The 56,447-nt window shown below is 56.1% G+C and carries 53 protein-coding genes, 1 tRNA gene and 1 riboswitch (2 of these 55 only partly in view); of the genes, 31 read left to right on the top strand and 23 right to left on the bottom strand.

Annotated features, from left to right (window positions below):
- From DFP90_RS07335 to DFP90_RS07350, 4 genes are all read left to right on the top strand, one after another.
- Positions 1-644, top strand: the 3' portion of a protein-coding gene (locus tag DFP90_RS07335) for a tetratricopeptide repeat protein (RefSeq protein WP_115935812.1). Its footprint begins 43 nt before the window's first position; only the last 644 of its 687 coding nucleotides appear in the window; its start codon lies beyond the left edge, outside the window; the stop codon is at positions 642-644.
- Positions 645-896: 252 nt separating this feature from the next.
- Positions 897-1,586: a corrinoid protein gene (locus tag DFP90_RS07340; RefSeq protein ID WP_115936095.1), complete on the top strand. Its 690-nt coding sequence runs from the start codon at positions 897-899 to the stop codon at positions 1,584-1,586.
- 28 nt (positions 1,587-1,614) lie between these two features.
- Positions 1,615-2,268, top strand: a complete 654-nt coding sequence (locus DFP90_RS07345) for a DUF1638 domain-containing protein (protein ID WP_115935813.1) — start codon at positions 1,615-1,617, stop codon at positions 2,266-2,268.
- A gap of 30 nt (positions 2,269-2,298) precedes the next feature.
- Positions 2,299-2,601 carry a virulence factor gene (locus DFP90_RS07350; protein WP_115935814.1) on the top strand — a complete coding sequence of 101 codons (303 nt, stop codon included), beginning with the start codon at positions 2,299-2,301 and terminating at the stop codon, positions 2,599-2,601.
- A 63-nt stretch (positions 2,602-2,664) separates the two neighbouring features.
- Here the strand turns inward: DFP90_RS07350 and DFP90_RS07355 are convergent, their stop codons facing one another.
- Positions 2,665-3,681 carry a ChaN family lipoprotein gene (locus DFP90_RS07355; protein ID WP_115935815.1) on the bottom strand — a complete coding sequence of 339 codons (1,017 nt, stop codon included), beginning with the start codon at positions 3,679-3,681 and terminating at the stop codon, positions 2,665-2,667.
- Positions 3,682-3,924: 243 nt separating this feature from the next.
- Here DFP90_RS07355 and DFP90_RS07360 point away from each other — a divergent pair, with 243 nt between their 5' ends.
- The 11 genes from DFP90_RS07360 to DFP90_RS07415 all read left to right on the top strand — a co-directional run bounded on the left by DFP90_RS07360 (position 3,925) and on the right by DFP90_RS07415 (position 14,384).
- Positions 3,925-4,665 (top strand): corrinoid protein, encoded by a 741-nt coding sequence (locus DFP90_RS07360; protein ID WP_218044606.1) that lies wholly within the window; start codon positions 3,925-3,927, stop codon positions 4,663-4,665.
- A 101-nt stretch (positions 4,666-4,766) separates the two neighbouring features.
- Positions 4,767-5,795: an ArsR/SmtB family transcription factor gene (locus tag DFP90_RS07365; RefSeq protein WP_245956994.1), complete on the top strand. Its 1,029-nt coding sequence runs from the start codon at positions 4,767-4,769 to the stop codon at positions 5,793-5,795.
- A complete protein-coding gene (locus DFP90_RS07370; protein ID WP_115935816.1) occupies positions 5,795-6,634 on the top strand; it encodes a methylenetetrahydrofolate reductase in 840 nt (279 codons plus the stop codon). The genes DFP90_RS07365 and DFP90_RS07370 overlap by 1 nt, the downstream gene beginning before the upstream one ends.
- Before the next feature lies 1 nt (position 6,635).
- A complete protein-coding gene (locus DFP90_RS07375) occupies positions 6,636-7,532 on the top strand; it encodes a homocysteine S-methyltransferase family protein (RefSeq protein WP_115935817.1) in 897 nt (298 codons plus the stop codon).
- 222 nt (positions 7,533-7,754) lie between these two features.
- Positions 7,755-8,663 (top strand): methyltetrahydrofolate cobalamin methyltransferase, encoded by a 909-nt coding sequence (locus DFP90_RS07380; RefSeq protein ID WP_115935818.1) that lies wholly within the window; start codon positions 7,755-7,757, stop codon positions 8,661-8,663.
- A 165-nt stretch (positions 8,664-8,828) separates the two neighbouring features.
- Complete coding sequence (locus DFP90_RS07390; protein WP_115935820.1) at positions 8,829-10,874, top strand: ASKHA domain-containing protein; 2,046 nt, start codon at positions 8,829-8,831, stop codon at positions 10,872-10,874.
- A gap of 98 nt (positions 10,875-10,972) precedes the next feature.
- Positions 10,973-11,881, top strand: a complete 909-nt coding sequence (locus DFP90_RS07395; protein WP_181905237.1) for a methylenetetrahydrofolate reductase — start codon at positions 10,973-10,975, stop codon at positions 11,879-11,881.
- Between the two features lie 153 nt (positions 11,882-12,034).
- Positions 12,035-12,589, top strand: a complete 555-nt coding sequence (locus DFP90_RS07400) for a hypothetical protein (RefSeq protein ID WP_147300968.1) — start codon at positions 12,035-12,037, stop codon at positions 12,587-12,589.
- A gap of 26 nt (positions 12,590-12,615) precedes the next feature.
- Positions 12,616-13,131, top strand: coding sequence for a hypothetical protein (locus DFP90_RS07405; protein ID WP_115935823.1), 516 nt, complete (start codon positions 12,616-12,618; stop codon positions 13,129-13,131).
- A gap of 87 nt (positions 13,132-13,218) precedes the next feature.
- Entirely contained in the window at positions 13,219-13,677 is a 459-nt protein-coding gene (locus tag DFP90_RS07410; protein ID WP_218044607.1) for a MarR family winged helix-turn-helix transcriptional regulator, read from the top strand.
- Between the two features lie 23 nt (positions 13,678-13,700).
- Complete coding sequence (locus DFP90_RS07415; RefSeq protein ID WP_115935824.1) at positions 13,701-14,384, top strand: cysteine hydrolase family protein; 684 nt, start codon at positions 13,701-13,703, stop codon at positions 14,382-14,384.
- 1 nt (position 14,385) lies between these two features.
- On the opposite strand, the gene DFP90_RS07420 is transcribed toward DFP90_RS07415, so the two are convergent.
- The gene (locus tag DFP90_RS07420; RefSeq protein WP_115935825.1) at positions 14,386-17,499 is read right to left on the bottom strand and encodes an ABC transporter transmembrane domain-containing protein; all 3,114 of its coding nucleotides are present in this window, start codon (positions 17,497-17,499) and stop codon (positions 14,386-14,388) included.
- Between the two features lie 468 nt (positions 17,500-17,967).
- On the opposite strand from DFP90_RS07420, the gene DFP90_RS07430 reads away from it, so the two are divergent.
- On the top strand, positions 17,968-18,753 hold the full coding sequence (locus tag DFP90_RS07430; protein WP_115935827.1) for a competence/damage-inducible protein A: 786 nt from the start codon (positions 17,968-17,970) through the stop codon (positions 18,751-18,753).
- A 9-nt stretch (positions 18,754-18,762) separates the two neighbouring features.
- Here DFP90_RS07430 and DFP90_RS07435 read toward each other — a convergent pair whose 3' ends face one another.
- The gene (locus DFP90_RS07435) at positions 18,763-18,945 is read right to left on the bottom strand and encodes a hypothetical protein (RefSeq protein WP_115935828.1); all 183 of its coding nucleotides are present in this window, start codon (positions 18,943-18,945) and stop codon (positions 18,763-18,765) included.
- 168 nt (positions 18,946-19,113) lie between these two features.
- On the opposite strand from DFP90_RS07435, the gene DFP90_RS07440 reads away from it, so the two are divergent.
- The 3 genes from DFP90_RS07440 (at position 19,114) to DFP90_RS07455 (ending at position 20,466) form a co-directional block, all read left to right on the top strand.
- Positions 19,114-19,539 carry a hypothetical protein gene (locus tag DFP90_RS07440; RefSeq protein ID WP_115935829.1) on the top strand — a complete coding sequence of 142 codons (426 nt, stop codon included), beginning with the start codon at positions 19,114-19,116 and terminating at the stop codon, positions 19,537-19,539.
- A gap of 90 nt (positions 19,540-19,629) precedes the next feature.
- A tRNA-Leu gene (locus DFP90_RS07445) sits at positions 19,630-19,716 on the top strand.
- A gap of 375 nt (positions 19,717-20,091) precedes the next feature.
- A complete protein-coding gene (locus tag DFP90_RS07455) occupies positions 20,092-20,466 on the top strand; it encodes a hypothetical protein (protein ID WP_115935831.1) in 375 nt (124 codons plus the stop codon).
- A gap of 12 nt (positions 20,467-20,478) precedes the next feature.
- On the opposite strand, the gene DFP90_RS07460 is transcribed toward DFP90_RS07455, so the two are convergent.
- A complete protein-coding gene (locus DFP90_RS07460) occupies positions 20,479-20,976 on the bottom strand; it encodes a DUF2867 domain-containing protein (protein ID WP_115935832.1) in 498 nt (165 codons plus the stop codon).
- Between the two features lie 5 nt (positions 20,977-20,981).
- A complete protein-coding gene (gene map / locus DFP90_RS07465) occupies positions 20,982-21,737 on the bottom strand; it encodes a type I methionyl aminopeptidase (RefSeq protein WP_115935833.1) in 756 nt (251 codons plus the stop codon).
- Positions 21,738-21,905: 168 nt separating this feature from the next.
- On the opposite strand from map, the gene DFP90_RS07470 reads away from it, so the two are divergent.
- Positions 21,906-23,231 carry an O-antigen ligase family protein gene (locus DFP90_RS07470; protein ID WP_218044608.1) on the top strand — a complete coding sequence of 442 codons (1,326 nt, stop codon included), beginning with the start codon at positions 21,906-21,908 and terminating at the stop codon, positions 23,229-23,231.
- Here the strand turns inward: DFP90_RS07470 and DFP90_RS07475 are convergent.
- The 8 genes from DFP90_RS07475 to DFP90_RS07510 all read right to left on the bottom strand — a co-directional run bounded on the left by DFP90_RS07475 (position 23,199) and on the right by DFP90_RS07510 (position 29,533).
- Positions 23,199-23,405, bottom strand: coding sequence for a hypothetical protein (locus tag DFP90_RS07475; protein ID WP_115935835.1), 207 nt, complete (start codon positions 23,403-23,405; stop codon positions 23,199-23,201). The genes DFP90_RS07470 and DFP90_RS07475 overlap by 33 nt on opposite strands.
- A gap of 93 nt (positions 23,406-23,498) precedes the next feature.
- On the bottom strand, positions 23,499-23,765 hold the full coding sequence (locus tag DFP90_RS07480; protein WP_115935836.1) for a hypothetical protein: 267 nt from the start codon (positions 23,763-23,765) through the stop codon (positions 23,499-23,501).
- Between the two features lie 158 nt (positions 23,766-23,923).
- On the bottom strand, positions 23,924-24,886 hold the full coding sequence (locus DFP90_RS07485; protein WP_115935837.1) for an amino acid ABC transporter permease: 963 nt from the start codon (positions 24,884-24,886) through the stop codon (positions 23,924-23,926).
- A 22-nt stretch (positions 24,887-24,908) separates the two neighbouring features.
- Positions 24,909-25,739, bottom strand: coding sequence for a transporter substrate-binding domain-containing protein (locus DFP90_RS07490; protein ID WP_115935838.1), 831 nt, complete (start codon positions 25,737-25,739; stop codon positions 24,909-24,911).
- 183 nt (positions 25,740-25,922) lie between these two features.
- Positions 25,923-26,576 (bottom strand): TetR family transcriptional regulator C-terminal domain-containing protein, encoded by a 654-nt coding sequence (locus DFP90_RS07495; RefSeq protein ID WP_115935839.1) that lies wholly within the window; start codon positions 26,574-26,576, stop codon positions 25,923-25,925.
- A 140-nt stretch (positions 26,577-26,716) separates the two neighbouring features.
- Entirely contained in the window at positions 26,717-27,487 is a 771-nt protein-coding gene (locus DFP90_RS07500; RefSeq protein WP_115935840.1) for an ABC transporter ATP-binding protein, read from the bottom strand.
- Positions 27,484-28,527, bottom strand: a complete 1,044-nt coding sequence (locus DFP90_RS07505) for a FecCD family ABC transporter permease (RefSeq protein WP_115935841.1) — start codon at positions 28,525-28,527, stop codon at positions 27,484-27,486. Before DFP90_RS07505 ends, DFP90_RS07500 begins: the two co-directional genes overlap by 4 nt.
- A gap of 7 nt (positions 28,528-28,534) precedes the next feature.
- Positions 28,535-29,533 carry an ABC transporter substrate-binding protein gene (locus tag DFP90_RS07510; protein WP_245956995.1) on the bottom strand — a complete coding sequence of 333 codons (999 nt, stop codon included), beginning with the start codon at positions 29,531-29,533 and terminating at the stop codon, positions 28,535-28,537.
- 122 nt (positions 29,534-29,655) lie between these two features.
- A riboswitch (cobalamin riboswitch) is annotated at positions 29,656-29,875 on the bottom strand.
- Positions 29,876-30,036: 161 nt separating this feature from the next.
- Between DFP90_RS07510 and DFP90_RS07515 the strand changes: the two genes are divergently transcribed.
- From DFP90_RS07515 to DFP90_RS07525, 3 genes are all read left to right on the top strand, one after another.
- Positions 30,037-30,930, top strand: coding sequence for a flagellin N-terminal helical domain-containing protein (locus DFP90_RS07515; RefSeq protein WP_115935842.1), 894 nt, complete (start codon positions 30,037-30,039; stop codon positions 30,928-30,930).
- A gap of 147 nt (positions 30,931-31,077) precedes the next feature.
- Positions 31,078-33,732 carry a PAS domain S-box protein gene (locus DFP90_RS07520; RefSeq protein ID WP_115935843.1) on the top strand — a complete coding sequence of 885 codons (2,655 nt, stop codon included), beginning with the start codon at positions 31,078-31,080 and terminating at the stop codon, positions 33,730-33,732.
- A gap of 369 nt (positions 33,733-34,101) precedes the next feature.
- Complete coding sequence (locus DFP90_RS07525; RefSeq protein WP_115935844.1) at positions 34,102-36,354, top strand: two-component system response regulator; 2,253 nt, start codon at positions 34,102-34,104, stop codon at positions 36,352-36,354.
- Between the two features lie 35 nt (positions 36,355-36,389).
- Here DFP90_RS07525 and DFP90_RS07530 read toward each other — a convergent pair whose 3' ends face one another.
- Positions 36,390-37,169: a class I SAM-dependent methyltransferase gene (locus DFP90_RS07530; protein WP_115935845.1), complete on the bottom strand. Its 780-nt coding sequence runs from the start codon at positions 37,167-37,169 to the stop codon at positions 36,390-36,392.
- Positions 37,170-37,413: 244 nt separating this feature from the next.
- Between DFP90_RS07530 and DFP90_RS07535 the strand changes: the two genes are divergently transcribed.
- Positions 37,414-38,988 carry a trimethylamine methyltransferase family protein gene (locus DFP90_RS07535; RefSeq protein WP_115935846.1) on the top strand — a complete coding sequence of 525 codons (1,575 nt, stop codon included), beginning with the start codon at positions 37,414-37,416 and terminating at the stop codon, positions 38,986-38,988.
- Positions 38,989-39,039: 51 nt separating this feature from the next.
- On the opposite strand, the gene DFP90_RS07540 is transcribed toward DFP90_RS07535, so the two are convergent.
- Entirely contained in the window at positions 39,040-39,336 is a 297-nt protein-coding gene (locus DFP90_RS07540) for a histidine kinase (RefSeq protein ID WP_115935847.1), read from the bottom strand.
- Positions 39,337-39,454: 118 nt separating this feature from the next.
- On the opposite strand from DFP90_RS07540, the gene DFP90_RS07545 reads away from it, so the two are divergent.
- Positions 39,455-39,715, top strand: a complete 261-nt coding sequence (locus DFP90_RS07545; RefSeq protein ID WP_115935848.1) for a hypothetical protein — start codon at positions 39,455-39,457, stop codon at positions 39,713-39,715.
- 111 nt (positions 39,716-39,826) lie between these two features.
- A complete protein-coding gene (locus DFP90_RS07550; RefSeq protein WP_115935849.1) occupies positions 39,827-40,744 on the top strand; it encodes an SMP-30/gluconolactonase/LRE family protein in 918 nt (305 codons plus the stop codon).
- Between the two features lie 40 nt (positions 40,745-40,784).
- Here DFP90_RS07550 and DFP90_RS07555 read toward each other — a convergent pair whose 3' ends face one another.
- Together DFP90_RS07555 and DFP90_RS07560 are read right to left on the bottom strand one after the other, a co-directional pair.
- Positions 40,785-42,215 (bottom strand): mannose-1-phosphate guanylyltransferase/mannose-6-phosphate isomerase, encoded by a 1,431-nt coding sequence (locus DFP90_RS07555; RefSeq protein WP_115935850.1) that lies wholly within the window; start codon positions 42,213-42,215, stop codon positions 40,785-40,787.
- Positions 42,216-42,294: 79 nt separating this feature from the next.
- The gene (locus DFP90_RS07560; protein WP_115935851.1) at positions 42,295-43,074 is read right to left on the bottom strand and encodes an NAD kinase; all 780 of its coding nucleotides are present in this window, start codon (positions 43,072-43,074) and stop codon (positions 42,295-42,297) included.
- Between the two features lie 135 nt (positions 43,075-43,209).
- On the opposite strand from DFP90_RS07560, the gene DFP90_RS07565 reads away from it, so the two are divergent.
- Both DFP90_RS07565 and DFP90_RS07570 read left to right on the top strand, forming a co-directional pair.
- Entirely contained in the window at positions 43,210-43,698 is a 489-nt protein-coding gene (locus DFP90_RS07565; protein WP_218044609.1) for a hypothetical protein, read from the top strand.
- 58 nt (positions 43,699-43,756) lie between these two features.
- Positions 43,757-44,164: a nuclear transport factor 2 family protein gene (locus DFP90_RS07570; protein WP_218044610.1), complete on the top strand. Its 408-nt coding sequence runs from the start codon at positions 43,757-43,759 to the stop codon at positions 44,162-44,164.
- A gap of 30 nt (positions 44,165-44,194) precedes the next feature.
- Here DFP90_RS07570 and DFP90_RS07575 read toward each other — a convergent pair whose 3' ends face one another.
- Positions 44,195-46,135 carry a methyl-accepting chemotaxis protein gene (locus DFP90_RS07575; protein WP_115935853.1) on the bottom strand — a complete coding sequence of 647 codons (1,941 nt, stop codon included), beginning with the start codon at positions 46,133-46,135 and terminating at the stop codon, positions 44,195-44,197.
- Positions 46,136-46,241: 106 nt separating this feature from the next.
- Positions 46,242-47,234, bottom strand: coding sequence for a GTP 3',8-cyclase MoaA (moaA, locus tag DFP90_RS07580; protein ID WP_115936101.1), 993 nt, complete (start codon positions 47,232-47,234; stop codon positions 46,242-46,244).
- 256 nt (positions 47,235-47,490) lie between these two features.
- Here moaA and DFP90_RS07585 point away from each other — a divergent pair, with 256 nt between their 5' ends.
- Positions 47,491-47,919, top strand: a complete 429-nt coding sequence (locus DFP90_RS07585) for an SET domain-containing protein-lysine N-methyltransferase (RefSeq protein WP_181905239.1) — start codon at positions 47,491-47,493, stop codon at positions 47,917-47,919.
- A gap of 9 nt (positions 47,920-47,928) precedes the next feature.
- Here DFP90_RS07585 and DFP90_RS07590 read toward each other — a convergent pair whose 3' ends face one another.
- Entirely contained in the window at positions 47,929-48,342 is a 414-nt protein-coding gene (locus DFP90_RS07590) for a BLUF domain-containing protein (RefSeq protein ID WP_115935855.1), read from the bottom strand.
- Positions 48,343-48,387: 45 nt separating this feature from the next.
- The gene (locus tag DFP90_RS07595; RefSeq protein WP_115935856.1) at positions 48,388-49,284 is read right to left on the bottom strand and encodes a MerR family transcriptional regulator; all 897 of its coding nucleotides are present in this window, start codon (positions 49,282-49,284) and stop codon (positions 48,388-48,390) included.
- Positions 49,285-49,676: 392 nt separating this feature from the next.
- On the opposite strand from DFP90_RS07595, the gene DFP90_RS07600 reads away from it, so the two are divergent.
- Positions 49,677-51,815, top strand: a complete 2,139-nt coding sequence (locus DFP90_RS07600; protein WP_115935857.1) for a methyl-accepting chemotaxis protein — start codon at positions 49,677-49,679, stop codon at positions 51,813-51,815.
- 72 nt (positions 51,816-51,887) lie between these two features.
- Here DFP90_RS07600 and DFP90_RS07605 read toward each other — a convergent pair whose 3' ends face one another.
- Entirely contained in the window at positions 51,888-54,026 is a 2,139-nt protein-coding gene (locus DFP90_RS07605) for a TRAP transporter permease (protein WP_115935858.1), read from the bottom strand.
- Positions 54,027-54,115: 89 nt separating this feature from the next.
- Positions 54,116-55,150 carry a TAXI family TRAP transporter solute-binding subunit gene (locus tag DFP90_RS07610; RefSeq protein WP_245956996.1) on the bottom strand — a complete coding sequence of 345 codons (1,035 nt, stop codon included), beginning with the start codon at positions 55,148-55,150 and terminating at the stop codon, positions 54,116-54,118.
- 474 nt (positions 55,151-55,624) lie between these two features.
- Here DFP90_RS07610 and DFP90_RS07615 point away from each other — a divergent pair, with 474 nt between their 5' ends.
- Positions 55,625-56,447: the 5' portion of an MFS transporter gene (locus DFP90_RS07615; protein WP_115935859.1), read on the top strand. Its footprint extends 656 nt past the window's final position; 823 of the gene's 1,479 nt are visible here — the first part of the coding sequence; its start codon is at positions 55,625-55,627; the stop codon falls past the right edge of the window.

Raw genomic sequence — 56,447 nt, forward strand, 5'->3', positions numbered from 1 at the left:
TGGGAATAGCGGCAGTGGCTGTATTTTTACTGCTGCCCTCTCCTCTTTTGGCGCAACAGGCCGATCAGCCTGTGGATGATTTCATTGCCGAACGCTATCGCAAAGAGGCGCATGCCGGCAATGTTAAAGCCCAGTTTACCCTGGGCTATCTGCATGAACGGGGCATGATTCGCCGGTCGGACGGCGTAGACAGTCGGGCGCTGGCCATTGATTGGTACCGGAAAGCGGCGACGGGCGGCTATGCCGCGGCCCAGTTCCGCCTGGGTACCCTCCTGATGGGCGGTGATGAAGCCGACCGGGCCGAAGCATTATCTTCTTTTCGGAAGGCGGCGGACCAGGGGCTGATGGAAGCGCAATATAACCTGTCGCTGTTGCTGGATCGAACCGGTGAATTGGAAGAGGCTGCGCGCTATATGGAAATGGCGGCACGACAGGGCATGGCGCGGGCCATGCGTCGCATGGGCATGCTGCATATGGAAGGGCGCGGTGTCGCACAGGATAACGTCATGGCCTGGGTCTGGCTGGTCCAGGCGGTGGGGCATGGTGACAATGAGGCGGTGAAGCTGGTGGGGGACCTGGATGCCAAACTGAGCGACACGGAACGCGAAAACGCAAAACTGCGGCTTGATGCTGAACAGCGCTAACCGACCGGTTAGAATTATAAGCCCTTGTTCCTAAACATTATTCTTGTCTTAGCGGAATCCTTACCTTTGAATGGTAATGTCGTGACCGGGAAAAACACTGTCGCAGTTGGTGGAGAGAGAACCGCCGTAGCACAGTATTTAACCCGGATACAGGCAAGACCCTTGGTCTGAATAGGAGCAGGGTCAGGTATCAAGACATTTCGTGCGCTTGCCCAAGAACAAGCCACCTCAACTGGGAATTGGATGAAGCCAATGGCTGACGAAGAAGATTTCGACCTCCGCGACTTGGACGATCAAGAGCTTGTCGAGCAGATGTGGGATGACCTTTATGACGGTCTGGCTGATGAGATCGTTGAAGGCACCAAAATCCTGCTGGAACGCGGCTGGGCACCTTATAAGGTCCTGACCGAAGCGCTGGTTGAAGGCATGCGCATCGTTGGTGTCGATTTCCGTGACGGCATCCTGTTCGTGCCGGAAGTGTTGATGTCCGCCAACTCCATGAAATCCGGCATGGCCATCCTGCGCCCGCTGCTCGCCGAATCCGGCGCGCCGCAGCAGGGTAAAATGGTGATCGGCACTGTGAAGGGCGACATTCACGACATCGGCAAAAACCTGGTTTCCATGATGATGGAAGGCGCTGGTTTCGAAGTGATCGACATCGGCATCAACCAGTCCGTGGAAGAATATCTGGCCGCTCTGGAAGAGCATAAGCCGGACATCCTGGGCATGTCCGCCCTGCTGACCACCACCATGCCTTACATGAAGGTTGTCATCGACACCATGAAAGAGCAGGGTATCCGCGATGACTATGTGGTCCTCGTTGGTGGTGCGCCGCTGAACGAAGAATTCGCCAACGAAGTTGGTGCTGACGCTTATTGCCGTGACGCGGCTGTTGCCGTTGAAATGGCAAAAGAATACATGGCGCGTCGCCATAACGCGTAAGCGCTGACCAAATTCTGAAGGATCGGCCATGACTGCCGGTTTACAGGAATTCGAAGATCCGGGGACCTCTGAGTCCCCGGAATTTTTGCCGGAGACGGCAAAAACACTGGTGATCGCCTGTGGGGCGCTTGCCCGTGAGATCCTTGATGTGATCAAGCTGAATGGCTGGCAAAACCTGGCCATCACCTGCCTGCCCGCAAAACTCCACAACGCCCCCGACCAGATCACACCGCGCCTGCGGGAAAAGATCCGCGCCAACAAAGATCGCTATACGCGCATCTTGGTGGCCTATGCTGATTGCGGCACCGGCGGCCTGATCGACAAGATGATTGAAGAAGAGGGGGTTGAGCGGATCGGCGGGCCGCATTGTTATTCCTTCTATGCCGGGCAGCAGGATTTTGACGCGCTCGCCGAACAGGAGTTAGGCACCTTTTACCTCACCGACTATATGGTTCGGCATTTTGATTCGCTGATCATGGAGGGGATGGGGCTCAATAAATATCCGCAGATGCGCGAATTGATGTTCGGCAATTACAAGCGTCTGGTCTATCTGGCGCAGATGGAAGATCCGAAACTTGATGACCTTGCAGAGCAGGCGGCGGAAAAGCTGCAGCTTTCCTACCGGAAGGTCTTTACAGGCTATGGTGAGCTGGCCACATTCATGGCCGCTGCCGCGAAATGAACAATCAGAACAGAACAAGGGTTAGATGAAATGGCACAGTTGATTGTGGTCTATTGGCGGGATATCCCGGCACAGGTGATCGTGAAAAAAGGCCGTCGCGACCAGGTGAAGGTTGTACTGGACGAGCGGTTTGAAAAAGCCATCGACCGCGCGGCCATGCGCGGCGACGCCCGAGGCACGGAAGATTATCTGGCCGAATGGAAAAAGGCCGATCCGGTCGAGGTCTCTGATGACCTGCAGGCGGAAGCGGACAAAAAGGCGGCTGAATTGGAAGCGGCCTATGATGATGAGCGCCTGAAGGTGCTGGTGGCCAATGGCGGTAATGAAGCCTGATTGCTCCGAACCATATCAAAGTGAATTGAAGCCCCGCCGATCCGGTGGGGCTTTTTCATTGCTTCATTGCGACGGGTCGGTTTTGCCCATCTTCTTCATCTGGCTTTTGAACTTCTCACACATATCCTCGCGCGCGACCCTGGGGGTGAACCAGAGATAATCGAATGGCGCGGTCTCAGATTTGAAGCGCCCAGCATAAGCGGCGGGGCTGTGCTCGCCCTCCTGAATCTCGATCATGGCGATGGTGAGTATGGTGCGGCCGGGTGCCTGGCGGCGAAGATGTTCGGGCACGCCATAATCAGCGCGCACATGACCGCTGCCGGCGATCAGGATGGCCCCATCCCCGCCATTGTCCCGGTCGGCCAGATTCATCACATGGGCCATATAGGCATCCTTGACGGTCTGGATCTCCACCATGGGGGAGACCATGCTCTCCGGCAGGTGGCCGCAATGGCTCTCAATAATCTCTTCTTTCTTTGCCGCCTGGACAGGGGCGGGAAGATTTCGAGCCATATCCAGATTGTTGTAGAGATCATCGCCAAGCGCGCTGGATGTGCCCTCGGTGTAGATCGCCTTGATTTGAGGGCGCGCCAGGCTGGCGGGCAGGATCCTGACATTTTGCGCCAGAGCGGCTTCGGCAATGGGCTGGTAAAGCGCCCAATCCGGCCAGCCGCTGCTTTGCCAGCTGATTGCCGGGCCAAGGCCGACGGCATCACCGGGACGGTCTTGCAGATGCTGAATAAGGTGGCCTTCCTGCGCCTCGTCGATCATTTCAAAGGCTACCGCCGCCTTGCGCCCGTCTTTCAGGGCCGCTGCCGTCAGGCGTGCCTGCAGCCGATGATGGTCGGGATTGTCATGGATTTCCCCTAGCAGGATGAAAACGGCGTCTCTCAGTTCCGATTCCAATGCGGTTTCACCGACGAAACTCTGATCCTCCACCCGCCAGATTTTCCCGGTCAAAGGGTGATCCAGGCCCAGCGTCGATTGCCATCCAGAAACGGTTTCTGCCGTTCCTACGGATGAATATCCTATGCCTGCCGCGAAAACGGCCATGGCAACCAAATTGGATGTTTGTGTCATTTCAACCCCTTCCTTTTCTTTCTGGCTTATTTAGCGGTTGCGCCGGGATTTGCCCATGGAAATACGGCCGAAGCCAGAAATAGGTTTGTCTCTTAAGAAAAACCAGGTCCGACGGTGACTGGCCGGAGTGGTGGAGACGCTTGGGTTAGGTGGGGAAAGCGACGTTCATTTAATCGAATGCGACTTTCTATATTCAAAATGCGTCAAAATGGATTTGACATAAATACATAAAGATATTTTTATATGATTGATTTTGCGTCGATGGGCGCGGTTTTGGTAAAGGGAATGCAGGCCATGGCCGAAGATGATGATTTTGATCTCAATGACCTGAATGATCAGGAGCTGACCGAACAGATTTGGGATGATCTTTATGACGGTCTTGCGGATGAAGTTGCGGAAGCCACCGAGATTTTCCTGAAACGCGGTTGGGAGCCCTATGACATTCTGACCAAGGGATTGGTTGAGGGCATGCGCATCGTCGGCATTGATTTCCGCGATGGTGTGCTCTTTGTGCCGGAAGTTCTGATGGCGGCCAATGCCATGAAGGCGGGTATGGCGATTCTGCGGCCGTTATTGATCGATTCTGGCGCGCCGCAATTGGGTAAGATCGTGATCGGCACAGTCAAAGGCGACATTCATGATATCGGCAAAAACTTGGTCGGCATGATGATGGAAGGGGCCGGGTTTGAGGTGATCGATCTTGGCATCAACACCGATGTTGAGGAATTCCTGGAAGCCATAGAAAAGCATAAACCGGATTTCATCGGCATGTCGGCGCTGCTGACCACGACCATGCCCTATATGAAGGTGGTGATCGACACCCTGGAAGAACAGGGGATCCGCCAGGATTATATCGTGCTGGTCGGCGGGGCGCCCCTGAATGAGGAATTTGCCATGGAAATCGGGGCGGATGCCTATTGCCGGGATGCGGCGGTGGCTGTGGAGACCGCCAAGGAATTGGTGGCGCGCAAGAACCGGGGCTGAGGCGTATTGTCCGGTCTGCGCCGCAATTTATCAAAAGCGACCGTTTGGCACTTTTTAGCGACAATTTCACTTGACATGCACATATAAAGATATTTTTATATATGCAGAAAACAGAGATCAACAAACGAGTGACGAAGATGGAAGAATTGTTGCAGGGCATGCGGGCGATTGCGGAGCCAACACGGATCAGGATCCTGGTCTTGTGCGCGCATTCCGAATTGACCGTCTCCGAGCTGGTCCAGATTCTGGGCCAGAGCCAGCCGCGTGTCTCCCGTCACCTGCGTTTGATGGTGGAAGCCGGCGTGTTGCAGCGCCATCAGGAAGGCACCTGGGCCTGGTACCGGCTGGCCAATAAGCTGGCACCGATTGCGGGCGGGGGACGTGCCGCCAACCGGGTCGCCCAGATGGCCGCCGACCTGATCGACCTGATCCCGGAGGAAGACCCGGTGGTGTCCCGCGACCTGGAACGGCTGGAAGGCATTCGTCAGGAACGCGCCCGCATTGCAGAGGAATATTTCACCCGAAATGCTGAAGATTGGGGCCGCATCCGCGCGCTGCATGTGGATGAAGGTCAGGTGAATGACGCCGTACAGGCGGCTTTTGCCAAGGCCCCGGTTCAGCGGCTGCTGGATATCGGTACCGGCACGGGCAGTGTGCTGCGCCTGTTGGGCGACCATATCCAGTCCGGCACCGGGGTTGATCAGTCTCCACAGATGCTCTCCATCGCGCGCTCGGCCCTTGATCGGGCTCAGCTGACCCATTGCCAGGTACGCCAGGCCGATATGTATCAGCTGCCTTATGATGCGGGTTCCTTTGATGCGGCTTGTTTGCATATGGTTCTTCATTATGCCGAGGAACCGGCGGTGGCGCTGCGCGAGGCGGCCCGTGTGCTGGAAGCGGGCGGGCGTCTGGTGGTGGTGGATTTTGCGCCCCATAACGTGGCCGAACTGCACAGTCGCCATGCCCATCGCTGGCCCGGTTTTTCCGATGACCAGGTTGTCGGCTGGATGCTGGATGCCGGACTGGAAAATCCGGAGATCAAACATATGGAAGGTGGCCCGCTGACCGTGACCCTGTGGGAAGCCACCCAATCCGTTGAAGCACGCAATGCCAAAAAAGGGGCTATCTGATGTCCGAGTTGAATATCAGTTTCGAGATTTTTCCGCCGCATCTGGTGGATGCGGATGATGCCCTGGTGCGGGATGCGGGCATTTTGCAAGGCTATGACCCGGCTTTCATCTCTGTCACCTATGGGGCGGGCGGTTCCAAACGTGACCGGTCGGAACGGATCGTGGATAAGCTTCTGGACCGCAACCATCCCAATCTAGCGGCCCATCTGACTGCCGCTGGCCACAGCCGGGAAAGCGTGTGTGAGCTGTTGTCCGGCTGGTGGGACAAAGGCCTGCGCCATATCGTGGCGATTCGTGGTGATGCCGCCGGCGATGATGATATTGCCTGCGCGGCGGAGCTGACCGAAATCATCCGTGATGTGGCGGATTTCGAGGTTTCTGTCTCGGCCTATCCTGAGCGCCATCCGAAATCGGTTAGCTGGGATGCGGAGCTGGACCATCTGAAACGCAAGTTTGAGGCCGGTGCAACCCGTGCCATCACCCAGTATTTCTTCGATCCTGACCTGTTCCTGCGCTATCGCGACCGCGTTGCCGCGGCCGGGATCACGGCACCGATCGTGCCGGGCATCCTGCCGGTGCGATCCATCGAACAGGTCAAGCGTTTCTCCAAAGCCTGCGGGGCAAGCGTGCCGCAATGGCTGGAGGATCGGTTCACGGGGCTGGACCAATGTCCGGACGCCGTGACCCCGGTTGCTGTCGCAACCATTGTTGAGCTGGTCAGCAATCTACGCCGGGAAGGCGTCGAGGATTTCCATCTCTATACTTTGAATCGTGTGCCGGAAGCCGTGGCAGTCTGCCACAGCCTCGGTATCACACCCAATCGGAAGGAGGCCGCATAACATGCGCACCGTGAAAGAAGCTCTCAATCAACGTGTCTTGCTCGCAGATGGTTCCGTTAGCCGTCTTTTGGACAATGCCGACACCGATATGAAGCGGGATTTCTACGGGATGGACAAGGTCCTCTCCGTTCTGAACGTGACAAGGCCCGATCTGGTGCGTGAAGCCCATCTGGCCTATCTGCTGGCCGGTGCCGATGTGGTGCGGACCAATTCCCTGACCGCATCGCCGCTGACCCTGAAACAATATGGCCTGCAGGATGAAGCCTTCGTGCTGAACCATCTGGCTGCTGAAAATGCCGCCAAGGCTGTGGATTCTGTCCCGGGCGAAGGCCGCCGGCGCTTTGTCCTCGGCGTGATCCGCGATGATGGCTGGAACGCGACCCCGGCCGAAATCGAAGCGGCGGTGGATGTCCAGGTCCAGGGACTGCTTTCCGGCGGGGCCGATGCCATCGTGCTGGACTGCCTGGCCGGGATCGGCCGGATCCAGCCGGTGCTGACCGCGGCAAGGCGGGCGCGGGCAAGCGTGAATTCCGAAGCGCCGATCTATTTGCAAGAAGGCCGTGAAGTGACGGATTTTTCCCGCCATGTGCAGGAACAGGCCGACGGCATCATCCGCTATCGTCCGGGCGATCCGGCCAAGGGCAAGCAACTGGCCGAATGGATTCGGGAAGAGGCCTGCAACCTGATTGGTGGTGGCGATTTGCCGGGCAAAACCCAGCAGCTGGATTCGGTTCTGCGCGATTTGGCCGAAGATGGTTTGCGGCCGGTGCAGAGCTGGGTGCGGGAAGAAGGTCCGGTTGACCGGTTCGAGCCTGCTTCCAGCTGGTCCCATTTCCCGGATGGCCATGAGGCTGAACGGGAGATCAAGGCCGCCAAAGCGCTTGAAAAGGCGGTTTGATCGGGAAAACGAGATGCGATAGCCGTGCCGCCTGTCGCGATCGCGCCGCAATGACGCGATCAGGATGGATTTCGGCGCGGCTAAGCATTCCCGTCACCCCGGCCCGAGGCATAAGAGGGCAGTATCGGATGTTGCGGTGTCCCGTCCGGGATGGACGGGAAGGGTGAATGTCTGAATAGAGATTTTTTAATACCAGCGATATATGAAAAGGGCGTGTCCACTATGACCAGAACCGTCATCAGCTCTGCGAGCAAGGAAGTCATCATCGGTTTCGACCAGCCGTTTGCTGTGATCGGCGAGCGCATCAACCCGACCGGTCGTAAGAAACTGGCCGCGGAGATGAAAGAAGGCAACATGGAAACCGTCAAGGCCGACGCCTTGGCACAGGTTGCCGCAGGCGCCCATATTCTGGACGTGAATGCCGGTATCCCGCTCGCTGACGAGCCGCAGATTCTGGCCGACACCATCGAGCTGGTCCAGTCCCTGACCGATGTACCGCTCTGCATCGATAGCTCCATCGTCGAAGCCCTGGAAAAGGGGTTGAGCGTTTATAAAGGTAAGGCCCTGCTGAACTCCGTGACTGGCGAAGAAGATCGCCTGGAAGTGGTTCTGCCGATGGTCAAGAAATACGGCTGTGCCGTTGTTGGTATCTCCAACGACGAAACCGGTATTTCCGAAGACCCGAATGTGCGTTACGAAGTTGCCAAGAAAATTGTTGAGCGTGCTGCTGACTATGGCATCCCGAAAGAAGACATCGTGATCGATCCGCTGGTCATGCCGATTGGTGCGCTGGGTTCCGCCGGTCGTGGTGCCCTGGAATTGATCCGTCGTCTGCGTGAAGAACTGCAGGTTAACACCACCTGTGGCGCGTCCAACATTTCCTTCGGCCTGCCGAACCGTCGCGGCATCAACGCAGCTTTCCTGTCCATGGCGTCCGCATACGGCATGACGTCTGCGATCATGAACCCGCTGCATGAAGAAGACATGAACGCCATCCTGGGTGCTGATGTGATCAACGGCGTTGATAAAGACTGCACCAAATGGATCCAGAAATTCCGTGAGCCGGCCCCGGAAGGTTCCGGTGCACGCGGTGGCCGTTCCGGTGGCCGTCGTCGTCGTCCGGCCGCCTAACTCGGGCCTGCCGGGCCGGTCTATCGGCCCGGAAACGATTTGTAAGGAGCCGGACTTCCTGGATGGGCAGGGGGTCCGGTTCCGTCGTAAATGGAACAATGTTGTCAAAAGGGCCGCGCTAAAAAACAAACAAGCGGCCGGTAAAATCGAATAGGAGCAGGACCCATGTCCGAGAAAGCGGAGCTGAACGCAGAAGAAGCTTTGGTTGTTTTCACCCCTTCGGGGAAACGTGGGTCATTCCCGGTCGGCACCCCGGTTCTTGATGCCGCGCGCCAATTGGGCGTGGATATCGATTCTGTTTGCGGCGGGCGCGGCATCTGCGGACGCTGTCAGGTGACTCCGTCGGTCGGGGATTTCCCGAAATTCAAAATGAAAAGCAAGGCCGAGCATCTTTCTGAAGCCGGGGCGAAAGAAGCGCGCTACCGCGAAAAACGCGGCATGAAGGATGACCGCCGGCTGAGTTGCTCGACCACGATCCAAGGCGATATCGTTGTCGATGTGCCAGCGGACAGCCAGGTTCATAAACAGGTGGTGCGCAAGCGCGCCGAAGTGCGCAATATCGAAATCGATCCCGTGGTGCGCCTGCATTATATCGAGGTGGAAGAGCCCGATATGCACAAACCCACCGGTGATATGGAGCGCGTGAAGGAAGCGCTGAAAGATCAATGGGATATCGAGGTCACCCGTGCCGATCTGCCGGTGATGCAGAAATTGCAAAAAGCGCTGCGCGACGGCGAATGGAAGATCACCGCGGCGGTGCGCTATGATGGTGAGCTGGTTTATGTCTGGCCGGGCTTCCACGGAAAATCCTATGGTCTGGCGGTGGATGTGGGCTCTACCACCATGTCGGTGCATCTGACCGATTTGCAGACCGGTGAAGTGGTTTCCTCTGTCGGGGCCATGAACCCGCAGATCCGCTTTGGTGAGGATCTGATGAGCCGTGTTTCCTATGTGATGATGAATCCGGGCGGCGAACAGGAAATGATGAAGGCGGTGCGCGAAACGCTGAATTTCCTGGCCGGTCAGGCGGCGACCGAAGCCGGTATTGATTTGACCGACATTCTGGAAATGGTTCTGGTGGGCAACCCCATCATGCATCATCTGATTCTGGGCATTAATCCGGTTGAATTGGGCTGGGCCCCCTTTGCGCTTGCGACCAACGGTTCCGTGACTGTCTGGGCCAGCGAATTGGATGTGTCGGTAAACCCGGGCGCACGGGCTTATTTCCTGCCATGCGTCGCGGGTCATGTGGGCGCGGATGCGGCCTCAGTGGTTCTGGCGGAGGGGCCGCAATATCGTGATGAAGTAACCCTGGTGGTGGATGTTGGGACCAATGCCGAGATTGTGCTGGGCAACAAAGAACGTCTGTTGGCCTGTTCAAGCCCGACCGGTCCGGCCCTGGAAGGGGCGCAGATTTCCTCCGGCCAGCGTGCGGCGGCAGGCGCCATCGAACGGGTGCGCATTGATCCAGAAACGCTGGAGCCGCGTTTCCGTGTGATCGGGGCCGGTTCCTGGTCCGATGAAGAAATGTTCGAGCAGGAAACCGCGCGCACCGGTGTCACCGGCATTTGCGGGTCCGGCATCATTGAAGTGCTGGCGGAAATGTTCCTGGCGGGCATCCTGTCGGCGGATGGCATCATCGACGGATCGATGGCGGCGAAAACCGACCGGATCGTGCCGGAAGGGCGCACCTTCTCTTATATTCTGCATCGTGGTGAGCCTGAAATCAGAGTGACCCAGGCTGATGTGCGTGCCATTCAGCTTGCCAAGGGCGCTCTTTACGCCGGGGCCCAGCTGCTGGTCGACCGCCTGGGCAAGCCGGTGGAACGCGTGGTGTTGGCCGGTGCATTCGGCAGCCATATCGATGCCAAATATGCGATGGTCTTGGGCCTGATCCCCGATTGCAAACTGGACATGGTGGCGTCTGTCGGGAACGCGGCAGGCACGGGCGCGCGCATTGCACTTTTGAACCGGGGCGCGCGCTATGAGATTGAAAAGCTGGTGGCTGAGATTGAAAAGATCGAGACCGCAGTCGAAGCGAAATTCCAGGATCATTTTGTGGAATCCATGGCCTTCCCGCATAAAACTGCGCCTTATCCGAATCTGAAGGAAGCGGTGAAGATGCCGGAGCCAAAAGTGCTGAGCGATTCCGATGGCGGAGATGACGGCGAGGGCGGTGGTCGCCGCCGCCGACGCCGACGCGCTAGTTAAGGTCGCGGACGTTTTGTCATAAAGCTGAAATAACCGCTAAAACCCGGATCAGAGAGTTAGCATCTGGGTTCTAGGAGTATGCAAGGATGTCCGGTCACATGACTGATAAAGATCTGATCATCGATTTCATGAAGACCTGTACCGTCGAGGTTACCCCCGGCGGCGCGGCAAAAGTAGAGGATTTCCGTGAGATCCTGCGTCCCGACACCACGGTCTATGTGACCTTCCTGCCGGGGTCTGATTTTGCCGATACGGTTAAAACGGTGCGCCGTCTGCGTGATGAGGGTATGAACCCGGTTCCGCATTTTGCGGCTCGCTCTATCCCGTCCAAGGCTTTCCTGGAAGACAATCTGAAAATGCTCCAGGGCGAGGTTGGCGTTGAAGAAGCGCTGCTGATCGGTGGCGGTGTCGATAATCCGGTTGGTGAGTTCCATTGCTCCATGCAGGTGCTGGAAACCCAGTTGTTTGAAAAATACGGCATCAAGAAACTGGGTGTTGCCGGTCATCCGGAAGGCTCGCCCGACATTCCGGCGGCCGATGTTTCCAAGGCGATCCGTGAAAAGAACGCCTATGCGAAAAACACCGACATGAGCATGTATCTGGCGACCCAATTCTGCTTTGAGGCAGAGCCGATTCTGGCCTGGGACAAAAAGATCCGTGAAGAAGACGGCAACGAACTGCCGGTCCATATCGGCATTCCGGGCCTGGCCACCATCAAGACCCTGATCAAGCACGCCCAGGCCTGTGGCATTGGTGCTTCTATGCGGGTGTTGACCCGCCAGGCGGCCAATATTGCCAAGCTGATGACGGTGCGCATGCCGGACAAGCTGACCCACGATCTGGCGGTTGCTGTGGCCAAAGACCCGGATTGCCTGATCAAACAATGCCATCTCTATCCGTTGGGCGGCCTGAAAAAATCTGCCGCATGGCTTTATGCTGTCCAGGATGGCGAATTTGACATGGACGCCAAAAAAGGCGGCTTCAAGGTTAATGTCGAAATCGGCTGATCTTTCCTGAGATCATAAGATGATGAGACGCCGGAGGTTTGCCTCCGGCGTTTTTTTTAACCCGTTGCCGTTAACGTCAATATCGCATGCGTTGGTTTTTCTCTATTCTTCATTCTTATCCGAATGAAAGTTATCCATGGGAGTATGTTGGATATGAAGGCGATCTTGAGTGCGATTCTGTTGCTGACAGGTCTTGTTTGGACACCGGCCCTGGCTTTGGATAAGCCAAAAAGCATGGTGATACTGACCATCGGCGGACAGTTGGAAAATGCCAATCGCGGTGCGCTGCAGCCCAAACGCGACGCTTTCATCAACGGACAGGACCAGACCTTTTCAAAGGCTGCAGAATTTGACCGGTCCATGCTGGCGGATCTGGGGCTGGACTATGTTAAAGTGGGTTTCAAGGATTGGCCCCGGCCCTACGGACTGCGGGGTCCGAAACTCAATGATGTGCTGAAAGCCGCCGGGGTGTCGCGGGATGCGACCATTGCTGTGACAGCCCTAGATGGATGGACGTTTGAGATCACGCCGGAGATGCGTGCCGACAACGAATGGATCCTGGCGATCCAGGATGGTGAGCAGCCCCTGGGGATCGGCCAGCGCGGCCCCACCTGGCTGGTGTTCAAGCCAGCCGATCCGGACGGCATGGCCACGGAAGAAGAAGAGGGCCAGTGGGTCTGGTCGGTTTATCTAATGCAGGTTCAGTAGGCGGTGGAAAAAAGGCAATTGAGGCTTTGTCCGAAGAAATTGCGCACTGGGACGGGAAGTCTGCGGATGCCATCAAAGCCATCTATCTGGACTGGCGGGATCATGCGGAACTGACCGGGCTGTTGGTCGCTCTGATGGCCATGCCGGATCGGGAACGCGGTGCCAGTTGGATGATGAAACATCATCTGGAACAGGGCGATGCGAATTTAGAGCCTGTGGATGCTTTGGCTTTTCATCAGGCGGGTGTGGCGCAACAGCATTGGGAAGCGCGGCTGCATTATCTGCAGAGTCTGAATTATGTTCATGTGCCGGAGAGATCCAGAACGCTGGTTCAGGCATTCCTGAAACAAGGCATTGAAGCAGAGCAGAAATTCATTCGGGCCTGGAGTTACAATGGCCTGTATTTGCTGGCCTGTCAGTTTCCGGATCTGCAGGGAACTGTTCAGTATCAGTTGGAAGAGGCGTTGGAAAGCGAGGATACCGGTTCGGTCAAGGCGCGGATTCGCAAGGGACTGAAACGGGGATTTCCAGAACGCGGATGATCATTCGTTTTCCTGCTGAATAGCGGTTGCCGTGTCTTTATTGTCAATTCAATTGACAAAATTTTCATTCAGCGTTTCAATGATCCTATGACCGATATCAGGCAAGACATGATCGAACCGCTTTATCAGGCGGTTCAGCAGACCAGGCCGCTCTTGCGTCACATCACCGGGGCAGTAGAGGCGGGGCTGGATGAAACCGGGCTGACGGTGGGGCTGCGCGCCATATTGGAAGGGTTGTTGCTGACAGGTGAGGCCTCGCTGCCGGAACTGACGGCACGGCTGCAGTTAAAGCGGCAGTTTGTCCATAAAATGCTCGGCGAGGGGCAGGAAAAATCCCTGGTGGAGGCGCTGCCCCATCCCCGGCGCAAGAATGGTCATCATTACCGGCTAAGCCCGCAGGGACGCAACCTGATTGAAGAGATCCGGGCGCGCGAACTGCGCGCCATGGCGACCTTCGCGCAAGGCTTTTCTTCCCGCGAGATTGCTGCCTTCATCCGGGTGCAGGCGGCCTTGAATGGATTTTTCCGGGACATGGCTGGCCGGTGAGAAGCAAGGAAAAGGGGGAGGGAATGACATTTGTTTTATCGATGTTAGGCGGGTTTATCCTGTTCCTGGTGATTTATACCGCTTTTGGTGTCCGGCAGATGATGACCCCGACCAAAAGAACCGCGATCGATCGGTCTGCCTGTTCGAATGCGGCCCTGATGGTGATTGATGTTCAGACGGACTTCACGGCCAAGACCGGCAAAGACTCGATGAAACCGGAGGTGGTGGAGCAGGGCATCGCTGAGATTAACCGTTTGGTGATCGAGGCTCGTGCGATCGATATGCCGGTGATTGCCGTCCGTAATGTCCAACGCAAACCCCTGGCCAAATTGATCGCCAGGGCGTTGATGGGGCCGGAGGGCCTGGCTGGCAGTCCGGGGTTGGATCTGGATGCCAGGTTGGCCTTCACCCCGGATGCGGATTTTGAGAAGGACCGGGGAGATGCTTTTGCCAATCCGGCTCTGGAAGCCTGGCTGGCAGAACATCAGGTCGGTCAGCTGTATCTGGCCGGTCTGGATGGTTGTTATTGTGTGGCGCTGACCGCGCGCGGAGCCCTCAATCGCGACTATGCGGTCACCATCCTGGAACCTGCGGTCATGACCGCCTTTCCGGAGAGATGGGAGATGGAAAAGGCAGGTCTCACAGCGCTTGGCGTTTCGGTCTCGCAAGCGCCGCTGGATGAACCGGCCCGGGCGGCAGCCGTTTAGGTTAATCCCCGCCGCGCACTGCGTTTAATTCTTCCGTGGTATTCACCAGGCGCTGGCTCAGGTCCTTGGTCATCTGGAAGGCAAAATTGGCATCATGCCGGGCCATTTCCCCAAAGACTTCCTTATTGAGTTTCAAAGCCTTCAGGTTGCTGACCGCGCGGATGGTGGCGGTGCGCGGTGTATCACACAAGAGCGCCAGTTCACCGACAATCTTGGCCCGTCCCAACTGGAACAGCACCGTATCCTGGCCATTTTCCCCTTCCAGCACCACGTCGGCCTCGCCATCCAGGATCACATAGGCGGCATCGCCGTCATCCCCCTGGCGCACCATGATCTCGCCCGGTTTGTAGCTGACCTTTTCCGCGGTAAAGGCCAGAAGCTTCAAACGGTTAGCCTCCAGCTCGGAGAAGAGCGGCAGGGTTTTGAGGATCTGGGCCTCATCATTCATCGCGCTGGTATCCTGGGCTGCCTCCGGTTCATCCGCTTCCTGCTTTTGCCGGTCCGCAGCTTCATCCGCGCTCTTGATTTGCCCGCCGGTCAGCTCCAGATGCTGGCTGTAGGAAAGGCCCGGCACCACGGTGGAGGCGATCCAGAGAATAGATGCGTCAAACAGCTCTGGCAGGCGGCCGGCAATGCGTTTTTGCGCCTCGCCATCCAGCGCATTCAACCCGTCATTGATGATCAGGATATCCGGTTTCTTGAGGATATTGCGCACCAGGGCCAGCTTTTGCCGCTGGGCCGCGTTCAAACGTGCGCCGCCGATACCAACTTCGAAATTAAAGGCGGTGCGGATGACGGCTTCCCTCAGATCCAGCTCGTCACAGACCTCGGTCAGGGCGGACAGGATCAATTGATTGGCGTCGGCCCGGCCATAAGCGATACAGCCAAACAGGATGTTCTCCTGGATCGATAGACCATCGTTATATTTGCCGGTATCAAACAATTGCAGGCTGGTGCCGATCAGGTCCGTATGGCGTTCATGCAATGCCCGGCGCACCGCCAGCAGGCGGGTCTGGGTCCGGTTGTCGATCAGGCCGAGACGATGGCGCTGCGGGGTCAGCTTGAAGGGCAGGCCCATCAGAGCGCGCCGCTGATCGTCGCTCAGAGACGCAATGCCGTCTTTGTTGGCCTTGCCGACCATCAGTTTCAGATCCGGCAGGCTGTCCTCATCGACAAAGCTGAATTGTTCGAAAAACGGATGGCCGGCGGGAATGTCGGAAAACATCTCGACCATGGTTTCCGCACATAGCTTACCGATATTGATGAATTCATCGGTCAGGCCAAATTCGTCCAGCAGGCCGGTGATAATGGGGTTCGACGCCAAATTCTCGGTCTTGAAATCATCGGTGATCGGACGGGCAAACAGAATATTTTCCGCGACCGTCGTGTAATCGTTATAGGACAGGAAATCATAATTCCGGACCAGATCCGACATGCCGCGCTCATCCAGATAGCGCCGGATCTTGTTGCGGGCGGTGAGCACATTTTCGGCCAGCAGTGGGTTTTTCTCCGGGTTGGCGGTCTGACGCAGGCCCAATTCGAAGAAATCCACATCCAGCTCAACCGATTTCAGCAAATCCACGGTATGATGGCGCAGCTCCTCATAACCGGGCTGCCCGGCCAGGGCATAGTTGGTCCAGTCCAACTGGTCATTATGGAGGCTGTTGCCGGAGGCTTCCGCCTCTTCGCGCTCTTTCCGGCGCTCCGGGTCATCATCCTCTTCCTCCGGGATCGATTGCGAGATCCCCATGAACAGATTGTCGGCAATCGGCTTGTTGAAAAATGCGGGGGAGGAGGAGAGGAAACCGATCCGCTGGCCGGTCACCGCTTCATTAAGATCGGAAAATTTGATTCCGTTTGAGGTGATCGATCCCCGGGACGGGGTAAGCAGCCGGGCCATCAGACGGGCAATAATATCCCGGCTGCTGCCGGAAACGCAGGTCAGCATGGTGGTTGATTGGGCCTCCATCCGGAAGCTGATATTGTCGATCAGGCGCAGGCCGTCTTCATCAACGTAGGAAAGGCCGTTCACTTCGACATCACCATCCAGATGCGGAACCTCCTCGGGGCTGGCGAGAAGCTTGTCGGCGCTCATCATGCCTTCCGGAACGAACTGGGCGTGCAATTGTTCGTATTTAATGCGTGAATCCGCCAGGCGCTGGTAATAGTTGAGCAGCTCTTTCCAGGGGGCCGCCAGATCCTTATAGGCGGCCAGGACCGCCACCAGCGCCCCGAATGTCAATTCGCCCTGAATCACCAGATAACCGCCGATGGAATAGAAGAAGAAGGGCGTCATCTGGCCGATGAAGTTGTTCAGAAACTTCATGAAGAATTTGCGGTTATAAATCTCGAACCGGATCCAGAAGATCTTGCCCAGCCTGCGGCTCAGTTCGGCCAGGGCGTATTTGGAATGGTCATGGGCATGGACATCCTCAACCCCGCCGATGACTTCGTTGATCCGGTTCGACAGCAGCCTGACCTGCAAGACGCGTTCCTTGGCCAGCAGGTTGATCTTCATCTGCAGCTTGGGGATCACATAGCCCTGCACCGGGATCGAAATAAAGGCAGCAAGCCCCAGCAGAGGGTCCTGGACGAACATGAAAACCATCAGGGTCAGGAAGGTTCCGCCCTGGAAGGCCAGCAGGGCAAAAGCATCGCCGAAGAAACCCGCCAGGGGTTCCACCTCCGCATTGACCATGGTGACGATCTCGCCTGACGATAATTTCTGGAAATGGGGCAGGGGAAAGCGCAGCGAGCGTTCCAGCAGCATATAGCGGATCCGGCGCAACATCCGCTCGCCCATCACGCCTTTCAGGACATTGATCCGGTATTTGAAAGCACCGTTTATGCAAACCAGCGCCAGGAACAGGCCGCATAGCGTGAAGAGATATTCCAACTGTTCCAGCGGAATATCAAGGAAGGGCTCGGGGCCAAGGAAATCCAGCTGGAACAGCTGATACGTGCCGCCCTCGCCGCCGATTGCCTTGTTCACGATGGTCTTGGGAAGATCCAGGGACAGATAGAGAAAGGGAAGTGAAATGGCAATCAGCAGCAATGTGGCGATTTGTTGGGTTTTGCTGTAGCGCCAGATGAATTTGAAAAGTGAGCGTTCCACGCTTTGCCTTGCCTTTCCCTACTGAAAGCAGAAGCCATCCTGACCGGGATGCATTCCGTTACCCGCTGTTTCACGGGGTTTGTTGTTTTTGTCCATGCTGCATCCGGTTGGTCTCGGCCGCCGGGCATGGGGTGCCATATGGGATTGTCCGGGGGATCTGTCGATAAGGGATGGCAAAATAAATGCCCGTTCCACGAACTTGCCCGGATAAATGCTTGCTCTCCCCTTCCGCGCTGTCCTTGCCTTGGCTGTCCCGTGGGCCGGGGCGGTGCATGCCCTGATCCTGACGATCCGGCTATTTTGCTGTAAAATCCGTGATTTGCCAATGGCGCTTTCCGGGCATCGGGTCACGAAAATGTCAGGAAAGAAGATGTTAACGAGTTGAAACTATCCTGATTGGGGCTATCTACTATGGGCCGCAGCAAGTAGAATAGGGTGCGGGATTTACAAAAACAGACAGGATGCAAGATGACGGATGTTTCCGGTGATGTAGGGATCGTGACCGCCGCTTTGGTGGTGATCGGCAACGAGATTTTGTCCGGGCGGACCCAGGATGTGAATCTCTCCCATATTGCCGAACAGCTTGAAAGCCGGGGGATTCGCCTGGCGGAAGCCCGTGTTGTGCCTGATAACCAAGCCGCCATCATTGAGGCGGTCAATGCGCTAAGATCCAGAAATACCTATGTTTTCACCACCGGGGGGATTGGTCCGACCCATGATGACATCACGGCCGAATCGGTGGCAAAGGCTTTTGATCTTCCATTGACCCGCCATGAAGAGGCCTATGCCCGTCTGGTGGCCCATTACGATAATCTGGGTGTAGAGATCAATGAGGCCCGCGCCCGCATGGCCATGACGCCCGAAGGGGCGGACCTGATCGATAATCCGGTCTCGGGCGCGCCCGGCTTCCGGATTGGCAATGTCCATGTGATGGCCGGTGTGCCCAAAATCATGCATGCCATGCTGGAGACCATTCTGCCGACCCTGAAAGGTGGTGACATCCTGCATAGCCGGACGGTCTTTTCCAGCCTGCCGGAAGGCGAGATCGCTGCCGGGCTTGGCAACATCCAGGCCGAATATCCGGATGTAGAGATTGGCAGCTACCCGGCCCAGAAACGCGGGGAATATCGATTGTCCCTGGTCCTGCGCGGGTCGGACCCGGAAATGCTGGACCGGGCGGGCGAGGCGGCTATGGTCCTGATTGATGCCAAAGGCGGCCAATGTGAAATGGCCAAAGGCCAGGAGAAGCTTTGATTGACCGGGTCAGTCTGACCCGGTAATACCCCCTAAACCAAACAGAACCGCCATGGTCACGGCAATGGCTAGCAGAATCACGATATTGCGCCGGGCGCTGCCCGGGCGGGATTCGCGATTGCGGAAAATCAGGAACAATATCGCCATACCGGCCAGCGCGACTGCGATACTGATCTGATCGGTCAAATTCATCAGAGGGTCCCCTTGTCGGTTTTTGCCGTTCTTTTAGGCATCATCCCACGATCTTCTAAAAGTTGCCGCATTTTCGCCTTGCTTGCCGATGTATCTTGGCAGGCGATGGGTCTTAAACGCCGGTTCTGGCGCTAACATCATGATAACGTGCGATAATGGAGAAACAAGATGACACGTTCCCGGCAGATCAAAATGGATCGCGGCGACACTTTGGGCGGCACCACGCCGCTGATTGTGATGGGAAAGGAGCTGGGAACCCCGTTTGTGACCGGCGAAAACCGTCGGCGCCGCCGCCGGGACAAGGGCGGTTCCAAGGCTTTCTGGCAGTTGCTGTTGGCCATGATCGTGCTGGCCATGGTGGCGGCGGTACTGGGGCTCGGGTATGAACGGTTCATGCAATTGTTTGAAAATTCCGGCCAGACCGTGAACGGCGCGCCCGTGGTGACACCGTCTGAAACACCGCCCCTGGCCCTGCCTATACCGGCGGAACCTGCCCAGGTGGATGCTGTGCCGTTGGAAACCGTGCCTGAGGAGACGGATCGCGTTGAACCCGCCCCCACCGGCCCAACCCCAGGCGCATTGGAAGGCAATTAACCCTCTTTCGCCAAAGATCGAAAAAAACATCACCGGCAGGCCATCAGGGCGCTTGCCACCCGGCCCGCCCGTCGTTAGGTTGGCCGTCACGCGGGCGTGGCGAAATTGGTAGACGCAACAGACTTAAAATCTGTCGATCTTTTGATCGTGCCGGTTCAAGTCCGGCCGCCCGCACCATTTCCTTTTTTTGGCTTATTCAGTGTTCCCGGCTTAGAAAGCGTCGCGCGGCGGCAGCGAAGATTTCCGGCCATTCCACATGCAGCTCGTGGGCGCAATAGGCGGTTTCCATGAATTCGGCTGTTGCCAGCAACTCCACCAGGACCAGGGCCGGGCAGCGGATCTTTTTGATCTGTTCAGCCGGATAGCCCTGTGGCCCGGTATCAAGCCAGAGGGATTAAACCGCATCGAACAGGGGCTCGAAATCAGGCGCAGACGGGGGGAATGCCTCAAAATTGCCTTTTTTATCTGATTGAAAGCCCCGGCCCGCAAGACCAGTTTAGGCCTGCCCTGTTTATCATAGGAACCGGGCGATTTAAGGCGGGAGAATTTTTTATGAAACTCAAACAGACATTCCTTTTGCTGCCGCTGGTTCTGGCGGCGGGCTGCGTTTCTTCCCCGCAGCAGGATTACGGGGATGTCGGGGCCTCCGCATTCAACAAAGTGGTCGGCAACTGGATCGGGCACAGCCATGACAAACTGTTGGTGGCCTGGGGCGTGCCGCGCGATGAGGCCTTGCTCAGCGATGGCAAGAAACTGCTGCAATATGAAGGGCAGGCGGATCTGCCGGTGGGAAAAGACCGCTATCAGCGGATGACCTGTGAGGTATCCGTGATGTTGGGCAAGGACGGTATGGTCTCTGCCGTGCGCGGCAAAGGCAGTGGCTGTGTTGATCAATCACCGATGATGCAGCATTTCCCGAAGCCCTGATAGGCGCAAGCCTTAGTCCTGGTCAAAACGCTTGAGCATCTGGCGGACAATCAATTTATGCCCCGGTGCCACGGGCAACATGTATAACCTGCCGAAAAGATTGAAGGTCTTAACCGATGACGTGATGGTCAAACGTTGGCTGCCATCTGCATTCCGGCTTAGGTGAAAACAGGTATAGACATTGAGATGCCGGTCGGGTGCGGCCAGGACCAAACGCTTTTCAGTACTTTCTACCACATCAAAGAAGTCCAGTTTGCCGCCGGGAGCCGGGGCATATGCCGGGCGTGGTTCCTGAAAGCCGCCGATTGTCTCGATATCCATCAAACGGCAAATAAAATCCCGGATCACAAAGGATTGTCGGATCAGCCAGGGCTGTTTCTCTGTCACTTTCAGATAGGCCTCAAAGGCCGTTAGATCAGATGGCACAAGGCGACTGCCGCTATGCAGGAAATTCAGCTGGGCTTTCGGGGCGACCAGGGTCGCCCCGGTCACATCATCGATGACGGGCATAAGCGTCAGGCCGTTACCGTGATCACCAACGGCCCTTTTTTGGTCGCGACCACCGTATGTTCATATTGGACAGTGGGCGCACAAGGGTCGGAATAAAGCGTCCAGGGATCGTCATCGCCCATGGTTTCCGCCCAGTCGGCCCCCATGGACAAGAAGGGTTCGATGGTGAAAACCAGCCCTTCATTGATAATCCGCTTTTCGGTTGGGTCCGGCCAGGTGGCAATCTCGCGCGGGTCTTCATGCAGGCTGTGGCCGACACCATGGCTGGCCAGGTTCTTGACCAGGGTATAACCGTTCTTTTCGGCGAATTTTCCGATTTCCTGCCCGATCCGGGCCAATGGCTTGTTGGCCTTGGCCTGTTTCAGGCCGGTCCACATCGCCTTGCGTCCGTCCCGGCAGAGTTTCTCAATCTCCGGCCGTACAGGCGGAACGGGGAAAGAGGCCCCGGTATCGGCAAACAGGCCGTTCTTGGCGGCTGATACATCAATATTGACCAGGTCGCCCGCCTGGATCACCCGGTCGCCGGGAATGCCATGGGCCACCTCTTCATTGACGCTGATGCAGGTGCAGCCGGGAAAATCATACATCAGTTCCGGCGCGGATTGCGCCCCGGCTTCTTCCAGTATTTTCCGGCCCAAATCGTCCAGTTCCCTGGTGGTCATCCCCGGTTCCAGCGCCTGTCCCATGGCCTGAAGCGTGCGGGCGACAATGCGGCCGATCGCTTTCAGGTCGTTGAGTTCCTGTTCGCTGGAGAGGGTCATGGTTGCCGGTATCCTTGGATGGTCAAAAAAATGTGCCCCTAATTAGCCCTGTGCGTAAGGTTCCGGTCAAGGGGAAGGCAGTGTTTTTCCCGTTCGGGGGCTCTGGCGGGTGGTGAGACCAGCGGAAACGGTGATCTTATTGAAAAGACGTGATTTAAAATGACGATCATGTCATTTTGGCGACATGTTCCAATCTGTCTCTGGGGTGAGATGATTCCGATCCTGCAATCCGGTCCGGCAAGAAAAGCGGCTATCGCGGGCCTGTCGGTCCTGCTGACGCTGTCTGCACCATTGTTCCTATGGGCGCCGGTCCAGGCATCCATCCTGTTCATGTTGATGGCGCTGCTCTCCCTGCCGTTGGCACGGCCAAACCGGCATGGCTGGATTGTCTTTGCGGGCATCCTGGCTGCGGTTGGGCTTTATCTCGGCTGGGCGGCTTTGGGGTGGATATGGGCTGATCAACCGCAATTGATCGGCGACAGGATCATGAAGTTCCTGATCGGCTTGCCGCTGGCCTTTTTGCTGTTTTGTCTTCCTGGCGGTGCCTTTGGCGGTGGGCGAAGCCTGCTGAGCCTGCTTGTGGCGGGCTATTTCGTTGCGGCCGCTTTTCTGCTGGCCGACCTCGCAACCGGACTGGGCATATCGGAATTCTACAGCCAATGGAAGGGCGAGGGGTATGTGTCGAATATGCTGAAGCCCGGCTCCTCGATCATATTAATCCTGTCCGTGATGCTGGGATTTGCCGCCTGGCATCAGCAGCGTCACCGCCTGGCGCTGCTGGTCGGGTTATGTGGGGTTGGTGTTTTGCTGCATCCCTCAATCATGCATGCGGCCAAACTGGCCCTGCCGGTTGCATTGGCGGGCGCCGTCCTGATCCGTCTGGCCCCTCGATCAGGTTTCTTGGCGCTCAGCCTGCTGGCTGGGTTGTTGCTGCTGGTCATGCCCTTTGTCCTGACGCCGCAAAATCTGGCGCCGCTGTTGGAGGCTGGCGTGCCGTTCCCGCCCTCCTTGCTGCATCGCCTGGCGATCTGGGATTTTGCCCGTGGCCTGGTGGACCAGGCTTTCTGGGCCGGGCATGGGTTGGGCAGCGCCCGTTTCTTTGGCGAAGGACAAGTCGCAACATTAGAATCTTTGCCGGAAATCTATCAGACCCATGGGGTATGGCGGGAGTATCTTGCGGGAATCAAACCTGCGATCATGCCCCTGCATCCCCATAATCTTGGTCTCCAAATCCTGCTGGAAACCGGCATGATTGGCGCGGTTCTGTTCTGTGGCCTGCTGGTCACGGTTTTTAAAAACATTGAAAAAAGGTTGGGGCCGGCTGGCATGCGGGCGGCTTTCCCAACCCTTCTTATGATTGTGGTCATGGGAAATTTCAGCTTTAGCATCTGGCAAAGCTGGTGGCTTGCCACCCAGTTCCTGCTGGGGGCATTCTTGTTTCTTCTTTTGGATCAGCGGACGTCAGAGAAGCCGGTGATCGAGAATGGTGGCTAACATATCCAGGGTTTCTTCAGCATCTTGGAGTTTGCCTTCATCCTCAAGCGTGCTGAGATCACCAAAAAGTTTTTCCTTGAAATCGCGGATCACCTCGTCCCGGACAAGATAGGCCTGGGCCGGTTGCGGCAGGGGTGTTTCCACGGAAGATTCGTATTTTGCAGTAGCAGCCATTGTTCCCCCAATACTGTCTGTCTCATCTTCCAGCCTCTTGCAATGGGCTGGAAAACCTCACAAATCCTTCTTTAACACATAGTAGGTTAAATATTAGTGAATACGCGTTTTACAGGTATTTCTCAGGCCCGTTGACTGTTGTAACGGTTTCAGCCTGTTTTCTAAGATGGCCTGTAATACATCGCCGGTATCCTCATGATCGTCGATCAGTCCAGATAGTTTCAGCGCATCCAGTTCACGATCCACAACCGCCCGGAATCGTTTGATAATCAGGTTGTTGCGGTCTCTGTTTTCGGAGGCGGTGCACAGAGCCCTCATGGATGGCATGAGGTCAACAGCCGGCTCGGTCTTGTTTGTCATTAATGATGCTCCTGCATTACTCCGGAGCCTCTCCCAATAACAATTATAACAAATTTTATGAAAATCTGAAATAATTTCAGAAAGCGGCTGGAAACGGGGTGGATATGAAGGGTTTTCGGTCTGCCCCGTTTCCAGGGGCTATTAGGTGTCTAAGCCGCTTAGCGAATGTCGCCCTTGCCGTAATGGGCCTCGATCTTGGACTGGACAATCTCCAGCACAATGGTCAGCAGCCAATAGATCAGGGCGGCTGTGATCAGCATCTCCAAATGCTTGAATTCTGCGCGGCCCGCCGTTTTGGCCCGGTAGGTCAGATCCCAGACCCCAACCACGGATACAAGTGAGCTGTCTTTGAGCATGGCGATGAACTGGTTGCCGGTCGGCGGCACAATCAGCTTCATGGCCTGCGGCAGCACAATTTTACGAAAGGTCAGGCCCTTATGCAGGCCAAGGGCCGCGGCTGCCTCGCGCTGGCCTTCCGGGACGCCCTGGATACCGGCGCGGAAAATCTCCGCCATATAGGCGCCATAACAAAGCGATAGTGCGATGATCCCGGCAGGAATGGGGTCAATGACAAACCCCATCTGCGGCAGCCCGATATAGACCAGGTAAAGCTGCATCAGGAGCGGCAGGCCCCGGAAAAAGGAAGTGTAGAAGGTGGCACATCCATAGGCAAAGCCATTATCGGAAAGCCGTGCCAAGGCTCCGGCCATGGCAATGGCGCTGGCGAGGATGATGGATATCACCGATATATAGATGGTGGTCCAGGCCCCGCCCAGCAGGAATGTGATCTTTTTCTCGATGAATTCATAGGAAAGATCGAAGGACCAGAAAAAGGCAAGAAACAAAACAAGCAGTTCCGCCCAGGTGATCCAGACCTGGAACAGATGCGGCATTCTGCTGATAGCATAGGCATTTGCGGTAAACAGGCCGCCCACCAGAATGCCGGTCAGCAACATGCCAACAGTCCCGGAGGCTGTCTCTGGCCCGGTCAGACCGGCGACCAGGCTTTCCAGGCCGGTGCCCCGGAAATCAATCACGACGAACAGGGCGGAGGCGATCAGAAAGACGAACAGCCACGTGGGGCGTGGCCGTTCGCCAGACAATGTATCAGTGATACTCATGCCGATATCCAGGCTTCACCGATTAATTGGTGCTGGTATAATCGACGCCATACCATTTTTCAGACAGCGTCTTCATGGTACCGTCCGATTTCATGGCGGCGACAATCTCTTTGATCTTGGCATCAAATTCCGGATCGCCCTTGTCGGTGGCAATGGCCAGCGGCTCATAAAAGACCGGTTTGCCAACAGTCTTGAACGGATAGCCGTTTTTCATGGCTTCCTGCAGGGTCGGCAGGGCAGAGAGCACCGCGTCCAGGCGTTTCCCGTCGCCCAGGCGCAGATCGTCAAAGGCATTCGTGTCGGTCTCATATGTGCGTTTTTCGCCGGCGGAGACCTGATAATCAAAGGCCGGTACGCCTTCGGCATCAATCACCAGATTTTTGTCCATATAGGCATCGTAGGTGCAGCCGCCGCAAACCCCGATGGTCTTGCCGTTCAGATCATCCAGCGAGCCTGCGCCGGAATCTTTATGCACGGCGAAAGAGGCAGGGGTATAATAATAAACCGCCGGGAAGCTCAGCACTTCGGCGCGTTCCTTGGTCGGCGTCATGGATCCGACCGACAGATCCCAGCGACCGTTCCAGTTACCGGCGGTGATCACTTCCCAGGCCGGCGTGATGATAGTCAGCTCAACGCCCATGCGCTTGGCGATTTCCTTGGCCACATCCACATCAAAGCCATCCATCTCATTTTCGTCATTGAGGAAGGATTGCGGCGGGTAGGCGGCGTCGGAAGACAGCACCAGCTGTTTATTCTTCATGACCCTGTCCAGGGTCTCACCGGCTTCCGCCAGATAGACGGGCGTCATGGCAATCATTGCACCCAGTGCAAGTTTAAGGCTCTTCTTGATCATTGTCTTGATAGCTCCCTGTTATTTGACCGGTATGGCCAGATCCGTTCTGTCCTCGTTTTTGTATTTGTACGAGCGTATAATAAAGCCGGTCGCGGATGCAAGAGGCAAGCAGGCTTATTTTTCCTTCAGGGAAAAGGAAAGTGGGAAAATAGATTTATATCAATGGTTTGATGGGGTGGGGGATCAGGCCTTGGCGTTGCGCATGCCGTCATGCACATCACGTCCCAGGAAACCGTCCAGCCAACTCCGGCAGATAGCGATGCCTTCCTGGGCTGAAAATCCGTCTGGATCCAGGCAAAGTTCCAGCCATAAACCGTCGAGCAGGGAGGACAGACTGATCGCAGCCAGGCGGATATTGGTCTTGATTTCCCGTTCCGCGGCTAACTCCTCAAGCACTTTGCCAATCAGGTCTCTGAATTCGCGGTTATAGACCCGGTGCAGGTTTGACAGGCGCTCATCACTGCGCTGCAAACTCCAGAAAGCGACCCAAACCCCCAGGATTTCATCGGAGACCCATTCTTCGGTCAGGATATGCAAGAACAGTTGTTCCAGCCGTGATTCAGGCGGCTGTGCCTGATCCAGCAGAAAACTCTCCACCCGTTCGTTCAGTTTTGATGTGAGATGCAGATAGGCCTGGGCCACCAGATCATCCTTGCCTTCAAAATAATGGCGCAGCAATCCCGGTGATACCCCCGCTTCCGCGCAAATCTCGCGCACCGATGTGGCGCGCGGACCCAGCCTGGCCAGGCATCGGATGGTGGCGTTGATCAAGGCTTCCCGTCGTTCATCGGCTTCGAGGCGGTGGAATTTCGGCTGGGTCTTCTCGGCCTCTGCCATGGGGACTCCATTGTCGGGAATAAATGAGACGAACAGGTGTTACTTATACGACTGTAAAACAAAACGGCATTGGTGGGAAGGGTTGTTGCCGGTCCGGGATCTCTGATAGCAAATGGAAAACTGCTTGGAAAGCGCGGTTTTTATGCGGCTCTGGCTTTGAAACGGATTGTGGGATTTTCTTTATCCGCCCCTGGCTCAATCTGGGCATCAACTTCAAAAACCTGCCGGATCAGGGCAGGGCTCAGCACCTTTTCTGCGGGGCCGGCGGCCAGGATTTTACCCTCGTGCAGGAGTGCGAGCCGGTCACAGTAGCGGATGGCATGATTGAGGTCATGCAAGACCATGACGGTGGTCAGCGGGAGCGCTTTGACTAGGCCCAAGATGCCGATCTGATGCTTGATGTCGAGATGGTTGGTGGGTTCATCCAGCAGCAGATAAGCCGGTTCCTGTGCCAGCGCGCGGGCGATATGGACCCGCTGGCGTTCACCGCCGGACAATGTGTGCCAGAAGCGGTCGGCCATATGGATCATCTCCACCCGATCCAGGGCCTTTGTTACCGCGTCATGGTCTGTGCCACACTGCCGGCCGAGGGCTTTGAGATAGGGCAGGCGGCCCAACTCCACCACCTGGCGGACCCGAATAAGGTCAGCAGTTTCTGCCTGCTGTTCCACAAGGGCGATCTGCTTAGCGATCTCTCGTCGGGGGAGCTTGGCCATATCCCTGCCATTCAGCCGAACCGAGCCTGAGCGGCTTGCACGCAATCCCGCCAGCAGGCGCAGCAAGGTCGATTTGCCCGATCCATTGGGGCCGATCAGGCCAAGGGTCTCGCCAGGCTGGACGGTAAGGCTGGAAGGGTGCAGCACGGGTTTCGCACCGGCGTTCCAACTGACATTGCGGGCGTCAATCATCATTGCGGCTTTCTGTAGCGGATCAGGATCAAAGCAAAGGCGGGCGCGCCGATCAGGGCGGTGACAACGCCGATGGGCAGCACCTGTCCCTCGAATAGAATTCTTGAAATGACATCACTCATGATCAGGAAAAGCGCACCGGTCAGTGCCGAGGTGGGCAGCAACAGAAGATGCCTGGTGCCGACAATCATGCGGGCAGCATGAGGAACCACCAGCCCGACAAAGCCGATCGAGCCGACCAGGCTCACCATGACCGCAGTCATGAAGGCCGCCATCCCGATCAGGATGAGTTGAACCCGGCGCACGGGAATGCCGAGCGACGCGGCGGAATCGCGTCCAAAGGAAAACCCGTCCAGGGCACGGGCGTGCCAGAGACAGGCTAACAGGCCGGCAACCGTGGCCGGCAGTGCCAGTTGAAAATCCGCCCAGCGCACACCGCTTAGATTGCCAAGCATCCAAAACATGATCCCGCGCGCCTGATCCGCATTGGCGGATTTAGTCACAATCAGCGAGGTCAGGGCATTGAACAGCTGTGATCCGGCGATGCCGGCCAGGATGATCTGGGCCGGGCCGCTGCCCGCCCGTCCGGCCAGCAGCGCGATTAGGATAAAGGCCAGTGCAGCCCCGGCAAAGGCCCCCAGCGACAATGAAACCATGCCGCCGCCAATGCCGAGGATGGCCACGGCCACCGCCCCGGTGGAAGCCCCAGCGGATATGCCCAGCAGATAGGGGTCGGCCAGGGCGTTGCGCAGCAGGGTCTGCAAAATAACTCCGGAAACCGCCAGAGCGGCACCGACACAGGCGGCCACTGCCGCCCGGCTCAGCCGGTAATTCCAGATGATACCCGCATCAATAGGATCCAGGGGATAGTCCAGCCCAAAGAGCCGGTTGCCAATGGTTTTGAAAATAGTGGCAAGCGGAATGGCGGTCTCGCCAACCGCGGCACCGATGGCAAACGCCATCAACAGGGCAAGGCAGGCAAGCGGCAGCAAGCCCCAGATTAGACGTCTGGCAGGAAACCGGGTTGTCGAGATCGCCATCATAGCCGGGTCAGCCGGTCAGACCAAAGGACCGCAGCTTTTCCGCTAAGGTCTCAATGGCCCCGATCGTGCGGATGGTCGGGTCCATTGCATGGGCATCCATGATGATAATGCGATCATGCTTCACGGCATCCATCTGGCTGGTCACCGGATCGGATTTCAGGAATTCCAGTTTCTTTCGATAGTCATCCGCCGGGAACCTGCGGCGCTCCATCCGGGCGATCACGATCACGCTCGGGTTGGCACGGGCGATGCTCTCCCAGCCGACCGTCGGCCATTCTTCATCGGTATCCACCACATTGCGGATGTTCAGACGGTCCATGATATAGGCGGGCGCGCCCTTGCCGCCGGCAACGTAGGGATCGGCATCAATCTTCGCCGGGCTGGAGAACCAGAATACGGCGGAAAGACCGCGGAGATTGAGCGTCTCCACCTTGGCGAGGGCGGCGGCCTCACGCTGTTGGAGGTCGGCAACCAGACGCTCGCCTTTTTCCTCTATGCCGAAAATTTGAGCCAGTTCTTGAATGCCCTGATGGATAAGTCCGGTATGGAAAGCGGCATTTCGGGTGCCGTCGCCGCCGGTTGCATTATCCTTGCCGACGCAATCCGTGGGCAGGATATAGGTCTGGATGCCAAGCTCATGGAACTGGGGTCTGGTGCCGACCGTGCCTTTGGGGCCGACATACCATTCATATTGCGAGGCCACCAACTGTGGCCGCTTGGCAACCACAGCCTCAAAACTGGGGTCATTGTCAGCCATGCGTTCAACCCGATCATTAACCGCCTTGAATTCCGGCAGGATGTCGGTGAACCAGACGCTTGTGCCGGCAACCTTGTCACCGAGATCGAGCGCATAGAGGATTTCGGTTGCGGCCTGGCCGATGGAAACGACCTTTTCCGGTGCGGCGTCAAAATGAATGTCGCGGCCACAGTTGTTGAGAGATACCGTCTCGGCAGCCACTGGCAGTGAGGCGAGGCTGGCGGCAAAGGCCAGCAGGATTTTTCGCATGATCATGTCCTTAACTTGCAGGAATTCTGTCCGGCAAGGCGGATGGAACCGATCACGGCGCTGATGGAAAAATATGCGTTCGTAAAGTGCCATTCTGCCCTCCCGGAACACCCCGTCCGGTTGAAGTTATAAATGTAATGGCAGGTCTCCTGGCTCACGGGTCTGATGCTTCCTACCCTCCTTCCCAGCCAATTTCCGGCCAGTGGATTGCGGGCAGGCGCTCGCCGTTCACAGTTGCGGGGGCAGCCATGGTTTTGGTCCCTGATGGGTACGCCTCACCATGTTCCCTTTTCATCCGCCTTCGCCGTCTGGCCCGGCGGAACCATCGGCAGGGTAGATAGCATGTGGTTCATTCCGGCTCAATCGCAATTTGGCTGATCCGGAAGAGAGCGGGCAATGCTTGGGCATTTTCCCTTGATGTGCTAACATATGCAGTTGAGAGAGAAGTAACGTCTCGGGGACGGCCAGAAAGGGTGTTCCCGGTTCCAGAACGGAGAGAGACGATGAGTGATATTTCCAAGTCCGCGGGGATCAACGCATCCCTGCAGGCAGTCAATCGAATCACCAAAATTGCCGGCAAGGCGCAGGAGGCACTGTCCTCCGGGCGCAAGGTGAATAAAATCACCGACGATCCGCGTGCCTTTCAGATCGCAAAGGCGCTGACTGACCGGGCCCTGGATTTGGGGCAGAAGAAACAGTCGGTGGATCAAGGGATCAGCGCGCTGAATGTTGCCAATATCGGTGTTGAAGCCATTGATAGTTTCACCAAACAGCTAAAAGGTTTGGCTGAGGCCGCCCGATCCGCTAGCCCAGACGAGCAGCGTGCCCTGACCGAACAGTTCAACGAGATTGGCAAACAGATTGCCAACCTGGCGGAAGATGCTTCCTATAACGGGGTTAATCTGCTGGCCGGTAACAACCGGCTCGATATCTCCTTTGACAACCGCACCGCCTCGCAACTGCAGGTCAACGGGCTAAATCTGGATGGCACGGCGGTGGATACCCAAAATGGCTTATTTTCGGTAGCGGCCTTTCAATCGGACGGCAGTTTCAATGCGTCCGCTTTCGGGTTGACCGGCGGCAGTTTCACAGCGGCGGCGTCGGATCCGAATGCGATCAATAATGTTGTTGCCGCTCTGGATCAGGGCATCAGCCGGTTGCGGGGGCAGGCGGCGACATTGGGATCCAATGTGGCTTTGCTTCAAGAACGGCTGAACTTCACGGAAGAGCAGGTCAATAACCTGACAACTGGTGCCGATAAGCTGACCCTGGCGGATTTGAATGAGGAAGCGGCTAACACGGTTGCGGCCCAGACGGGGCAGGCCCTGGGCATCAATTCTATTTCCATTGCCGGTCAGCAATCGCGTGCGATCCTGCAGATCCTGGGCAACGGCTGATCCAGTTAGCGGGAACCGGTCCGATCGACCCTGATCGTGGACTAAGGGAGTTGCAAGGCCGGAGGATCCGGCATTAACATGTTGGGAAGGGGGCTAATCTCCGGATGCCGGGTATAATCGCCCGCAGCCTGCAGTTTCGAGGAGTTCATGACGGCCGAGGATGACCTGCGGAAATCCCTGCTGAGGAAAACCAAGGCGGAATTGGTTGAGGAACTGCTTGATCTCCGGCAGGGGCGGGCCTTGTCGGCTGCATCTCAGTTGCCTTCCGATCAGAGTTGTGCCCCTTTTCCAATAAATATTGATGAAAGCAGCATCACTAATCTTGCGGCGGACGTGAATTCCCATGAATTCCTGAAGCTGGTGGTGGAAAGCACGCCGCAATATATCTATTGGAAAGATGTCGAAGGCCGCTATCTTGGCTGCAATCTCAATTTTGCCCGGGCGGCGGGTGTCGGTACACCGGATCAAATCATCGGTCTGAAGGATGCGGATCTCGCCTGGGGGGCAGGGGATGCAGAGCTTTATGTCGAGACGGATCTCAAGGTCATCCGGGAAAACAGGCCCTCGCTTCACAAAGTCCGCCCATTTCGCGGCTCGGATGGCAGCACCCGGATTATCGATTCCAGCAAGGCTCCCTTGCGCGATAAATCCGGCAACGTCATCGGCATTATCGGATTTTTTGACGATGTAACGGCGCTGAAGCGGAATGAAGAAGAGCTGATCCGCCATCGGGATCGTCTTGAACAGCTGGTTGAAGAGCGCACCGAGGCGATTAAGCAAGAGATTGAGGCCCGGCATGCTACCGAAAAGGCCTTGCGCGACAGCGAGAACCGCCTTCAAGCAGCGCTTGGCAGCATGTCCGGCGGTTTTATGGTTGTGGATCAGGAACTGACGCTGATTGCCTATAACCGGCGTTTCCGGGAATTGTATCAGCTGCCCGATGAAATGGTGAGGACAGGGATCAATCTGACAGAGATATTCCAGTTCCGTGCGGACCGTGGGGACTACGGGCCGGGGCTGACAAAGGATCTTGTGAGACGCCGGGCACGTTCCTATCGGGAAGATGGTTTGATGGTCTATGAAGACCGGGTGCCGGGCGGTGTGCTGGAGGTTTATCGCTCTCCGACCGAAGATGGCGGGGTTGTCGCGGTTTTTAACGATATCACCACCCGAAAGAAAGCCGAGCAAAAGTTGCAGGAAAGGGAGGCCTTCCTGCAGTCGATCCTGGCGACCAGCCAGCAGGGATATTGGCAGATCGATAAGAATAAGCGCACGGTGGATGTGAACGAATCGCTGTGCCTGATGTTTGGGCGGGATCGTGAAGATATCATGGGCAAGACGCCGATGGATTTCATCGCGCCCGGCCAGGAAGAAGAGTTGGTGGCGCGGATTAATATGCGTGAAACCCAGTCACGGCGCACCTTTCCCATGGACTATCTGAAGAAAGACGGCAGCTTGTTGCGCACCGTTGTGCATGCAACGGCCCTTTATGCTCCCGATGGCACCGTGACCGGCTCTTTTGCGTTTCTTTCCGACGTGACCGAGCTTCATGATCAGCAGCAATTGCTGCAGGCAAATGAACGGCGGCTGATCCGGATCTTGAATGCCAGCCCTATCGCGGTGGGCATTTCCTCTGTTGCTAGCGGCAAGATCCTTTTTGCCAACCAGCGTAGTGCCGACATGTTCGGTTATCCTGACGTGGAAAGCCTGCTGGGCCAGACCACCCTGGATCACTGGGTCGAAATAGAGCAACGCGAGGTTTTCCGTGAAATAATGCGGACCGAAGGACGGGTGGCATCGCGTGAAATGCGGATGCGGGATCTGACGGGGCGGGAATACTGGGTGTTGACCTCATGGGATCCGATCCATCATGAAGGCCAGGATTGCATCCTGTTTTGGGCCTATGATGTGACCGAGATCAAGGATGCCCAGGTCAACTTGGAGAAATTGAACCAGGATTTGCATTTGGAGGCTGAAGAACGCCGCCAGGCCCAACTGGCGTTGCAGGATACCCTGGCGCATCTGGAGGAGCGCGTGCGCGAGCGTACAGTAGAGTTGGAACAGGAAATAAAACGGGCGGATTATGCCAACCGGACCAAGACCGAATTCCTGAATAACATGAGCCACGAATTGCGCACGCCGCTGAATGCGGTCATCGGTTTTTCGGATATGATGATGAACGAGTTTTTGGGGCCCATCGGCAATGAGGCCTACCGGGGCTATGCGCGCGATATTCATGATTCCGGCAATTACCTCCTCTCGATCATTAATGATATTCTCGATGTTTCACGGATTGAATCCGGCACGATGGAATTGGAAGAAACCGAATTCGAAATTTCGGACATGATTCAAAGCTGCGTGGAGATGATCCGGGTGCGTGCTTCCGAGCGGCATCTGAAACTGAAAACGGAAATCGAGCCGCAAATGCCGTGGCTGCGTGCCGATAACCGCCGGCTGAAACAGATTTTGCTGAACCTGTTATCCAATGCGATCAAGTTCACACCGCAAGGCGGGGTGATCACTATTCGTGCCTATCTGGGGGCGGGTGGATGTCCCTGTTTGGAAGTCCAGGATACGGGCATTGGGATTGATCCGGACAATATTGGCACGGTGCTGGAGCCCTTTGGCAAGGTTGAAACCGCGATGGTCCGGCAGCATGAAGGGATTGGCCTGGGCCTCCCCATTGTCAAGGCGATGGTCGAACAGCATGGCGGCCGTTTGGAAATCTTGAGTCAACTGGGCGAGGGGGTGACCGTCCGGGTGACCTTGCCGCGCGAACGGGCCCTGTCAAAAGCGGGGTGATCATAGGTCGAGATGCGCCTGCCGCTGGCGAAGGACGGGGTGATTTGTCGCTCTTTGCTTCGGTGATATCGAAACCAAGACGGAAAACAATCGGAAAATACACGTCGTTTTTATCTGTCCGTTGCGTCAAATGACGGTCTTTTCAGGGAAAAATTGGTGTGAAAACAATCTAATGAATGCTATAGACTCAGAAAGGGTTAAGCATTGGGATGTTATATTTTTTTTAACGAATGAGGGCTAACACTATTTGATATGGAATGATTGCCAGAGGGGTGCGGTTTTCCATAGGCTCATTGGTTCTGGCGGGGACGGAGAAACAGCCGGGCCGTCAGTGTCAGAATGATAATATAATAAGAAGAGTTAGTGCACATGTCAGGAGGCCAAGCCATTAGGACGGACGACGACGACTTCTTGATCGACGATGAGTTTTTCGCCGATGAAGATGAGGCGGATGTGCATCATTGGCGCCTGTTGGTCGTTGACGATGACGAGGCTATTCACACAAGCACCCGTTTTGTTCTGTCTGATTTCGAATATCGCGGCAATTCCATCGAATTGCTGCATGCCTATTCTGCGGATGAGGCTAAGGATCATCTGCGTAACAATGACGATATCGCGGTCATTCTGCTTGATGTTGTCATGGAAACCGATGATGCTGGCCTGCGTCTGATCGAATTTGTCCGCAATGAAATGGATAATAAGGATGTGCGGATTATCTTGCGCACCGGCCAGCCCGGTGTCGCCCCGGAATGGGAAGTGATCACCCGCTATGACATCAATGATTATAAGACCAAGACCGAACTAACGCAGGAAAAGTTGTTCACCACGGTGACCACGGCGCTCCGGTCCTTCGAACAGCTGTTCGAGATTAACAATAACCGCCGCGGCCTGGAAAAAATCATGACCTGTGCCGGCGAGTTGATGCAGCATCGGGATGCGGAGGGGTTCATATCCCGACTGGGCGATCATTTGATTTCCTTCTTGCCATCCAACCAGCAGGCCCTGATTGTCGCTCGGGATGAAAATGACCAGGCGATTATTTTGTGCGGCCGGGGGGATCTTGGGAATTGCGCCGGTGCGCTGGCGGATCAGTCTTTGCCGCCGGCAGTCCATGAAATGGTCGGTAAGGCGCTGGAGGAAGGGATCCCTGTCTTTGACAATGCCCATGCCTGTTTTCATCTCAAAACCCAGGGCAAACGATATCTGGTGATTTATGTCGGGCTGGAACGGCCGCTTGATGGCACCGAGCGCCAGCTCTTGGACGTTTTTTGCGCAAATGCTGTGATTGGCCTTGATAATGTGGATCTCTTCCAGCATGTCCGGAAGCTTGCCTTCCAGGATCAACTGACCAAGCTTGGTAACCGTTCGCTTTTCCTGGAACGGCTGCGGACCCTGATCAATGATATGGATGAGGGTGATGAATATCTGGTGATTGATGCGGACCTTGATCATTTCGATGATATCAATGACCTGATCGGCCAGGAAAATGGCGATATTGTTCTCAAGGATTTTGCCAATCATTGCCTCGGAGTTGCCGCTTCCCCAGTGGTTGTCTGCCGTATTTCCGGCGATGAGTTTGGCTATATCTTCAAGACCGGTGGTGAAAATGCGATTGACCTGGATGTAGCGTCTTTCCAGAAATCCCTTTACATGGTCTCGGAGGTGGAGGCTTACGCGATCCCGCTGCATGTGACTTTGGGCATCACCCGCCTGAATGCGGGAAATGCCTCAAGGGCGACGGCTGAGAGCATCATGCGCAATGCCTGGCTGGCCTTGCGACGTGCCAAGGACATGGGCCGTGATACCTTCTGTTATTATGAAGCAGAGATGGATGAAGAAGTGCAGGCCCGGGCCGAATTGGTGACGGATCTGCGCAAGGCAATCGACAAAGGCGAACTGTTTGTTCATTACCAGCCGCAATTCTGCCTGGAAAATGATAAAGTATCCGGTATGGAAGGCCTGATGCGCTGGCGCAAACAGGATGGCACGGTCATTCCGCCTTATAAATTCATCCCGGAGATGGAGCGGTCTGGCCTGATCGTAGCAGCAGGAGAATGGATTCTGCGGGAATGCTGCTGCCAGATGATGCGCTGGATGGAAGATGGCTGGGATGGGGTTCCTGTTTCGGTCAATGTATCCATGCATCAGATCTTTGCCGGTGATTTCCCGGAAACAGTTTCCCAGATCCTGGAGGAAACCGGGCTCCCGGCCGGTATGCTTAAGCTGGAATTGACGGAAAGCGTCATCATGGTTGATGTGCAGGAGGCAATTGCCATCTTTTCCCAGTTAAAACAAATTGGAGTCGAGTTGGCGATTGATGATTTCGGCACGGGTTATTCCTCGCTCTCCTACATGCAGCAATTGGATGTGGATGTGCTCAAAATCGATCAGTCCTTCATTAAACATGTGACCGAACGGCGTGGCGATGCGGTGATCGCAGAAACGATCATCACGCTGGCCCATAATTTTGGCATGAAGGTGATTGCCGAAGGGGTGGAAACGGCGGATCATGTCAACATCCTCAAAACGCTCGGATGTGATCAGGTGCAGGGATATTATTATTCCAAACCGCTGGAGGCGGATGAGCTTATTGCCTTTGTGCGCGCGCGTGCCGACGCCTGAGAAACCGTTGCCTGTTTGCGCTTGGTTTCTGTGTTTTAGCGGGCAGTAAAGATGCCCCAGGGCGTCGGGCCAGAGCGGCCGTCCCAAGCGGCAATCACCTGGTCTATGGAGGCCAGTTCCTTGAAAAGGGGCGGATATTCAATGGTCATCCGGTCGTTTTCCGCAATTATAATGTCGTGGGTTTTTTCAAAGCGCCGTGTTAACTCAGCAGAAATACTGTCATCGATGCAATCGTGAAGTTCGACCAGTATGTCCATCCCGGTGAGCGCTGGATAGCGTTGTGGGTCGAGTATGGTTTTTTCGGCACCCTCTATATCGCAGATGATCAAGCTTCGACCGTCCTGGAAGGCTTCCAGCTCCGACCCTTCCGCGGCGCCTCGGAAATCAAATCGATCTTCAACATTGTTTAATGCGGCCATTTCGCGGCACATCTGGCGGATATTGTCGTCGATCTCATAGATCACAACATCCGCTTCCGGAATCCTCAGGGCCATGCCGACGGCGTAATAGCCGAAAGAGCTGCCGAGATTGATGATGTGGTCATATGGGCGGCTTGCCAATTCTTCCAGATGGGGCAGCAGGGGTGTTTCGTAAAAGCCCATCAGGTGGAACGTGGATGGATTTTCCAGAGTCAGTTTCATACCTTTGAAGGGGCCGCCCTGCACCACACGGCCATAGCGACGGATCATTTCCTGTCCCAGCATGGATTGGCGGACGCCGGCCAGCAATTGCAGCCAAGTCATGATTTTTTCCTCGATCCCGATATCGGCTTTGCCGATGTCAGCCATGTGGTCGATGAAGCGGCTTGCGTCCATTTTTCTTCCATTTGCAGAGAGGTTTAGATCTGAACATTATGGTCGCATGAAGCACCGCGCAATATGAAAAAATAGGCTCAATCTGCCCAATGGGTGCCAGTCTTGCTGGGGATGACGCGCGTTTGCGATAACTGCGTCGCGTTTGTGGGGGTATCGGTCGCGAACTATGGGCATAACGGCTGACAATCAGTCGGAAAATGGCTGGTGCCAGACAATCCATATATAAAGCCCGGAGGGTTAATAAATGAGCGATGCGGAAACAGAAGGTCGGGGGCGGCGTGGTCGTGGCGGACGGGGTGCAGGCGGAGGCGGTCGTGCCGCGCGTCAGGCATCCAGATCCGGCGGCGCAAAGGCGTTCAAACCTTACATTTCCCGCGGCATCGGTTATTTCGAGCCGTTCAACGAAGAGCATCTCGCCACAATCGAATATAACGCCGATACCGTTTTGCAGGAAATCGGTATCGAGTTCCGTGACGATCCGGAAACGCTGGAGATCTGGAAAGAGGCAGGTGCCGACGTCCAGGGTGAACGTGTGCGTTTTGAACGCGGCATGCTGCGCCAGATCATCCAGAAGACCGCGCCTTCCGTCATTACCCAGCATGCGCGCAACCCTGCCCGCACCGTAAAGATCGGTGAAGGCAATTCGGTTCTGGTGCCGGCCTATGGTTCACCTTTCATCCGCAACCTGGATGAAGGCCGCCGCTATGCGACCATTGAGGATTTCCGCAATTTCGTGAAGCTGGCTTACATGAGCCCCGGTCTGCACCATTCCGGAGGCACCGTTTGTGAGCCGGTCGACCTGCCGGTGAATAAACGCCATCTGGATATGAACCTCACCCATATGACCCTGTCCGACAAGCCGTTCATGGGCTCTGTCACGGCGCCGGAACGCGCCCAGGACACGGTTGATATGTGTAAAATCCTGTTCGGGGATGAGTTTGTCGACCAGAACTGTGTTGTCATCAACCTGATCAACGCCAACTCGCCGATGATTTTCGACGATACCATGCTGGGCGCGTTGAAGGTTTATGCGCGCAATAACCAGGCTTGTGTGATTTCGCCATTCATCCTGTCGGGTGCCATGAGCCCTGTGACCGTTGCCGGTACGCTGACCCAGATCTTTGCCGAGGCTCAGGCCGGGATGGCCCTGACCCAGCTGGTGCGCCCGGGCGCACCGGTGGTGTTTGGTACCTTTGCGTCCTCCATCTCCATGCAGTCCGGTGCACCGACCTTCGGCACCCCGGAACCTTCCTTGGTGCTCTATGGCGCTGGCCAGCTGGCGCGCCGTTTGGGTGTGCCGTTCCGCTCCGGCGGCGGCCTGAATGCCTCCAAGACCCCGGATGCGCAGGCGGCCTATGAAGCGGCGAACACATTGCAGACCGCAGCGCTGGGCGGCGTGAACTTCATGCTGCACACAGCTGGTTGGTGTGAAGGCGGTTTGGCCATGTCTTATGAGAAATTCGTTATGGATGCCGATCAGGCTGCCATGATGGGGCGTCTGCTGGAAGGTCCGGACATGTCCGAGAACGGCCAGGCGATGGATGCGTTGCGTGAAGTTGGTCCGGGTAACCATTTCCTGGGTTGTGCTCATACCCAGGCAAACTTTGAAAATGCCTTCTACCGGTCACCGCTGGCGGACAATAACTCGTTCGAACAGTGGGAATCCGAAGGTTCCAAGACCATGGAAGAGCGTGCCAACGAATATTACAAAAAGCTGCTCAACCAATATGAAGCGCCGGCCATCGACGAGGGCGTCAAAGAAGCCCTGGAAGAATATGTGGCCAAGAAAAAAGAAAGCATGCCGGACGCCAACTACTGATAGGCTGAGTTTTCAGAAAAAGAAAGGGAGGGCTTTCGCCCTCCCTTTTTTTTATTTCCCGCCAAGATCCGCGGCCGGGTCGGTGCCGATCCGGGGCGGCCCGCCTTTGCTGGCTTGGCTGGGGCCAAAGGCCTTGTCCAGGATTTGCGTGGAATCCTCCGCCAGTTGGATCGCCTGTTCCAGCAGATGCAATATCTTGATATTGTTGCTGAGCACATGTTCTGCTTCCATGCGGTGGTCATCGGCAATATGTCCGCACCGGATCAGAATATCTTTACGGATGGTCTTCAGAATGTCTTCCAGTTTGAAGCCATCGGGTTTTTCCTCGGAGACCAGAAAGCGGGTCATGACGACTCCTTTTCGGCTGAAATCGGTTGTTTTTTACCTCTCCATGGGTAAAGGATGGCCCGGAATGGCCTCTGAGGTCAATGGAAACCTATAAATTACAGATGTTTAAGGTGTTGAAATGACCGATATGCCCAGTCTCACCGAAATTAAGAAGAAGTTGAATGCCGTCACCATGGAGATGATGGGCATCATCCAGAAATACCAGCTGGAAACGGCAGTGAATTCACCGTTTGACATGATTGAGGCGGTGAAGGCGCGCATCACCGATGAGGCGGACTATATCCGTTTCCTGGAATTATCCGTCGAAGGCCGTATTTATGGCGAGGCAGGGGATGCCTTGATGAAAGCGGATGAGCAGGCGGCGGAAGAAGGCCGTTAACCAAGAAAATTTCCACGATCCAAGTGTTGCTATTAAAATAATAGCGAGATAGGCTCTGACTTCATTGCTACTAAAACAATAGCAAAAAATATGAAGTGACAGAGGCCAATCATGAAACAAGCAAGATACGAGATCCTGGATGAACGCTTTACCCGCAGTGTAAAACAGCTGGAGCCGGTCGAGCAGCTATGGACGGGCGGCAAATGGGTGGAGGGGCCTGTTTACATGCCTGCGGCCCGCAGTCTGGTCTGGAGTGATATTCCTAATGATCGCCGCCTTCGCTGGGACGAACTGACCGGCGCTGTGGGTGATTATTGCAGCGGTCGCGGCTATTATACCAATGGCAGCACACTTGACCGCCAGGGTCGTATGATTTGCTGTGAGCACGGCACCAGGCGCGTGACCCGTCAGGAGCATGACGGGGCGATCACTGTGCTGGCGGATCGTTATGAAGGGCGGCGTTTCAACAGCCCGAATGATGTGGTGGTCCGATCCGACGGCACGGTTTGGTTTACCGACCCGGCCTATGGAATTGAAACCGATTATGAAGGTTTCAAGGCAGAACGGGAACTGGATGGCCAGCATGTCTATCGCCTGGATCCGGAAACAGGTGAAATCATGCAGGTCACGTCTGATTTTAAGCGGCCCAACGGATTGGCTTTTTCTCTGGATGAGCAGTCGCTTTATATCGTTGATTCCTGCGGCAACAGTTATCCAAGCAATGAGAAGCATATCCGCAAATTTCAGGTGCAGGCGGATGGCACATTGGGGGGCGGCGATGTTTTTGCAGAATGTACCAACGGTGTGTTCGATGGGTTGCGGATCGACGACCGGGACCGGATCTGGACCAGCGCCTGGGACGGGGTTCATTGTTATGAAGCCGATGGCACCTTGGTGGGCAAAATTCTGGTGCCGGAAATTGTTTCTAATCTCTGCTTTGGTGGGATGAAACGCAACCGCCTCTTCATCACCGCATCCACCAGCCTCTATTCGGTGCTATTGCCGACCAGTGGTGCCAAACTGCTGTAGGGGAAAGCGCGGGCGGGCGGCTTAGGATGGCCGCCCCTTTTTATTCTACCCGTCCGTAGGTGTCTTCCAGCCGCTCGATATCATCCTCGCCGACATATTCGCCCACCTGCACCTCGATCATATGAAGCGGGATCTTGCCGGGATTTTCCAGTCGGTGGATGGTTTGTTTGGGAATGTAGGTGCTTTCATTTTCATTGAGCAGGAAGGTTTTGTCCCCACTGGTAACCTTGGCGATGCCGCGCACGATAATCCAATGTTCGGACCGGTGCTGATGGCGCTGCAAGGAGAGAACCTCACCTGGTTTGACAATGATCCGCTTGACCCGGAATCGTTCCTCTTCATCCATGTCGCGATAGGAACCCCAGGGGCGATAGACGGTTTTGTGATGAACCGCTTCGGACCGGTTGTCCTTTTTCAGACGGTCCACGATGGCTTTCACATCCTGGGCTTTTTCATTGGAGGATACCAGAACCGCATCCTGGGTGGTGACGATGGTGACATCATCCAGGCCGATGGCTGCAATCAGGGAACCGTCATCAGATCGGATATAGCTGTTGGACACGTCATGCAGCATCACATCGCCAACCACAGCATTGCCTTTGCCATCCAGGGGGGAGACATCGCGCAGCGCCTGCCAGGCCCCGACATCATTCCAGCCGATTTCGGCCGGCACCACGGCCGCCAGATCGGTTTTTTCCATGACCGCATAATCGATGGAATCCGAAGGGCACGCCTCAAAGCTCTCTTTATCCAACCTCAGGAAATCAAGATCCCGTTGGGCTTTTTTCAAGGCATTGCGGCAGGCGTCGACCATGTTGGGATGATACTTTGCCAGCTCATCAACGAAGATCCGGCAGGGCAGCAGGAACATGCCGCTGTTCCAGGTGACATCGCCTGCGGCAATCAGGTCCTCAGCTGTCTCCCTGTTGGGTTTTTCCAAGAAGGAAGCAACCTGGAAAATGCCGTCGCCAAGCGCACTTCCCTGGCGGATATAGCCATAGCCGGTCTCGGGCCGGGTCGGGGTCATGCCAAAAGTAACCAATCTGCCATCATCGGCGGCTGCGCCGGCTTTCTCCAAGGCGGTGTTGAAAGAGGGCAGATCGGTGATCACATGGTCGGACGGCAGCAGGCACATGACGGCGTTTTCGTCATCCTCCAAAAGGCGCAGGGCGGCAATGGCCGCAGCCGGGGCGGTATTGCGGCCCACCGGCTCCAGGATCAGGTCGGACCATGGTTGATCCATGGCCTGCAACTGTTCTGCGACCATGAACCGATGCTGATCATTGGAGATCACCATCACGGGGTGAAATCGTTTTTCATCCGAAAACCGGCCAGCGGTTTCCTGGATCATGGTTTTATCACCGACCATGGGCAGCAATTGTTTGGGGTAATGGGCGCGGCTCATCGGCCACAATCGGGTTCCGGAACCGCCGGACAGGATCACCGGATAGATTTTCATGGTTTTGCTCATGTTTCTTGCCCCTTTTATGCCGACCCCAATAGAGGCTTAGGTTTTAGTATATTCATGCCGCCGATCAAGCCCAATATGCTCAGGCGGTGAATTGTTCCTTGAGGATGCGTTCCTCCAGATTATGTTCCGGATCGAACAGAATTGTGACACTGGTTTCACGATTTTCGTGAACCCGGACCAGGGCAATATCACGCACTTCCGTATCATCGGCCACGGCGCTTACGGGGCGTTTCAGATGTTCCAGAATTTCAAATTCGATCCGGGCGTTATGTGGCAGCAATGCTCCGCGCCAGCGGCGCGGTCGAAACGGGCTGATCGGGGTCAGCGCGAGAACGCCGGAACCAAAGGGGAGAATCGGGCCATGGGCCGATAAGTTGTATGCGGTGCTACCGGCCGGTGTCGCGACGATCACGCCGTCGCAGACCAGATTGTGCAGTCGGACCACGCCGTCAATCCGGATGTTGATCCGGGCCGCCTGCCGGGTTTCACGGAAGAGCGATACCTCATTGATGGCATGGGCCTCGATCTCGTCGCCCTTGACGGTGGTGGCCTGCATGGTCAGTGGATGCAGGTTGAAGGCCTGAGCCTGGCGTAGCCGGGATAGGAAATGATCCGGATGATATTCATTCATCAAAAAGCCGATGGTACCCCGGTTCATGCCATAGATGGCTTTTTCGGTGCCGACATAATCGCGCAATGTATGCAGCATGAAACCGTCGCCTCCCAGGGCGACAATGGTGTCGGCATCGGCAGGATCGACAAGATCCAGGTCCCCGCTCAGACGGATCTGGGCTTGCTGGGCTTTTTCCGTGTCGGAGGCCAGAATGGCAATTTTGCCAGTATCGCGTTGCGCGCTCATGTATTTATCAGGTCCGAGGTATTACTTTTCTATGCATTGCAATGCTATACAGGCTTTGGAGCCAAAGCCAGAGGCAATTAACAACTGATGCCCCTGGAACGGGACGAATAACAGTAAGGCGGAAAAGGATCGGGTATGCGTGGTAAAATGATAGGGGGGGTATTGGCATTTCTGCTGGCCTATGTGAGCGGGCAGGCCGCCGCTCAGCAGGATATTGACCGCTATGTGGGTTATTATTACCCGGCCCCGCAAACCCGGGAATTGTATGATTCTCCTGTTGAGACCCTGGCCGAAGCCAGCAAGATTACCCGTATCGCCTTTGTGACTGCGGTGACGGGCCAGTCAATGCGCCATCCTTATCCGCCGGATTATGCGCTTTTCGCCAAGGGGCAGGACTCGAAAAAACTGATCATTGTTGGTTTGGATTCAGGTCGTTACAATAGCCTCTACAGGATGCGCGCCTTGTTGGCGATCATGACCGCCATGGCACGCACGACGCCGATGTTCCGGGAAACGCCGGGCAGTGAAAATCTCAATTTCCTGGATATGGTCTGGGCCATGGGATTTGAATCGGTGACCATCAGTGACGGCCTGACAGCCACCCATCAGATATTCCTGAAATAGCGGGATGGGGCTTCAATAAGGCGATGAGGGCGCAAAGAGGCAGGGGATGATAGGGCATATGAATGACAAAGACCGTGCAGAGCTGTTGTTTGCCAATGACGCCTTTTATCTGACATTTGCAGAAGGCGATTTTGCCACCATGGAAACATTGTGGGCCGACACCTTCCCGGTCAGTTGTATCCATCCCGGATGGGAACCGCTGTTTGGGCGCGATGCGGTGATGACCAGTTGGGAAAGCATTTTGGAAAACCCGCCACAGGCAAAAGCATCCAATTCTGAGGCCTTTGTCAGTGGCGATCTGGGCTATGTGGTCTGTTTCGAGCAGGTCTCCGAAGGCCATTTTCTGCTGGCGACCAATATCTTTGTCCGTGAAGATGGCCGGTGGAAGATGAGCCACCATCAGGCGGGCATGACCCGCGCGCGTCCGCTCGAAGATATCCGGGCCCGTGAAGCGAAGGTGAATTGAGCCCCGGGGATCCGGCGCTCAAGTCAGGGGTCACTGCCGGACGGATGCCAGGAAGGTCTGGACCTCGCCTTTCAGTTTTTCCGCCAGGGCCTGCATTTCTGATGATGATTCCAGCAGGCGCTCCGCTTCGGCGCTGACCATGGAGGAGGCGTCGGTGACCGCGGAGACGTTGCTGGATACTTCCTGGGTGCCTGTGGCAGCTTTTTGCACGCTGTCGGCAATTTCCCGGGTGGCGGCACCTTGTTCCTCAACGGCGGCGGCAATGGCGTTGGCATATTCATTAATCTTTTCGATCGTGCCGCTGGTGGCCTTGATCTCATCCACTGACTGGTTGGATGAGGTTTGAATGCCCTCCACCTGGGACTGGATGTCGCCGGTTGCCTTGTCCGTTTGGGTCGCAAGGGATTTCACCTCATTGGCAACGACAGCAAAGCCTTTGCCCGCCTCACCGGCGCGTGCGGCCTCAATGGTGGCATTCAGGGCCAGCAGGTTGGTCTGCCCAGCAATGTCCTGGATCAGGCCGACCACTTCGCCAATCCGTTGTGCGGCATCGGCCAGTTTGCCAACCGTACCACCGGATTTCTGGACGCTTTGAACCGCCTCGCTGGCGATATTAATGGATTGGGTGACCTGGACGCCGATCTCCCGGATGGCAGCAGATAGCTGTTCTGTTGCCGCGGCAACGGTCTGAACGCTTTGTGTGGTTTCCGCAGCTGCATTGGAGACCGCGATCGCCCGGTTGGAGGATTCGTTGGCGCTGTCGGAAAGCTGGCTGGCCACCTGCTGGGTATTATTAGCGGCCTGGGCCACGGTTTCCACGATGGTCAGCACGGTTTTCTCGAAACTGTCCGCCATCTGATTGAGGGCGGCCCGGCGTTCTTCCTCAGCTCGGGCGTTAGCGGCTTTGTTTTCCTGGGCCAGACGCTCCACTTCCTCGGCGTTTTTCTTGAAGACCAGGACGGCTGCGGCCATGGCCCCGATCTCGTCGGTTTTATTCGTGCCCGGAATATCAACGCCCAGATCGCCATCGGCCAGCCGGGTCATGGCGCCAGTCATGCCACGCACCGGTGTGGAAACCCAGTTCCGCACCAGGATGCCCAGTGCCAGGTTAATGGCCAGGACGGCAATAACGGCAGTGATAATGGCGGTGAAGCGGAAGTTTTCCAGTGCGTGAAAGGCTTTTTCCCGATCAATGGCGAAACCCAGAGACCATTTGACAGACGGCAATCCTTCCACCGGGAAAAAGGCGAACATCAGATCACCCTCCTGGTCATCAAACCCGTCCAAACCATATCGCACGGTGGGAGTGTTTTCGGGGAAAGCCTCGGTCATGGGTTTAAGGGTCAGGTCCTTGTCCGGATGAACCAGGATCGTGCCCTGGTCATTGACGAGGAAGGCATAGCCGACCCCGCCCAAATCAATGGTGCGGACAATATCCGCCAGAACATCGATGGTGATGTCGCCGCCAACCACACCACGGACCGTGCTGCCATCCTTAACCGGGGTTGCCATGGTAACGATCAGGCCACCGGTGGATGCATCTGCATAGGGTTCGGTCAGGGTGCTGGCCCCGGCAGCCACCGCATCGGTGTACCAGGGGCGTTTGCGCGGATCATAGCCTTCGGGCAGGGCCTCGTCGGGGTGCATGATCATGTCCCCCTCGCTGCTGCCAAAATAACTGAACATGAAATTATCGGCCAAGACTTTGCGGTCCACCAGAGGGCGCACCTGACCGGCATCGGTGGTGTTGGCGATATTCTGACCGATATTCTCGACCAAAAGCTGACGGCCTTCCAGCCAGCCGGAAATATTGGTGGTGGCCAGGGCGCCGGTTTCCTCGACACCGGACTGGAGGTCTTTCAGGATTTCCCGTCTCTGGTTGAAATCGAAATAGACGATGAAAGCAATGAATGTGACGATCACAATCAGGGCCGCCGCAACCAGAATACGGCTTCCGATATTGAGGGACATGAAATCCGCCTCCCCGGTAGAAAAGATCCAAGCGTCTCCCGCTACCGCTATAAAAGCGCGAAATCATTAAGAAACTTATAATTTTTACGGTTAAAAGGGGGCTGTCTCAGCCGCCGGTGACGCTCATATGGCGGGCACCTGCTGCTTTCCGTTCCTGACGGTTCCGGACAAAATCATGCCCTTCCGGTTTTCTGGATATCGCTTCCAGGATGGCGGTGCGTACCCCTTCGTCATCATTGCCTGCGCGGAGCGGTGCACGCAAATCCGCGGCGTCATCCTGGCCCAGGCACATGTAAAGCGTACCGGTGCATGTCAAGCGGACCCGGTTACAGGATTCGCAGAAGTTATGGGAAAGCGGTGTTATGAAGCCCAGCCGGGCACCGGTTTCGACCACATTGGCATAGCGTGCCGGGCCGCCGGTGCGATGGTCGCTTTCGTTGAGCGCCCATTGGCTCTCGATCTCACGGCGCACATCTTTCAGCGACCAGAATTGGTCCAGCCGGTCTTCAATGCCGAGATCCCCCATGGGCATGGCTTCAATGAAGGTGAGGTCAAAGCCCTGTTCGCCACACCAGCGGATCAGGTGATGAACCTCGTCCTGGTTCACGCCTTTGAGCGCGACAGTGTTCAATTTGATCTTCAATCCCGCTTTCGCGGCGGCTTCCATGCCATCCAGGACCTGATCCAGGCGGCCCCAGCGGGTGATTGCCTTAAACTTGTCGGCATCCAGGGTATCCAGCGAAACATTGATCCGGCGCACGCCGATGTCATATAGTTCCGTGGCATGTTTGGCCAGTTGGCTGCCATTGGTGGTCACGGTCAGCTCATCAAGCGCGCCGCTATCCAAATGGCGGCCCAGCCTGCGGAACAGCCACATGATGTCGCGGCGGACCAGCGGCTCGCCACCGGTGATGCGCAGTTTCCGGGTGCCTAGATCGACAAAGGCACTGCACAGCCGGTCCAGCTCCTCCAGCGTCAGCAGCTCTTTCTTGGGCAGGAAGGTCATGTCCTCGGCCATGCAATAGACACAGCGATAGTCGCACCGGTCGGTCACCGATACGCGCAGGTAGTTCACTTCCCGTCCAAAGGGATCGATCATCTGCATGAAAACATTTTCCTTATTCTACCGTTCCATAATATGTGGCCGACCCCCTGGATAACAAGATCTTTAAGCGTCCTATGGCCGCCAATTTGCGCCTCGGGCCGTTTTCTATCTGAAAATTCACATTCCCTTCAAACGGAAAATGCTTGATTGGATTGCGACCTTGGGGTGAATATGTGGGGCTGCAAGCTATTGAATTGGATTGAATAAAGGGAAGAAGATGGAGAAGGGGCCATCTCAAGCCGGTGAGTCTGTGTGGACGGATGATCAAATCCCTGATTTGCCAGGAAAACTGTCCCATCGCATCGACGGCATCGAAGTGCGCGAAACCGGATCACAGACCAAGGGCCGGGGCCTTTTTGCCATTCGACCGATCCCGGCAAAAACGGTTTTGGATCTTTCACCCGTGCATATTATCCCACCGGCGGATTATAGGATCATCCGGGATCTTGGTTGCCGGCATCATATTTTTGCCTGGGATCAGCATAACGGTGAGGAGATATCTGCGGCCATCGCCTATGGCATCTTGTCATTTTGCAATCACGGGGACCAGCCAAATGCCCGTATCGCGCGGGATATGGCAGGCTGTCGGATGGCGCTGATCTCTACCTGCGATATCAGGGCGGATGAAGAGATCACGATCCGCTATTTCAATACCCGTTTTCGTGATGAGCCGAATTGAAAAACAGGATCACTCCAGGTTTTTCAATTCCAGAGTCATCATCAGGCCGAGCAGGCTGTCCGGGGACATTTCGTTCGGAATGAGTTTGTCAGAGGTTGAATAACGAAGAATAGTCTGCTGGTTTGTGAGGGTGTCGCCGAAATAGCCCATGGACCATTGCGGAAAAAAACGCTCGGTCACGGAATTGCAGCTGACCAACTCTATATTATTATGGCGTTCATCATGGGCAATCCGGTGATAGGTCTCACTGACCGCATGGCGGCCTCCTTCCAGAACCTGGATGAATTGGCGTCCGTCGAACCAGAGCGCGCCGGTGATCTGGTTGGCACGGTTCTTTGCAATGGCGGACTTCAACATTTGTGCCGCATTAAAGGGCCTGTCGCGGTTATAATCGCTGACATAGAGAAGCCTTGTTAGATACATCCACTTTCTCCTTTAAAACAGACCTGATGAGCACTGCCCTGGCGGCTATGACCTTGTTGCATCCAAGTCTTTTAAAAACTGTTCAAAAGTGACCAGGTCCCGGAAAATCCGAAGGCGGCCGGTCCCGGCCAGTTCCTGAGCGGCACAGCCGCCGATCCAAAGTTCCACGGTTTCAGGCAGCAGGCATTCTAGGTTTCTTACTTGGATTTCCGCCTGACGCAGATGCTCTCGCGCGACCAGGCTTAGCGCCACCGCAGCGGCATCTGTCTGCCGGGCCAGCATGGCCAGATCTTCAATTGGCGTATTGGGGCCGAGCTGGATGATGGGATATCCGCAATAAGCGGCGATATGCCCGGCCATCAGGCTGCCTAATTCATGCAATTCGCCAACCGGGGTGCTGATCAGGACCGGTTGTTTACCAAAGATAGTGCTGAATTGCGCGGGCATCGCTGAAAGTTGCTGGCGGATGGCGTTGGACAGGATATGTTCCTGCGCGACGCTCAATTCCCCTTTTTCCCAACGGTCGCCGATCCGTTGAAGCAGGGGGATGATAAAGTTGCTATAGGCCGTCAACGGCGGATGGGAATGAAGAACCGCACTGATCCGGCGGTGCATTTCGACAATGTTGATCTCATCAATGGCTTCAATAATCCCCCGAACAAAACTCGATTCAGCTGACCGGACGGTTTTAACCGCCTTGTCCGCCAGGCGGGCCAGGTCTTCATCCTCTAACTGGGCGACCTGACCAATGGCATGGCCATCCTGCACAAGGCGCACCAGCATGGAGATCCGATTGACATCCGTTTCGCTATATTGCCGCCGCCCGCTTTCATCACGCTGTGGCGCCACCGCCTGATAGCGCCGCTCCCAGGTGCGCAATGTTTCCGGCTTGATCTCGGCTATACTGCAAACGGCTGAGGTATTTAATTTAACGTCTGACATGGTTCTCCCGTTTCGATAGGGGAATTGAAACCGCCTTGAAACTGGGATTATTCGCGATGATTGGTAAAGGAACCGTAAATGAATAGCTATTGAACAGTAGAGGGCTACTAAATTGTAACAGCGGGAAATCTATGGGATTCAATAGTCTGGCTTGTTTGGTTTACGTTCTGTTTACAGATGGTTTACCAAATAGTTGGCATGAAGCCTCATCCGTTATCTTCTTGTTAACGAACTTCCTCTAGCTCTGTTCAAATCCCGGTCATGCGTGGCTGCCTTTGATTGGTGACCGGTTAGTGAATAGGACGCTATCTGAAATTCATTGGGAAGCGGGTGCATCTTGGAACCGATCCGGTTCGGCACTTTCCCCGGGGGCCAGGAAGGAGGAATGGATAATGACCATTCGTGCGAAGATTATGACCGTGATCGCCCTGCTGGGCGGGTTTCTGGTTGTTATATCCCTGATCGACGGGATCAAGGCGGCAAATGCGTATCTCGAAAACAGCAAGGCGCTGGAGGTGAATACGGCCTCGGATTTGTTGTTGAAGGCGGCGGGCGCCTGGGCGGTGGAACGTGGCACAACCGCCAGGGCTATGGGTAATCCATCCAATGTTTCAGCCAAACAGAAAGAAACCATTAAGGCAAAGCGCCAGGAAGCCGATACGGCACTTGCTGATGCGCTGGTAATCATCCGCTCCCATGGAACCGGCAAACTGGAAAAAGATATTCGTGCTGTGGAACGTGACCTAGCCGCCCTGAGAGGGTTGCGCAGCCAGGTGGATCAGGTGTTGTCACGAGGTGCAACAGACCCACAAACCAAGCTACAGGGGGAATTCTTTGGCAAATCCACCAGGTTGATCATGGACAGTCAGGCCCTGCGTATCCATGAAGAACAGGCGATGGGTAGTGGTGTCGCCAGAGAAGCGGTTACCGGGTTCACCGTCCGCCATAACCTGTGGGTGACCAGTGAATATTCGGGGCGCGAGCGAGGCTTCATGGCAGGACGCATCGCGCTGGGAGAGCCTTTGACCTCGGAACAGTTGGCCGGGATGAGCATATTCCGTGGTCATGTGGAAAGCGGTTGGGCTACGGTTGATCTTGAAAAGGAAGAGTTGAGTCCGGATTTCCAGGCCCGGGTGGAAGATGCCCGAAGGATCTATTTCGGTGATTTTGACCGGGTGCGCCAACAGGTCTATGAGGCCAGTGGTGCGAGCCAGGCCTATCCGGTCTCCAGCGCGGAATGGTTCCAGGCTGCGACCAAGGGCATTGCCTCCATGCTGGCGGCCCAGCAGATTGCCAGCAGGGATATCAAAACCGTTTTGGAAGATAGCCTGCAAAGCGCCCTGGTCACCATGATTATCGATTTTGTTCTGTTGGCATTGGCGTTGCTGGTCGGGATCGGCACTGCGATTATGCTGCAACGGAAAATCATTTCGCCGCTTAATGATCTGCAATACGCCATGAATGAACTGGCGGCTGGCAATCTGGATGTGCATGTCGCTGACATTAAAGGCAATGACGAGATCGGCCTGATGTCCAAGGCGACCTACAAATTCAAACAGGAAAGCCGGGCGGCGGAACGCTATCGTGAGGAGCAGCAGGAATACCGCCGGGCCGTGCGCGAAAAACAGAAACAGGAGTTGTTGAACCTGGCGGATGGTTTTGAAGGGGCGGTGGGCTCGATCATTGATGCGCTTTCTTCTTCCGCCACCGAACTGGCCGCCACCACCGGTGAGGTGAACGGCATCGCCGGTCGCACGGCGGGTCGGTCCAGTACGGTGCGCGATGCTGCAACCCAGGCCGGTGAAGAGATTTCCGGTGTCACCAATTCGGTGGACCAAGTTAATGAAGCGGTGACCGAGGTGTCCCGCAAGGTCACCGAAACCTCGCGCCTGACCGATGAGGCGGCCAGGAAGGCCGATGTGGCGGCGGAAAAAGTGCAGACCCTGAATGTGGCCAGTGCCAAGATCCGGGATATTGTTTCCCTGATTTCCGATATTGCCGACCAGACCAACCTGCTGGCGCTCAATGCGACTATTGAATCGGCGCGTGCCGGTGAGGCGGGCAAGGGCTTTGCCGTGGTGGCTAATGAGGTGAAAAGTCTGGCCAACCAGACCCAACAGGCAACCGATGAAATCAGCGCCCAGGTCGGGGCGATGCTCTCAGAGATTGATGCCTCCACCGAAGCGGTCAATGCGATCACCGATGCGGTGCGCAAGACCAACGGCACCATGAAGTCCATTTCCGAAGCCGTAGAGGAACAGGCAGAGGTTACCCGTCAGGTGGCCCAGTCGGCAAAATCCGCTTCCGGCCGTATCATTTCCGTGGTGGAGGAGATCAATTCGGTTGCCGATGATGCCACCGCGACCGGCGGTGCCACCGAACAACTGAAAGTGGCGGCGGATGAACTCTCCAAAAACTCCAGCACCCTGACCCGGGAAACGGAATTGTTCATCGAACATATCCGGACCAGTGACCAGGGGGGCGATCCCGCCAATGATGAAAATCAGGTGGCAACGATGGCGGCGGAATAATTCAAGGAAGGAAGCGACAGCCACCGCTTCCTGTTGACTGGCCGGGATCATCAGATCCCGGCCTTTCTTTTTCTAACGGGTCACAGCCTTGGCCATGCGGCCGCGTTTCAGGCTGATGGCAAAGAAAACCAGGAATCCGGTGGCAATGCCCAGATGGCTCAGTGTGTCCATCGGCCAGAGAAGGGCGACACCGAAGGCGGCGGCAATCGCCCGTTCGATCCAGCCCATGGGATATTCCATGCAACCTTGCAGGGCACCGGCCAGCGCATAGACCCCGACGACCGCAAAGGCAAAGATCTCCAGTGCCACCAGCGGTTCGCCGCCCAGGAAAGGCGTGTAGGCAAACAGAACCGGCACAATATAGAGGCCTTTGGCAATCTTCCAAGCGGTGACACCGGTCGCCATCTGCGGGGACTTGGCGATGGTGGCGGCGGCAAAGGCGGTCAGGCAGACCGGCGGCGTCACATTGCTGTCCTGGCTCAGCCAGAAAATGATCATATGGGCCGAGAGCAGGGCGGTGGTCAAAAGCGCCGGGGCCAGAGTCTGTTCCTGCATCAGCTGCAGCACTTCGGGCGATGTTTCACGCAAGCTGGCAATCAAGATACCCGCCTGATCCGGGCTCAATCCGCTCTCCAGGCTGGCGGCCATGTCCGGCTGGGCCAGCAGGATCATCATTTTGGCCGCTTCCGGAATGGCGGCGCCACTGGCCAGAGCATCCACCAGATAGCTGTCGGCCATTAGGTTATAGAGTGCCGGTGCCGACAGGGTGGCCAGCACGATGTAGGCCGCCGTCACCGGCAGGCCCATGCCCAAGACCAGAGAGGCCAGGGCGATCAGGATGATGGCGATCACCATATTGCCGCCAGCCCAGACCTGGATCATCTGGGAAAGCACATTGCCGACCCCCGTCATGGCGACCACATTGACAACCAGACCGACCGCGACCAGCAATACGGCGGTGGTGACCATGCTTTGCGCACCTTCAGAAAGGGCGTCGAGAATGCGCCGCGGGGTCATTTTATTGGGGGTGAGCCAGCTGCAGACGATCACAGCCAGGATGCCGATGGCGGCGGCATAGGTGGGGGTGAAACCGGCGATCAGAAGCCCGATCAAAACCATGATCGGCACCAGGAAGACCGCGCCGCCCTGTTTTAGAACGGTCATTAGTTTCGGCCCGTCATCGGCGGTGGCGGTCAGGCCCTGGCGCTTGGCCTCGATACGGACAAAAAACGCGACCGACAGGAAATAGAGCAGAGCAGGCAGGGCCGCGACCGCAACAATATGGGTGTAGGAAATCTGGGTATAGTTCGCCATGACAAAGGCGCCGGCTCCCATGATCGGCGGCATAAGTTGTCCGCCGGTGGATGAGGCGGCCTCAACCCCGGCGGCAAATTTCTTCGGGAAACCTGCTTTTTTCATCAAGGGGATGGTGATCACCCCGGTGGAAACCGTGTTGGCGACGGCGGATCCGGAGATGGTACCGGTCAGGCCGGAAGAAAGTACCGCAACAAGGCCCGGCCCGCCGACCATGCGACCCGCGACCGCACGGGCCAAAGCGACAATGAAATCGCCCGCGCCGGATTTAACCAGGAAAGCGCCGAACAGGATGAACATGAAAACAACGGTGGAGGAGATCCGGGCAATACCGCCAAACAGTGCATCATCGCCATAAACAGACCGGAACATCACCGTTTCGTTGGAAAGCCCCGTGAATTTGAAGACATTATCGAGCCAGCCGCCCCACAAGGTGACATAGGAGAGGGCTGTAATGATGATGGCTGGCACGATCCAGCCCGTGGTCCGCCTGGTATATTCAATCGCGCCCAGGATCAACAGCGCCCCCATGATCCATTCGGAGGTGGAAAGATGCACGCCGCGGTCATAAATCGCATCCTCGCGCCAGATCATGAAAAGGGCGGCAAAGGCGATCAGCAGGCCAAAGGCGACATCCAGCAGCAACAGCGCTTTTGATTTTGATCCTTTTATCAAAGGGAAGGTGACGGCACAAAGCAGGCCCAGCAGCGCAAAATGAAGCGCCGACTGCCAGAGCGTGGACAATGTGCCTAACGTATTGAAATAGATGTGAAGTAGGGAGATGCCGACACCGATCCAATAGACCGGCCGGTCGACCCAGGGATCCCGGGATCGCAAGAGGCTGCCACTGTCGCCCTCGGATGGTCCTGGGGGGCTGTTTTCCTGAATGTCGGTCATTACTCTCTCCCTGGCGGGCCTTGCTCAGCCCGGAAGGAGGGGCGGGTTGATCCCGCCCTCTCCGGATACAATTTTACTATGATTAAGACTTAGTTGGCGATCAGGTTCGCCGGCAGGTCCAGGCCCGCTTCCTTGTAATAGCGCGCCGCACCGGGATGCAGGGGCATCGGCAGGCCGTTGGTGGCAGCGTCCAGGCTCATGGCTTTGGTTGCTTTATGGATGGATTGCAGGAAGGGCAGGTTTTCATAGATCGTCTTGGTGATCATATAGACCGCTTCTTCATCCGCATCGGCGCGCACAGCCAGGAAGTTCGGCTGGGCGATGGTGTTCACATCATTAGCCTGGTTCGGATAGGTGCCGGCCGGGATCACATAACGGGTCCAAAGGTCCAGCCCGCCATTGGCGGTTTTCATCTGTTCGTCGGTGAAATTCAGCAGGACCGCGTCATCTTTCATGGCGGCGAAGGTTTTGGTCACAGCACCCACCGGTACACCGGCCGGGGTGGAGATACCGGCAACGGTACCATTCTGCAGGGCGTCACCACTGGGGCCATAGCCGAGATGAACCAGTTCGTAGGAGGCATCCAGATCAATGCCCAGGTTGGACAGAATGGTTTTGTTGGAACCCAGCGTGCCTGAGTTTTTCTTGCCGAGCGCCATTTTCAGGCCGTTCATGGCTTTCAGATCATCTACGGTGCCGGTTTTGGCATATTCTTTTTCAACAATGAAATGCTCGACATTCTGCCAAAGCATGGTGACGGAGCGCAGCTCTTTTTGCGGGCCGTCATTTGCCAACGGGCCGGTGCCGTTCCAGGCATAGGATCCATAAAGACCCTGAAGAATCGCAAACTGGGCTTCGTTTTCCCGCAGCAGCTTCACATTTTCGCCCGAACCGGCGGAGTTGATCGCGGACATGTTGATTTTATGCTTCGGCAGCAGTTTCACCTTCACCAGGGTGGCTAACGCCACGCCGACCGGATAATAGGTGCCGCCGGTGCTGGCGGTGGACAGAAGGAAGTTTTGCTCGGCTTTTGCCGGGCCGGTCAAAGCGGTCGCCGCGATCAGTGCGGAACCGGCCAGCATACCGAGTTTCTTGGCCAGTGATTTGGTGATACGAGCAGTCATGATTGTCTCCCTGTTGCTCCTTGTTTGATCCCTTCCGCCTCGCGTTGGGCGGTGTGCCCTGAACAGCAAGCGCTGTGCCAGAAGCTAGAGGAATCAGAAAATAACATAATTTCAATTTGTTAGATATGATTTAAAGCACATCGGCACGGGTGTTTCGGCGGATATCCGCCGACGCAGGACCAGCGACCGGCGGATATCCGCTTATCGTGCCGGTCTCATGAGAAATAATAAGACCAGCCAGCGAGTGGCAGGACTACTGATCGATAATTGTGCATCGCAACAAGTGCTGTGTAAAATTTAGGCTGTCTCTGTTGGGTGGGGAGGAGCAAATCTATTGATAAATTTATAAATAACAATGCATTACTTGGCTTCCCGGTCTCAGAATGAAAGTGGCATGCCCTTTGCGATTGCAGTGCAAAAAATCCAATGCGGGTGACCGTCCATTTTGCCAGTAAGTATGTGAGGCGTAAAAGCATGACATCACCAAAAAGACCGGAAATCGGCGCTTTTCTTTTCTCCAGTCGGGGGCAATGCCTCCATTATACCTGGATCGCTTTTTTCATCACCATCCTGGTTTGGTTCAACCATGCGCCCCTTATGGCGGCCATACGCGATACCCTGGGCCTCCCGGATAATGTGGTGAAGGCGATATTGATCCTGAATGTGGCGCTGACCATACCGGCCCATATAGCGATTGGCCGTTTGGTGGATCGGTTTGGCCCGTCTGTTGTCTTTTCCTGCCTTTTGGCTTTGTCGGGATTGCTCAGCTTTGCTTTTGCGCTGGCGGACGATCTGGTCTTGCTGTTGGTCCTGCGGTTTTTGTTGGGTCTGTCCGGGGCCGGGTTTGTGGTTGGTATCAGGATGATCGGAGAATGGTTCCCGGCCCGTGAAGTTGGGTTGGCCGAAGGGGTCTACGCCGGCTGGGGGGCGCTTGGATCCGCATTGGCGGCAATGGCGTTACCTGCTGTTGCGCTGGCTTTTGGCGGGGCGGAGGGCTGGCGTTATGCGGTGGCGGTGACCGGGTTTGTCGCTCTGATTTATGCGGGCATCTATTACCTGTCGGTCCGGGATACCCCGCCGGGTGCAACCTATTTCAAACCCAGGCAGATGGGCGCAATCGAGGTCACCAGTCGTCGCGACTTTCTCTTATGTCTGATGACACTTGCACCGGTCTATGGCGCGCTGGCGGCGGTGAATTGGCTGCTGGGTCCAGATGCCCTGGTCATTCTGCCTGAACCTGTTGGGCGGGCAGTTTACGGCGGGCTGTTGTTGGCCTTCCTTTACCGGGGATACCGCC

Origin of the sequence: Aestuariispira insulae, from assembly GCF_003385955.1 — a bacterium.
Classification (GTDB): domain Bacteria; phylum Pseudomonadota; class Alphaproteobacteria; order UBA8366; family Aestuariispiraceae; genus Aestuariispira; species Aestuariispira insulae.

What these genes read in the sequence shown, in the direction of transcription:
- DFP90_RS07340 (WP_115936095.1), top strand. Translation starts at nt 897, where the DNA reads ATGGCTGACGAAGAAGATTTCGACCTCCGCGACTTGGACGATCAAGAG.
- DFP90_RS07345 (WP_115935813.1), top strand. Translation starts at nt 1,615, where the DNA reads ATGACTGCCGGTTTACAGGAATTCGAAGATCCGGGGACCTCTGAGTCC.
- DFP90_RS07350 (WP_115935814.1), top strand. Translation starts at nt 2,299, where the DNA reads ATGGCACAGTTGATTGTGGTCTATTGGCGGGATATCCCGGCACAGGTG.
- DFP90_RS07355 (WP_115935815.1), bottom strand. Translation starts at nt 3,681, where the DNA reads ATGACACAAACATCCAATTTGGTTGCCATGGCCGTTTTCGCGGCAGGC.
- DFP90_RS07360 (WP_218044606.1), top strand. Translation starts at nt 3,925, where the DNA reads ATGATTGATTTTGCGTCGATGGGCGCGGTTTTGGTAAAGGGAATGCAG.
- DFP90_RS07365 (WP_245956994.1), top strand. Translation starts at nt 4,767, where the DNA reads ATGCAGAAAACAGAGATCAACAAACGAGTGACGAAGATGGAAGAATTG.
- DFP90_RS07370 (WP_115935816.1), top strand. Translation starts at nt 5,795, where the DNA reads ATGTCCGAGTTGAATATCAGTTTCGAGATTTTTCCGCCGCATCTGGTG.
- DFP90_RS07375 (WP_115935817.1), top strand. Translation starts at nt 6,636, where the DNA reads ATGCGCACCGTGAAAGAAGCTCTCAATCAACGTGTCTTGCTCGCAGAT.
- DFP90_RS07380 (WP_115935818.1), top strand. Translation starts at nt 7,755, where the DNA reads ATGACCAGAACCGTCATCAGCTCTGCGAGCAAGGAAGTCATCATCGGT.
- DFP90_RS07390 (WP_115935820.1), top strand. Translation starts at nt 8,829, where the DNA reads ATGTCCGAGAAAGCGGAGCTGAACGCAGAAGAAGCTTTGGTTGTTTTC.
- DFP90_RS07395 (WP_181905237.1), top strand. Translation starts at nt 10,973, where the DNA reads ATGACTGATAAAGATCTGATCATCGATTTCATGAAGACCTGTACCGTC.
- DFP90_RS07400 (WP_147300968.1), top strand. Translation starts at nt 12,035, where the DNA reads ATGAAGGCGATCTTGAGTGCGATTCTGTTGCTGACAGGTCTTGTTTGG.
- DFP90_RS07410 (WP_218044607.1), top strand. Translation starts at nt 13,219, where the DNA reads ATGACCGATATCAGGCAAGACATGATCGAACCGCTTTATCAGGCGGTT.
- DFP90_RS07415 (WP_115935824.1), top strand. Translation starts at nt 13,701, where the DNA reads ATGACATTTGTTTTATCGATGTTAGGCGGGTTTATCCTGTTCCTGGTG.
- DFP90_RS07430 (WP_115935827.1), top strand. Translation starts at nt 17,968, where the DNA reads ATGACGGATGTTTCCGGTGATGTAGGGATCGTGACCGCCGCTTTGGTG.
- DFP90_RS07435 (WP_115935828.1), bottom strand. Translation starts at nt 18,945, where the DNA reads ATGAATTTGACCGATCAGATCAGTATCGCAGTCGCGCTGGCCGGTATG.
- DFP90_RS07440 (WP_115935829.1), top strand. Translation starts at nt 19,114, where the DNA reads ATGACACGTTCCCGGCAGATCAAAATGGATCGCGGCGACACTTTGGGC.
- DFP90_RS07455 (WP_115935831.1), top strand. Translation starts at nt 20,092, where the DNA reads ATGAAACTCAAACAGACATTCCTTTTGCTGCCGCTGGTTCTGGCGGCG.
- DFP90_RS07460 (WP_115935832.1), bottom strand. Translation starts at nt 20,976, where the DNA reads ATGCCCGTCATCGATGATGTGACCGGGGCGACCCTGGTCGCCCCGAAA.
- map (WP_115935833.1), bottom strand. Translation starts at nt 21,737, where the DNA reads ATGACCCTCTCCAGCGAACAGGAACTCAACGACCTGAAAGCGATCGGC.
- DFP90_RS07470 (WP_218044608.1), top strand. Translation starts at nt 21,906, where the DNA reads ATGTCATTTTGGCGACATGTTCCAATCTGTCTCTGGGGTGAGATGATT.
- DFP90_RS07475 (WP_115935835.1), bottom strand. Translation starts at nt 23,405, where the DNA reads ATGGCTGCTACTGCAAAATACGAATCTTCCGTGGAAACACCCCTGCCG.
- DFP90_RS07480 (WP_115935836.1), bottom strand. Translation starts at nt 23,765, where the DNA reads ATGACAAACAAGACCGAGCCGGCTGTTGACCTCATGCCATCCATGAGG.
- DFP90_RS07485 (WP_115935837.1), bottom strand. Translation starts at nt 24,886, where the DNA reads ATGAGTATCACTGATACATTGTCTGGCGAACGGCCACGCCCCACGTGG.
- DFP90_RS07490 (WP_115935838.1), bottom strand. Translation starts at nt 25,739, where the DNA reads ATGATCAAGAAGAGCCTTAAACTTGCACTGGGTGCAATGATTGCCATG.
- DFP90_RS07495 (WP_115935839.1), bottom strand. Translation starts at nt 26,576, where the DNA reads ATGGCAGAGGCCGAGAAGACCCAGCCGAAATTCCACCGCCTCGAAGCC.
- DFP90_RS07500 (WP_115935840.1), bottom strand. Translation starts at nt 27,487, where the DNA reads ATGATGATTGACGCCCGCAATGTCAGTTGGAACGCCGGTGCGAAACCC.
- DFP90_RS07505 (WP_115935841.1), bottom strand. Translation starts at nt 28,527, where the DNA reads ATGATGGCGATCTCGACAACCCGGTTTCCTGCCAGACGTCTAATCTGG.
- DFP90_RS07510 (WP_245956995.1), bottom strand. Translation starts at nt 29,533, where the DNA reads ATGCGAAAAATCCTGCTGGCCTTTGCCGCCAGCCTCGCCTCACTGCCA.
- DFP90_RS07515 (WP_115935842.1), top strand. Translation starts at nt 30,037, where the DNA reads ATGAGTGATATTTCCAAGTCCGCGGGGATCAACGCATCCCTGCAGGCA.
- DFP90_RS07520 (WP_115935843.1), top strand. Translation starts at nt 31,078, where the DNA reads ATGACGGCCGAGGATGACCTGCGGAAATCCCTGCTGAGGAAAACCAAG.
- DFP90_RS07525 (WP_115935844.1), top strand. Translation starts at nt 34,102, where the DNA reads ATGTCAGGAGGCCAAGCCATTAGGACGGACGACGACGACTTCTTGATC.
- DFP90_RS07530 (WP_115935845.1), bottom strand. Translation starts at nt 37,169, where the DNA reads ATGGACGCAAGCCGCTTCATCGACCACATGGCTGACATCGGCAAAGCC.
- DFP90_RS07535 (WP_115935846.1), top strand. Translation starts at nt 37,414, where the DNA reads ATGAGCGATGCGGAAACAGAAGGTCGGGGGCGGCGTGGTCGTGGCGGA.
- DFP90_RS07540 (WP_115935847.1), bottom strand. Translation starts at nt 39,336, where the DNA reads ATGACCCGCTTTCTGGTCTCCGAGGAAAAACCCGATGGCTTCAAACTG.
- DFP90_RS07545 (WP_115935848.1), top strand. Translation starts at nt 39,455, where the DNA reads ATGACCGATATGCCCAGTCTCACCGAAATTAAGAAGAAGTTGAATGCC.
- DFP90_RS07550 (WP_115935849.1), top strand. Translation starts at nt 39,827, where the DNA reads ATGAAACAAGCAAGATACGAGATCCTGGATGAACGCTTTACCCGCAGT.
- DFP90_RS07555 (WP_115935850.1), bottom strand. Translation starts at nt 42,215, where the DNA reads ATGAGCAAAACCATGAAAATCTATCCGGTGATCCTGTCCGGCGGTTCC.
- DFP90_RS07560 (WP_115935851.1), bottom strand. Translation starts at nt 43,074, where the DNA reads ATGAGCGCGCAACGCGATACTGGCAAAATTGCCATTCTGGCCTCCGAC.
- DFP90_RS07565 (WP_218044609.1), top strand. Translation starts at nt 43,210, where the DNA reads ATGCGTGGTAAAATGATAGGGGGGGTATTGGCATTTCTGCTGGCCTAT.
- DFP90_RS07570 (WP_218044610.1), top strand. Translation starts at nt 43,757, where the DNA reads ATGAATGACAAAGACCGTGCAGAGCTGTTGTTTGCCAATGACGCCTTT.
- DFP90_RS07575 (WP_115935853.1), bottom strand. Translation starts at nt 46,135, where the DNA reads ATGTCCCTCAATATCGGAAGCCGTATTCTGGTTGCGGCGGCCCTGATT.
- moaA (WP_115936101.1), bottom strand. Translation starts at nt 47,234, where the DNA reads ATGATCGATCCCTTTGGACGGGAAGTGAACTACCTGCGCGTATCGGTG.
- DFP90_RS07590 (WP_115935855.1), bottom strand. Translation starts at nt 48,342, where the DNA reads ATGTATCTAACAAGGCTTCTCTATGTCAGCGATTATAACCGCGACAGG.
- DFP90_RS07595 (WP_115935856.1), bottom strand. Translation starts at nt 49,284, where the DNA reads ATGTCAGACGTTAAATTAAATACCTCAGCCGTTTGCAGTATAGCCGAG.
- DFP90_RS07600 (WP_115935857.1), top strand. Translation starts at nt 49,677, where the DNA reads ATGACCATTCGTGCGAAGATTATGACCGTGATCGCCCTGCTGGGCGGG.
- DFP90_RS07605 (WP_115935858.1), bottom strand. Translation starts at nt 54,026, where the DNA reads ATGACCGACATTCAGGAAAACAGCCCCCCAGGACCATCCGAGGGCGAC.
- DFP90_RS07610 (WP_245956996.1), bottom strand. Translation starts at nt 55,150, where the DNA reads ATGACTGCTCGTATCACCAAATCACTGGCCAAGAAACTCGGTATGCTG.